We start from the raw sequence: 57,671 nt of genomic DNA, 5'->3' as shown, positions 1-57,671 counted from the left end.
GTACACCTGCCCCATGCACCCGGAGATAATCCGGGACGCGGCGGGCAACTGTCCGATCTGCGGCATGGCCCTCGAGCCCCGGACCATCGAGCTTACCGAAGAGGAAAACCCGGAGCTGCGCGACATGAGCCGCCGCTTCTGGGTCGGCGTCGTCCTCTCCCTGCCGCTCCTGGTCCTGGCCATGGGCGAGATGATCCCTGCCTTGGGCTTCCTGCGCAGGCTCCTGCCCCCGCCCTGGTGGAACCTCGTCCAATTGGGCTTGGCGACCCCCGTGGTCCTCTGGGGCGGCTGGCCCTTCTTCGAGCGGGGCTGGCGCTCGGTCGTCAACCGCAGCCTCAACATGTTCACACTCATCGCGCTGGGCACCGGCGTCGCCTACCTCTACAGCCTGATCGCGACCTTCTTCCCCCAAATCTTTCCCGCCTCCTTCCAAGGCCACCACGGGGAGGTACCCGTGTATTTCGAGGCGGCGGCCGTGATTGTGACTTTGGTGTTGCTCGGCCAAGTCCTCGAGCTGCGCGCCCGCGGCCAGACCAGCAGCGCGCTCAAGGCCCTGTTGGGCCTGGCGCCCAAGACCGCGATCCGCGTCGACTTGAGCGGCCGGGAGACGGAGATCCCCCTCGCCCAAGTCCTGCCCGGCGACACGCTGCGCGTGCGCCCCGGCGAGAAGATCCCCACCGACGGCGTGGTCCTCGAAGGGACCAGCAACGTCGACGAGTCGATGATCACCGGCGAGCCCATCCCCGTCGCCAAGCAGCCGGGCGACAAGGTGACCGGGGCGACGGTCAACGGCACCGGCGGCTTCCTGATGCGCGCCGAACGGGTGGGCAGCGAGACCCTCCTCGCCCAGATCGTCCACATGGTCGGCGAGGCCCAACGCAGCCGCGCCCCCATTCAAAAGTTGGCCGACAAGGTCAGCGGCCTCTTCGTCCCCGCCGTCGTCTTGGTCGCCGTCTTGACCTTCGCCGTCTGGGCCTGGGTCGGGCCCGAACCCCGTCTCGCCCACGGTCTGATCAACGCCGTCGCGGTCCTCATCATCGCCTGCCCCTGCGCCCTCGGCCTCGCCACGCCGATGTCGATCATGGTCGGCACCGGCAAGGGCGCCACGGCCGGGGTCCTCATCAAGAACGCCGAGGCCCTCGAAACCCTCGAGAAGGTCGACACCCTCGTGGTCGACAAGACCGGCACCCTCACCGAGGGCAAGCCCGAGCTCACCGCCATCCTCACCGAGCGCGGCTTTTCGGAAAACGAGGTCCTCGCCGCCGCGGCCAGCCTCGAGCAGGCCAGCGAGCACCCGCTCGCGGCCGCCGTAGTCCGCGCCGCCAAGGCGCGCGGCCTGTCTTTAAGCAAGCCCGAGGAATTCCAATCCGCCACCGGCAAGGGCGTCAGCGGCAAGGTCGGCGGGAAGGAGATCCTCCTGGGCAACTCCAAGCTCCTGTTGGAGGACGGCGTCGAGCTCGACCCGCTTAAGACCCGCGCCGAGGAACTGCGTCGCCAGGGGCAGACCGCGCTCTACCTGGCCGTCGACGGACACTTCGCGGCCCTCCTGGGCGTCAGCGACCCCATCAAGGCGAGCACGCCGGAGGCCATCGCCCAATTGAAGAAGGAAGGCATTCGCATCGTGATGCTGAGCGGAGACTCGCCCACCACGGCCAAGACCGTCGGCGAGAGGCTGGGCTTAAGCGAGGTGATGGGCGGCGTCCCGCCCCACAAGAAAAACGATGTCATCAAACGACTTCAGGCCGAGGGGCGCGTCGTCGCGATGGCCGGCGACGGCATCAACGACGCCCCGGCCTTAGCCCAGGCCCAGGTCGGCATCGCCATGGGAACCGGCACCGACGTCGCCATGCAAAGCGCCGGGGTCACCCTGGTCAAGGGCGACCTCCGCGGCATCGCCAAGGCGCGCATCCTGAGCCGCGCGGTCATGCGGAACATTCGGGAAAACCTCTTCTTCGCCTTCCTCTACAACACCCTCGGCGTGCCCATCGCCGCGGGAGTCCTCTACCCCTTCTTCGGTCTGTTGCTCAGCCCCATGATCGCCGCCGCGGCGATGAGCCTGAGCTCGGTCTCGGTGATCGGGAACGCCTTGCGATTGCGGAACCTGAAGCTCTAAACGCCCTTAGCAACTCGGCTGAGCCCGGGCCGATAAGGCCCCGAAGGCTCGGCGGGTGCGGACGCGGGCCTTTCCTTTTCCCTCTTCCTTCCCGAACATTTTCGCTTTGCACGGTCCGATCGTGGCGACGGGCCGTTGAGGTCCTTCGGTGGAACGATTGGACGCCGCCCATGCCTTGCCCGCGCCTTCTCTCGCGAACCGCTCCGAGGAACTTTCCCCTCGTGCGGCGGTTTCGGCCTTGCTGGAGGGAGAAGCTCGGCTTGCCAAGCACTTGAACGAGGCACAGGTCGCGGAATTACGGGCCTTGGGCGAAGAAAACCACGAAGAGATTTTTTGGCGGGACCTGCTTGGGTTCGCGGGGAGATTGGAAGCCGCTGAGAAATTGGACGCGGCCGCTGCCGTTTTGGCCACCGCCGTAGGGGCCGTTCGCGAAGGACCCCTACAAACTTTCGCGCAAAACCGACTCGACGCGATCCAAGGCAAAGGCGCCATCGGCGGTCGCGCCGAATTCCTGCTCGGCCGCTTCACCCGCGACGCCACCGATTCCAAGGTCATCCTCCCCATGATGGCCGGCTCCTTCGTTTACGGCGCGGTCCGGGCCGCCGCGCTCGGCCGCCTGGCTGCGACGACGCGCGGCGCTTGGTACGCCCAAGGCCTCGCGGCGCGCCTGACGGCCTCTTCCCTCGCCTTCGCCGCCGAGGTCCCGACCTTCGCCCTCTCCGCCCGCGCCCTGCGCCAGGCCGGAGGCACAGCCGAGGGTCCGTCTTTAAAGCAAGAATTAGGCAGCGCGGCCCTCACCCTGGGATTTCTCAAGTCCTTCGCCTTTGCCGGCAACCAGGCTTTCCGCGGCCTCCACGGCATCGGGGAGAACGGCTTCGCAAGGCGCCTAGCCTCCGGCACCCGCGCCTCCCAATTCGCCCTCTCGCAAGGCGCGATGTTCACGGGGCTGCTCGCGGCGCACAAGACCGAAGAGGCCCTGGGCTGGCGGCCTCAGGTCGATGGGGCGACCACGATCACCGACACCTTGGCCGCAATGCTCAGCCTCTCGGTCGGCGGCCATCTGGGCCATAAGGTCTTGGGACAGCACTTTGCCGCCTTCCAGGCGGAGGTCCGCGGCAGGTCGGAATTGGCCTCGCGCTGGACGGAGCTGGCGCCGGGCCTGAGGCCCTTGGTGGCGACCGCCCAGCCGGCACCGGGAGGGATGCTGCTGGCCATGAGCCTCGGCAGCGGCCGCAGAGCAGAGCCTTCCGGCGGCGATCCCAGCCGGATCATTCGCGACCTGCGGATCGACCTGACTTCCAAGGACGCCAAGCCCAAGGCCTGCCGCAAGGCCTTTGGAGATCTGAGCAAACACCTAACGATGCAATTGACGGGAACCCGCCAATCCCTCGGCTTGGGCGCAATCCCCTTTCTCGCGGCCCTCGGCTTGGGTTTGGAAACGCTGCTCGCTCCCAACACGGCCCTGGCGGGCCCACTGGAACCCCTCGTTTCGGGGGATCTCAACCTGCTTTTGCTCGGGGCGACGGCGGCCGTCTCGGCGGCCTTGGGCTTTTGGGCCGGGTGGCGGGCTCGAGGCCGGACGGGCGCCTCCTCGCCCACCGAGATCCGGAATCCGGCAGGCTCAATTTATCGAATCCCGACGGCTCAAGGATCCTTTAATTTTCTGGCGGAACTAAATCCGAAGCGGCTTCAGGTGACCGCTTTTCATGAAAACGACCAACCACGGGAAATTCTGTTCACGAAACCCCAGACCATCCAGGGCCAACGATTTTCCTCGGGAATCACCGCCGTCGTCGACGCGGAGGGCAGACTGCTGCGCATGCGCGCCGCCAAGAATCTCGAATGGCATGCCGCCATTTTCGCTTTGGATTGCAAGATTAACGACACTACCGTTCCTCCCGAAGCCGAGATCTACCTAACCGAGACCGGATCTTTGGCCTACGTGCAGCTCCCCTTCGGTTCTACAAAAGTCGGCGCCTACAATACGGCAGGTCCCTCGCAAGTTCATTTTCATGCAAACGGAAAAATCAAGGCCTTGATAAGTCACAACGTATTTTCCGATGATCCCTTGAGAGGTCGCTATCCAAATAAATATGTTTTCTTCGATCAGAACGGGAAGTTTTTAGGGGCCGGAGAGAAGCTCTCCGATTATGATAATCACGTGAAGACCCCGGAGCGCCTCAGAATCGCGGCCCCGCCGCGGGAGAAAGACCGACATCCGGGCGATGAGTCGCCCGCGGCTCGGGAAGCGGAGGCCGAACGCGAAGCCGAGGCCGCGGAAGCAAGGTCCGACCGGCGGGAAACCTCCGGCTGAATCCCCGATTTACTTTCGGAACGCGGCTGACTATAAGCCCCCCATGTCCAAGGAAGTCCAAGAACTCTTCACCTCGATCGCGCCGAGCTACGACTTTCTCAATCACTTCCTGAGCCTCTCGGTCGACAAGCGCTGGCGGGACAAGGCCGTCGCCGCGCTGGGCAAGGCGACGCCCGCGCGGGTCCTCGACCTCTGCGCCGGCACCCTCGACCTGACCCAGAAGGTTTTGCAAAAATTTCCCCAAAGCGAGGTCTTCGCGGCCGACTTCGCCGTCGCCATGCTCGAAGAGGGACGCGACAAGGTCCGCGGCAAGGCCAAGGCCCATCGCATCTGCGCCGACGGGCACCGCCTGCCCTTCGGCGCGGGCTCCTTCGACGCCGTCCTCTGCGCCTTCGGGATCCGCAACCTCGAGCATCGCGCCGAGGCGGCCCGGGAGATCCGCCGGGTGCTCAAACCCGGCGGGAAGCTGGTCGTGTTGGAGTTTTTCCGGCCGGAACGATTCTTCTCGAAGCTCTTCTATCAGACTTATGGAAAGTACGTCCTCCCCCGGATCGGCGGGGCCGTCTCGCGGAACCGGAAGGCTTATGAGTATTTGCAGAACTCGATCCAGCACTTCCTCAGCGTAGAGGAGTACGGGCGGCTCTTGCTGGAACACGGATTTCAGAGGCCGGAGGTGTTGCCGCTCTCCGGGGGCATCGCGCATCGCATCGTCGCGGAGGCCGTGTAGGGGCCGTTCGCGCTTGTCCTCCGAAGGAGGGAACGGCCCCTACGAACGTCGCATGACCACAAACGCCAACATCCTACAAAAATTCCGCTACACCCTCGAGCTGGTGAAGTTCTCCCACAGCCTCTTCGCCCTCCCCTTCGCCCTGGCCGCCTTCCTGGTCGCCTCGCGCGGCCGCTTCTCCTGGACACTCCTGCTCTGGGTCGTGCTCTGCGTGGTCCTCGCCCGCACCGCTGCCATGGCCTTCAACCGGCTGGCGGACGCCCGCTTCGACGCCTTAAATCCGCGCACTAAAAACCGACATATTCCCGCCGGCTTACTTTCTAAATCTTATGTGATTGCTTTAATCCTGATCTCCAGCGCCGGCTTCCTCCTCGCGGCCTGGCGGATCAACCCCCTGGCCTTTTGGCTTTCTCCTTTCTGCCTCGCGGCCTTGTTTCTCTACTCCTTGGCCAAGCGCTTCACCGACTTCACCCAGCTCATCCTGGGCTTCTGCCTGGGGATGGCCCCCATCGGCGCGGCCATCGCCGCCACAGGCAGAATCCCCATCCCCTCCCTCGTCCTGGGCGCGGCCGTCCTGCTTTGGGTGGCCGGCTTCGACCTGCTCTATGCCCTGCAGGACCTGGAATTCGACCGGGAACAAGGCCTGCGCTCTCTGCCGGTCCGCCTCGGCCTGAAAGGCAGCCTCAAGCTCTCTTCCCTCTGTCATGCGACCTTCCTCGCCCTCCTGGTCCTCTACGGGCTCCTGGAGGCCTTGGGGGGCTTTTACTGGGCGGGATTGGGCCTAAGCGGCGCCTTCCTGCTCTGGGAACACGCGACGATCCGCGACGACCTGGCCAAGGTCAACGCGGCCTTCTTCACCGCCAACGGACTCTTGAGCGTCTTTTTCCTCGCCTTCACGGCCGCGGACCTGTACTTTTAGGGCCTCCGCGGGCCTCCCGTGGGTCGAATAACCTTGACGGAAGCCCCTGATTGCAATAGAGCCTCGGCCTCCCGATTTTTGAGGTTCAAGGTCCCTATGAAGAAAGTTTCAAAACGGGCGCCCTTCAAGGCCCCCAAGGTAAACACCAAGGATAACAAGGTGTTACTGAAGTCGCTCCTGAAGCAGATGGACGAGCTCCTGGTCACCAACCGGCGCCAGAGCCACGAGGTTCAGATGTTGAAGGAGGAGGTCGAAGGCCTGCGCCGCGACCTGTCGATCACGATGGAATCGTTAGCCGAGCTCCCCTACGTCTCGGGGATGCTGCACTGAGGAGTCCTTATGCCGCGCATGTGTATCCTTTGCAAAAAGACCGCCCAGGCTGGAAACATCGTCAGCCATGCCAACAACAAGTCGCACACCAAGAATCATCCCAACCTGCAAAAGGTCCGGGCGCTCTACCAGGGCAAGGTGCAGAACATCACCGTTTGCACGCGTTGCATCCGCTCCGGCAAGGTGACGAAGGCGGCGTAGATAGAACTACGACCGAATCTGCTCCACCGAGATAACCCCCGCCAGGGTCTCCAAGGCCCGCACGACCTCCAACAACTGCTGCCTATTTTTGATGTCGAGGACGAAGATGTTGATCGCCTTCAGGTCGCTGCTCGTCCGGATGTTGGCCTGCGAGATGTTCACCCCCAGGTTGCTGATCGTCTTGGTCATCGAGGCTAGGATGCCGGGCCGGTCCACGCTGACCGCGCGGATCTTGGCCTGATGGCTCAAGTCGCTGGCGTCGTCCCAGTTGACCTCCACCCGGCGGTCGGGATCGGTGGCGAGGACCTTGGGACAATCGACGGTGTGCACCGTGACGCCCCTTCCCCGCGTGATGAAGCCGGTGATGCTGTCTCCCGGCAGCGGGTTGCAGCACTTGCCCATCGCGACCAGGACGTCGTTCAAGCCGCCCACCGTGATCGCGCTCTTCGAGCGCTTCTTCACCTTTTGGAAGATCTCCCCCAAAACGCCGGTCTTGGCGGGGCTGGGCTCGGGCTTGATCAGCAGCTCGGCGGGAATCAATTTCACGACCACGTGGTGCGGCGAGATCTTGCCGTATCCGATCTGGGCGATCAGGGACTCGGCGTTCTTGAGGTGGAACTCCCGCGCCACCTCGAGGAGCTTGTCGTCCTTCAAATACTTTCCCGCCTGGATCCCGTGGCGCTCGATCTCGTTGGTCAACAGCTCGTTGCCCAGGCTGAGCGCCCGGTCACGCTGCTCGTCACGGATCTCCTGGCGGATCTTGGCCTTGGCCCGGGAGGTCTTGACGAATTTGAGCCAGTCGCGGTTCGGCTTCGAGCCGGGCTTGGTCAGGACCTGCACCGTATCCCCGCTCTTCAGTACGTAGTCGAGCGGCACGATCTTGTCGTTGACCTTGGCGCCGACGCACTGCTTGCCGACATCGCTGTGGATGCTGAATGCGAAGTCCACCGGCGTCGAGCCGTAGGGGAGCTCCTTGAGCTGTCCCTTCGGGGTGAAGACGTAGACGTCGGTGGCGAAAAGGTCGAGCTTGACGGTGTCGAGAAATTCCGCCGGGTCTTGCAGGTCTTTTTGCAGGTCCAAGAGCTCGCGCAGCCATTGGAACTTCTTCTGGTCGTTTTGGCTGATCGAGCCGTCTTCCTTGTAGGTCCAGTGCGCCGCGATGCCCTTCTCGGCGATCTCGTGCATCTCCTGGGTGCGGATCTGAAACTCGACGCGCTGCCCCTCGAGGCAGATGACCGTGGTGTGCAGCGAGCGGTAGTTGTTGACCTTGGGCATCGCAATGTAGTCCTTGAAGCGACCCGGCACCGGCTTCCACAGCTCGTGCAGCACGCCCAGGACCTCGTAGCACTGCCGGATGTTGTCAACGATGATGCGGAAGGCCATGATGTCGTGCACCTGCTCGAAGGCGATGTTCTGGCTCTCCATCTTGCGGTAGATACTGTAAAGGTGCTTGACCCGGCCGTAAATGTGGGCCTGTACGCCGTACTCGGAGAACTTCTTCTCCAACAGCTCCTGGACGCGCGCCATGTAAGCCTCGCGCTCCTTCCGCACCACCTCGACCTGATGGTAGATCGTATTGTAGATCTCGGGCTTCAGGTACTTGAGCGAGAGATCCTCCAACTCGACCTTCATCCACTGGATACCGAGGCGGTTGGCCAGGGGCGCGTAGATCTCGGCGGTCTCCTTGGCGATCTTGAGCTGGCGCTCGACGCTCAAGTGATGAAGGGTGCGCATGTTGTTCAGCCGGTCGGCCAGCTTGATCAGGATGACGCGGATGTCGACGGCCATCGCCAACATCATCTTGCGGAAATTTTCGGCCTGCTTTTCCTCGGTGGTCGAGAACTTGATCTTGCTCAGCTTGGTCACGCCGTCGACCAAGAGCGAGATCTCGGGGCCGAACTCTTTCTTGATTTCGTCGATCGGGATCAGCGTGTCCTCGACGGTGTCGTGCAAGAGCCCCGCGGCGATCGAGGCCGCGTCGAGCTGCATCTCGGCCAGGATCGCGGCGACCTCGACGGGATGGATGAAGTAAGGCTCGCCGGAGGCGCGCTTCTGCCCCTCGTGGACCTTTTCGGAAAAGCGATAAGCCTTCTCGATGAGGCTCAAGTCGGCCTTGGGGTTGTAGCCACGCACCGAGGCCAGGATGTCTTGCAGGGAGATCATGCGGATAAGATTGCCTTCAACTCCTTCTTGGCCGCCGCGAGGTCGCGGTTGACCACCACGTGGTCGTAATGGACGCTCTGGGCGATCTCGTGCTCGGCCCGCGCGATGCGCCGGGCGATGGTCTCGGGGCTGTCCGTGCCCCGGCTCTCCAGTCGCTTGCGCAGCTCCTCGATCGAGGGGGGCATGAGGAAGATCAGCACCGCCTTGGGCTCGATCTTCTTGAGGTTCAGAGCCCCCTGGGTGTCCAGGTCCAGCAGGACGTCCCGCCCTTCCCGCAGGCTGGCCTCGACCGGCGCCCGCGGGGTACCGTAGAACTGGCCGTGGACGCCCGCCCATTCGAGAAATTGCCCGGCCTCGGCCATCTTATCGAATTCTTCCCGGGAAATGAAATGGTAGTCCCGGCCGTCCGCCTCGCCGGGCCGCGGCGGACGCGTGGTGGCGCTGACCGAAAAGAAAAGCCCCAACTCACGCTCGAGGTCGCGGCACAGGGTGGTCTTCCCGGTGCCGGAGGCGCCGGAGACCACGAACAGCCTTGCGGGACGGGGATTTTTCGTCATGACCGGGGCCTCACTCGACGTTCTGCACCTGCTCGCGGAGCTTCTCCAGGCAGTGCTTGCAGTTGACGACCTTCTGGGAGATCTCGGCGCTCTGGGCCTTCGCGCTGAGCGTGTTGGCCTCGCGGTTCATCTCTTGCAAAAGAAAATCGAGCTTCCGCCCCAGGGGCCCCTGCTCGTCCAGGATCTCGCCGAAATGGGCGATGTGATGCTTCAGGCGCTGCAGCTCCTCGGAGATGTCGGTGCGGTCGACGAAATACGCGACCTCCTGCGCGAGGCGCTGCGGGTCGAGCTCGACGCCGCTGGCGAGCCGAGCAACACGCTCGTTCAATTGTTGGCGATGGTGTTCGACGTTGCCCGGGACGATCTTCTCGACGGCCTGCACCTCTCCGGACAGGAATTTCAACTCGTCGCGGAAGAACTTCGCGATGGCGAGCCCTTCCTTTTGCCGCATCTTCTCGAGGGCCACGAAGGACTTCCTGAGCAGGGACTCCAATTGGCGCCACAGGCTCTCCAGATCGAGGGGCTCCTCGGTGATGAGGACATCCGGGAGGTTGATCAGGGCCTCGAGCCGGAGGTCTCCGGGAAGCTTGAGGGCCTGGGCCGCGGCTTTGAGGCTCTTGTGGTAGGCCTTGAGTCGGTCGAGGTCGATCCGGGCGTTGCCCTCGCCGGGCTGGATCGCCTCCTCTTTGACCAGGATGTCGATGCGGCCCCGGGAAAAGAAGGACTTGGCGGCCTCCGCGATCTTGCCCTCCAGGACGGAGAAGCGCTGGGAGAGGCGAAGGTTGACCTCGCAGAATTTGTGATTGACGCTCTTGGTCTCGATGACGACGCGCCGGCCGCCGACCTTGCCTTGCACGATGCCGTAGCCGGTCATGCTCTTGATCATATTTGCTCCTGGTTTCGCCTATTTAACCTTTAGGCGGGATCCGGAGCAAGCGAACAAAAACAATGTGGGGGTGAACCTTGTGTTCGCCCTTTTTGAAGCTGTTATAGATTAAATGTCGCTGGGCCTGGAAAGAAAGGCCCTCGGGGAGGGCGAACACAAGGTTCGCCCCTACTTGAACGAAAATACCATCTTGGTGCCGCCGACCTCGACCAAATCGCCGTTTTGGAGGCTCTTGGACTCGACCTCCTCGCCGTTGACGAAGGTACCGTTCTTGCTGACCAGGTCGAGGACCCCGGCGCCGTTGCTGTCGTGGAAGATCATCGCATGAAGCCGCGAGATGGCCGGGTCGTCGAGCACCAGGTCGGGCAGACGCTTGAAGCTCCCGATGCTGTCGGTGGTGGCCTCCTGCATCCCCTTCTTGTCCTGGGGGGACTTCTTGGCGATGTAGTTCATGATGAGCTTCTTGGTGAAGTCGTCGAGCGACATCGTGAAGTCCATGCTGAACACCTGGGTTTTGTTGATGTCGTCGAGGCTTCGGCCGATCGCCTTGCAGGTGCCCTCGGGGAGCTTGACGATCTGCCCCTTGTTCTTGCCTTCGGTGATCTCGAAAACCGCCACCGTCCGCTTGCCGCCAGCCGTCATGGATTCTCCTCCCTGTCGAATCGGAAAGGCCTCGTCCTCCAGCATGATAGGAATGTCACCCTGCACGGGGTAGAGCAACTCACATTTCATGCAGACAAGGCCCTGTTTGCCAGGATCGTAGCTTACCTTACCCTGGCAGCGCGGGCATACTAAAATTTCGAGCAATTCCGGGCGGACGGTCATCGCGGTCTCCGGCGCGGGCTTTTTAAACTACTTCGCCGCCGAGGCTCCAGCGCCCGAATTGTAGGCGGAAACCACCTGGGCCGTCAGGTCGGTGGCGCCGGGGGCGTAAAGCACGGCGTCCTGCGAGGTCTCGAAGATCAGGTTGTAGCCGCCCTTCTGCCCGACGGATTGGACGGCGCCGCGCATCTTGATGATGATGCCGCGGGTCATCTCGGCCTCCTTGGTGGCCATCTCGCTTTGGAACTGGGTCAGCGTCTTCTGTAGGTCGAGGAACTTGTCGCGGTACTCGGCCTCTTTCGCCTTCATCGCCTCGGGGCTGAGCGCGGCGCGCTGGGTCTCGAGCTGGTCCTTGAGCCCCTTGAGGGCGTTTTGCTTGGCGGTCAGGGCGGCCTGCTTCTGTTCGAACTGGGCCTTGAGCGAGGCCTTGGCGCGCTTGCCCTCTTCGACGTCGTTCAGGGCCTTTTGGAAATCGACCAGGCCGATCTTGAGTTGTTGGGCCTGGGCCACGCCTTGCATCGCGACGACAAACAGGGCGGCCAACACATACTTCCATCGTTTCATAGAATGTCTTCCTCCATTAAGGGAAACCAAGGATTGTTCGAAATAAACCCTAAACAAGCCGCAAATCCTTTAAATCAAGTCGCGGCGTTCGGCACTAAAAAAATGACCCGATCGTGAAATTAAAGACGCTCCGCTTCTCCCCTTCCTTGCGCTTGAAGGGGAAGCCCCACTCGAAGCGCAGCGGGCCGAAGGGCGAAAGCCACCGGATGCCCGCGCCCGCATCCGCACGCAATTTCAGGGGATTTAGGTCTTCGTCCTCCGCGAAGGTATTGCCCGCATCGACGAAAACCACGCCCCGAAAGCCGGCCGCGTCGTAGATGGGGAACTCGTATTCGAGGTTAAACAGCAGCAGCTTGTTGCCGCCGTAGACGAATTCTTCGTCCTTTCCGGTGATTCCGTCCGGAATGGTGACGCTGGGCCCCACGGAACGAAACTCGTAGCCGCGCAGGCTGTTGATGCCTCCCGTAAAGAAACGCTCGAAAAGCGGAACGGGTTCATCGTCGAGGGATTTAATGTAGCCGACGCGGCCTTGGAACTTGAGGACGGAATTCTTCCAGAGGGGGATGTAGACCCTCTGGTTGGCCGTGACCCGGAGGAAATCGACGTCGCCGCCCAGGCCGTTGCCGGCATACTCGACCGACAGGTTGCTGTAGAGGCCCTTGGTGGTGATGATGGGGTTGTTCCGGGTGTCGCGCTGGAACTGGAAGACCAGGCTGGAGGTGAGGCCGTCGGCGTTCTGCTTGAAGAACTCGGGGACGATCAAGTCGAAGTCGTCCAGTTTGACGTCCTCGATACGGTAGCCGATGCTGAAGGAGCTGAAGTCGAAGATGCGCCGGCCCAGGTCGATCTCGCCGCCGAAAGACTTGCGGCGAAAATCGTTGAAGTCGCTGGTGATGCGGAAGCCGTTGGCTTGGAGGATCCAGTTGGTGTCGAAGAGATAGGGATCGGTGACCTGGAAGGAGAACTGCTGGCGCCTCCCCGAGATTTCGGCGTTGATCGAGCCGCTGATGCCTAAGCCGAGGAAGTTGTTCTTCGAGACCGAGGCGGTGAAGAGGAAGCTCTCGGAGGAGCTGAAGCCCGCGCCGACGCTGAAGGTGCCGGTGGGCTTCTCTTTCACGTTGATGTTGAGGACCAGCTTGTCGTCGCTGGAGCCGCGCGGGGTGGAGATCTCGACGGTCTCGAAGTAGCCGAGCTGCTCGAGCTTGCGCTTGGAGAGCCGGACCAGGCCCTCGTTGTAGAGGCTGTTCTCGACCACCTTGAGCTCGCGGCGGATGACCTTGTCGCGGGTGATGGTGTTGCCGGTGATGTTGATGCGCTCGATGAAGACCTTGCGCCCCTGGTCGATGACGAAATTGATATCCGCGGTCTTGGTGTCGTCGTGCAGGCTGGTCTGCGGGTTGATGTTGGCGAAGGCGTAGCCCTGGTTTCCGTAGAACTCGGTCAGCTTCTGGAGGTCTTCCTCCATGATCTTCTGGCTGTAGAGGTTGCCCTTCATCGTGTGCAGCTTGCGCTGCAGCTCTTCCTTGGTCGTCAGGATGTCGCCCTCGAAGCCGATCTCGCCGATGCGGTAGGGGTCGCCCTCGTCGATGTAGTAGGTCAAGATCAGGCCCTTTTCCTGCTCGTTGTACTCGACCTTGGGCTGCCCCACCCTCACCTTCATGTAGCCCTTGTTGAGGTAGTTGTAGGTGATCAGCTGGATGTCCTGCTCGATCTGCTCGGGCCGGTATTTGCCCGAGCCCGTAAGGAAGGAAAGGATGCCCTTCTTCTTGGTACGGATGATCCCCTTGAGCTTGCGGTCGCTGAACACCGTGTTGCCCTCGAAGCGGATGCCGCGAACCACCTCGGCCTTGACCTCGTTGATCTTGAAGACCAGCTGACGCTTTCCGCCCTTTTCCCGGACCTCGGTTTCCACCGTCGTCGCGCTGAAGCCTTCCTTGCTGTAGATCTCTTTGATCCGCTCTTTCGACTCGCCCAGCTTGCGGTTGTCGGCTGGGACGTTGGTCTTGACGGTGAGGACCTCGCGGATCTTGCCCTCCCCGACTTTCTTGTTGCCCTCGATGACGATCTCGTCGATCGGCCCCTTCTCGACGACCTTGAAGACGAGCTTTACGCCGCCGGCGGCGCCGACCTTCTCGACCTCGACATCCTCGAAGAGGCCCAGCTTGTAGACGCGCGCCACGTCGGCGCTGACCTTCTCGCGGGAGTAGGCGCCGCCCTTTTGCTGCTGGATCTGGGTCAGGATGACTTGCGTCTCGACGGTTTTGTTGCCCTGCACCTCGATCTCGACGACGCGTTCTTGGGCGCCGGCGTCGCGGGGACCCGGGAGAAAAAAGCCGGCCAGGAAAAACAAGGCAAAAAGGAAGGGAAGGAGTGTTTTTGGTCTCATGGATCTCATGCGGGCTGCACCCGCCCGTCCTGCATGCGGACGTTTCTGGGCAGCCTTTGGGCCAGCCGCTCGTTGTGGGTGACGACCACGAGGGTCATCCGTAATTCTTGGTGAAGCTTCATCAGTAAATCCGCCGTTTCTTCTCCGGTGCGGCTGTCCAGGTTTCCCGTCGGCTCGTCCGCGAACAGCACCCTCGGCCCCGCGATCAGGGCCCGGGCGATCGCCACCCGCTGCTGCTCGCCTCCGGAGAGCTCGGAGGGCTTGTGCTCGAGCCGGTGCGACAACCCGACCCCGGCCAGCATGGCCTCGGCGCGGGCCTCGGCCTCGCGCCTCTTTTCGCCCCCGATCAAGAGGGGCAGCATGACGTTTTCCCGGGCGCTCAGCATCGGCAGCAGATGGTGGAACTGGAACACGAAACCCATCGTCCGGTTGCGAAAGCGGCTGAGTTCGGCGTCGGAGAGCGCGAAAAGATCGCTCCCTTCGAACGTCACCCGACCCTCCGTCGGTTTATCCAAAGTGCCCAGCAGATGGAGCAAGGTAGACTTTCCGGCGCCCGAGGCGCCCAAGACGGCCACCGCCTCGCCCTCCTCCACCGCGAAATCGACGCCCTTCAGGACCTCGACGCGGTCCGCGGCATCGCCGTAGGTCTTGTGGAGGTTGTGGGCTTCGATCAATGCCGCCATCGCTACAAATCCAGTCGGTTATGCTTGAGCCGCCGCACCGCGACCCAGGTCGCCAAGAGCGCGATCGCCAGGCTCACGCCCGCCGTCGCCGCCAGCACCGACGGCGACCAGGCGACGGGCAGGCGTTCGATCAAGTAGACTTCTTTCTCCAGCTTGAGGACTCCGCTGCGCTGCACGAACCATCCCAGGCCCGCCGCCAGCGCGATCCCCAAGACGCTGCCGAGCGCCCCGATCGCCAATCCCTGATAGCCAAAGAGCCTTTGCACCCCGCGGTTCGGCGCGCCGAGCGCCCGCAGGATCGAGATCTCGCGGCTTCGATCGAAGATCATCAGCAAGAGCACGCCGACGATGTTGAAGGAAGCCACCGCCACGACCATCGCCATGATGATCAAAAACATCAGGCGCTCGTTGCGCAGCGCGGAAAACAAGGGGCCGTTCAAGCGCTGCCAGCTGACCGCCTCGTAGCCAGGACCCAAGCTTTGCTTGAGATCCAGGGCCAGCGCGTCCGCGTCCAGCGGGCGCTTCAGCTTCATCTCGATGCCGGTCGCGAGTCCCGGCGATTCGAGGATCCCTTGCATGCGCCCGAGATCGACGAAGGCGAAGCCGCGGTCGAATTCGTAGAGACCCGTTTGAAAAATTCCCGCGACCTTGAAGCTTTGGAAATTTTTTTCAGCCGTCCCCGCCGACTTCTTGGGGAGAAAAACCTTGAGGGTCTCGTCGGGACCCGTGATGCCCAATTCTTCGGCCAGATCCTCGCCCAACACCACGTTGGGGGTCTCACCCTCGCCTTTCAGCAGTTCTTCAATCTTTGCAGGTACTTGCGCGCCACCCGCGCGGCGAGTCTTTACAGCATAGACCCTGGCAAAGGTCAAGGGATCGATGCCCTTAAAAACCGCCCCTTTAACCCTTCCGTGGGCCACCAGGAGGACTTCTCTGTACAGGAAAGGCGTGGCGGCGAGGGCCTCGCCGGAAATTGGGCCCAGAATCGCCTTTTCCTCGCCCGCCGGATCTGCCATCTCGCCGTCCTTGAGCACGACCAGGTGGGCGTTGAAACCCAAAATGCTCTCGCGAAAGACCCGCTCGAAGCCGTTCATCACCGCCTGCGTCAGGCTCAAGGTCGCGACGCCCAAGGCGACGCCGAGCACCGCCAGGCGCAGGACGAGCCGGATTCCCCGCTTGGCGGGGTTGCGAAGGTATTTTTTCGCTAAAAATAAATCCCAGGACATTATTCGTACCGCAAGGCCTCCACCACCGTCAGCCGCCTCCCCTCCCGCGCCGGCAGCAAGGTCGCCGCGAGGCTCATGCCTAAGGCCAAGAGGAAGGTCAGCGCGATCCAAAGCGGGTTCACATCCACCGGCAAGGCTTCCAGGTAATAAGGCGCGGGCAAGGGGAGCTTGACGGTCTTGAGCAGCCAACAGAGCCCCAGCCCCAAGGCCGTCCCGCCCAAGCCGCCCACGACGCCGATCCAAAGCCCCGCCCGAAAGAAGATCCCCGAGAGGTCCCGCTCCGACATGCCGAGGGACTTGAGGATCGCCAGGTCGCGCCGGCGCTCGTAGACGACCATCATCAGCATCGAGAGGATATTGAAGGAGGCGAGCAGGACCATCAGCGTCAGGACGAAGGCCATGCCGAGGCGCTCCAGGCGCAGCGCCGAGAAGAGGCGTGTGTTCTTCTCCTGCCAGGTCTCGACACGCTCGACGTCGGGCAGGCCCTGGAAGGCGCCGCGACGCGCGAGACTTTCCTCGGGCTTGGCGAAAGTGACGCCGACCTGCTCGGGGGCGTGCTCGCCGAAGAGGCGCCGCACTTGATCGAGGGAGGCGAGCGCGAACTTGTTGTCGTAGTCGAAATAGCCGGACTTGAAGGTCCCCACGACGCGAAAGCGCCGCAGGTTGGGCTCGACCTCGCCGGTGGGCCCCACCTCGCCGAAGGGATAGAGCAGCTCGACCCCTTCCCGCAGGAAGGGCACGACGCCGAGGCTGGAGGCCAGCTCGCGGCCCAGGAGGATGCCGGGGACCTGCTCGCCCTCGGCCCGCAGCGAGTCCCAGCCCTCCCCTTCCTCGAAGGACACTTGGAATGAGGGCGGGAAGCGCGCCTCCCCCGGCTCGAGGCCACGGACGCGGACGCCCTGGGTCTCGTCTTCTTCGGTGCGCAGGACGGCCTCGCCGTCGACCAAGCGCGCGACGCCGGCGACGCCGGGCAGGTCGCGGAGCTTTTGCAAAAGTTCGGGGCCGGCGCTCGCGCCGGGTTTCAGGACGAGGGAGAGGTGCGGGGAGAAGCCGATGACCTTGGCCTGCAAGTCCTTGCCGAAGCCCACCATCACCGCCTCGACGACCAAAAAGGCCGCGACCGAGACGAGGACGCCCAGGATCGCCATCCAGGTCAGGAAGGAGACGAGGAAGCTGCGCTCCTTTCCGGAGAGGAATTTAACGGCGAGGAAGGTCTGCGCTTTCATGGCGCTTGGGGAACTAGCCTTTCGCCCGCATGTGCGGGAAGAGGATCACGTCGCGGATCGAGGCCTGGTCGGTCAGGAGCATGACCAGGCGATCGATGCCGATGCCCTCGCCCGCCGTGGGCGGCATGCCGTACTCGAGGGCGGTGATGAAATCTTGGTCGAGGTACATGGCCTCCTCGTCGCCGGCCTCGCGGGCGGCGACCTGCTTGAGGAAACGTTCCTTCTGGTCGAGCGGGTCGTTGAGCTCGCTGAAGCCGTTGGCGATCTCGCGGCCGTAGATGAAAAGCTCGAAGCGGTCGGTCACCTCGGGGTCGGCCTCGTTGCGCCGCGAGAGCGGCGAGACCTCGGTCGGGTACTGGGTGATGAAGGTCGGCTGGATCAGCTGTTTTTCGACCTTTTCTTCGAAGAGTTCGGTCAAGATGGCGCCGAGGCCCTCTTTTTCCTTCTTCAAATGGATCTCGAGGCGCTTCGCTTCGGCCAGGGCCTTGTCGCGCGAGGTCAATATCGCGGGATCGAAGCCGCCGATCTGGACGAGGGCCTCCTTGAGCGTCAGGCGCCGGAAGGGCTTTTGGAAGCTGAGCGCGGCGCCTTGGTAGCTGATCTCGGTCGAACCGCAGACTTCCAGGGCCAGGCGGGCGAGCATCTCCTCGGTCAGGGCGATCAGGTCCTCGTAGGTGGCGTAGGCCTGGTAGAACTCGAGCATGGTGAACTCGGGGTTGTGCTGGATGCTGATCCCCTCGTTGCGGAAGTTGCGGTTGATCTCGAAGACCCGCTCGATGCCGCCGACCACGAGGCGCTTGAGGTAGAGCTCGGGCGCGATGCGCAGGTAGAGCTTCATGTCGAGGGCGTTGTGGTGCGTGACGAAGGGCTTGGCCGCCGCGCCGCCCGGAATGGGCTGCATCATCGGCGTCTCGACCTCGACGAAGCGGCGCTCGACTAAGAACTGGCGGATCTTCTGGATGACGAGCGAGCGCTTGAGGAAGACGTCCTTCACCTCGTCGTTCATGATGAGGTCGACGTAGCGCTGGCGGTAGCGCGCCTCGATGTCGGTCAGACCGTGGAATTTTTCGGGGAGCTGCTGGAGGCTCTTCACCGCGAGGCGCAACTTCTCGACGTGGATCGAGAGCTCGTCGGTCTTGGTGCGGAACAGGTAGCCCTCGACCCAAAGAAAATCCCCCACCTCGGCGCGCTCGAAGAGGGCCCAATCGGCCTCGGAGACCGCGTCTTTCTTGACGTAGGCCTGGATGCGCCCGTCGCGGTCCTTCAGCTTGACGAAGCAGGCCTTGCCGAAGGAGCGCTGGAACATGATGCGCCCGGCCAGCCGCACCTCGATCTTCTTCGCCTCCAGCTCCTCTTTGGAAAGACCGGAGTGGTTTTGCAAAATTTCGCCGCTGGTGTGCGTGCAGCTCAAGTCGTTGGGAAAGGGATTGAGGCCCTCTTCCTTGAGCTTCTGCAATTTTTCGAGGCGCTGCTGGTAGTAGAGGTTGTCTTCCATAAAACCGAATAGAAATTGGGGGTTTAGCTGAAGAGGGGTTAGTCGGGGCGCCCGCGAAGGTCAAGGGAAAAGCGGCAAAAACCGGCCTCGCCGCCGCGCCTAGCGGCGGCGCAGGCGCCGCCGGATCGCCCCCAGCAAGACCTCGCTCCCCTCGACCTTGAGCAGCGTCACCGCGAGAAAATAGACCCCCGAGCCCAACGCGATCATGGCGATCAGGTAGAGGCTGCGCGGCAGCATGGGCGCGAAGGTCCAATCCCAGTAGCGCATGGCGACGAACAGGACGAGGGCCATGAGCCCCGACGCCCCGGCCATCTTGAGGATGGAGCCCGCGAGGGAGCGCAGGCCGAGCGGCCCCACCGACTTGCGGTAGTCGTAGAGCAGCATGGCGAAGTTGGCGATCGAGCCGATACCGACGCCCAGGGCGAGGCCGCGGTGTTGCAAGGGCCAGAGCAGAGCGAAGCCTGCGGCGATGTTGACCAGCACCGCGAGGTTGGCGGCGCGCACCGGCTTGCGCGCGTCCTGGACGGCGTAAAAGGCCGAGGAGGTAATCCGCGTCGCCGAGACGAAGGGCAAGCCCACCGCAAAGCACTGGAGCGTCTCCGCCGTGAGCCGCGTCGATTCCTCGTTGAAGCCGCCGCGGAAAAACAGGACCGCGATGATGGGCTTGGCCAGAACGGCCAGTCCGACGGCCGCGGGGATATTGACCAGCCAGACGGTGGCGAGGGCCTTGCGCATCGCCTGTTTCATGCGGACGAAGTCTTTTTCCGCCGCGTGCTCGGAGAGCAGCGGCAGGACAACGGTGGCCAGCGAGACCGCGAAGATCCCGAGGGGAAACTCGATCACCCGATCGGCGTACCAGAGGTAGCTCACCGAGCCGGTGGGCAGATAGGAGGCCATGAAGGTGATCGCCAGCAGGTTGATCTGATAGACCGCCGAGCCGTAGATGCTGGGCAGCATGAGGCGGCCGATCTTGCGGACGCCCGGATGCCTCCAATGAAAGCTGATTTTCGGGAAAAGTCCTTCGCGGATCAGGGGCGGGACCTGGATCAGCAACTGAAAAAAGCCCCCGAGGATGACGCCCCAGGCGATGCCGACGGCGGGATCGGCGAAACGCCCGGAAAGGAGCCAGGCCCCCATAATGATTCCGATGTTCAACAACACGGGGGCGAAGGCCGGGGTGAGGAAGCGTTTGCGGGAGTTGAGGATCCCCATCGCCAGGGCGCCCAGCGAAACGAGGAAGATGTAAGGAAAGGTGATCTTGGTCAGCAGGACCGTGAGGGCGAATTTTTCGGGATCGGCCTCGAAGCCCAACGCGGTCACCCGCACGAAGACGCCCGCGCCGAGGACGCCGGCCAGGGTCACGACCGAAAGCAGCAGCGTCAGCAAGGTAAAGGTGACGTCGACGATCTCCTTGGCCTCTTGTTTCGACCGCCGGTAACTCTCGGTGAACACCGGCACGAAAGACATGGTCAGGTTGCCCTCGGCCAAGAGGCGGCGTAGGAGATTGGGAATTCGGAAAGCGACGTAGAAGGCGTCCGCCGCGGCGCGGGTGCCGAGGATATAGGCGATGGCCGAGTCGCGCGCGAGACCGAAGATGCGGCTTAGGAGGGTCATGGCCCCAACCATCCCCGCCGGGCCGACCATCTTCGGCGCCTCCAGATCGGCCGGATCGGCCGCGCTCATCTGCAGGGGATCCTCGGGAGGCGCAGCGGGGTCCTTGGGGGCCATGTCCTGGGTTTAGGGTCTGCCCCGGGGACTCGCAAGTCTTTTGTTGGATCCCTGAAGGGCCACCTAAATTTTTTTTGGAGTGCCGCAGACCGGGGATTAGGCGCCAAAATATTTCTGCAGGGAACCCTGAAGGGAATCGGCGGCGTCCTCGGCCCGGAAGGCCAGGTACTGCAACACGCTGCTGCCTAACTGAGGCGGCGCCACGGCGACGCGGGCCTCGTTAGGATCGAGTCGGTCCACCATGCCCTGGAAATCCTCCGCGACCGGCAGCTGCGCATCCCGGGTGCGGAAGTCCCCCCGCACCTCATACTTGGCGGCCTTCTGCAACAAAGCCAGGCGTTGTTGAGGGCTGCCAAAGCCCTGAAATTGATCGCCGGTGACGAAGTCGTGGGCGGAGGCCGCCTCGGAGCTGCCGTCTTCGTTCTTGACGAGGATCTCGTCGTCGGCATCCACCTCGTGATAGCGACCGGCCTTGGCCCCCTCGACGTGGTCGCTGTTGAAATAGAGGCGATCGACGCCGTCTTTTTGGCGAAGGTAGCCGTCGATCTTGCCGTCGATGAAAGGGTTTTTGCTGAGAATATTTTCGAAATCCATCGCGAAATCCTCCATTTTTTAGGGGGCCTTGGGCGCGGCCCGCTGACGGAGGAAGCTAAAGCAAGGTATGGACCAAAACGGGGGATTTAGAAAATATTAATAAATACATATAGTTAAAATCTAAGCCCATTCGCGCTTGGCAAATTTTGCAATTTGTTTGAGTACTTTCCGGCGGTCCCGAATGCCTCGAAGGGACGATTAACGGTTTGACAGGCCCCTCCCCCCTTTGTTACACAAGCGCGCCTTCAAAGGCTTTTAAAGATTATTCTTTTCGGAAGGATCGATATGGCAGACGCGAAGAAACCCAAACTCCCCAAAGGCCGCCACCGCTCTCAGATCAAGCGCCACAAGCAGAATCTGAAGCGGGCCGAGCGCAACGCGACGATCCGCTCCGAAGTCCGCACCTTCATCAAGAAGGTCCGCCAATCGGTGGAGAAAAAGGACGCCACCTTGGCAAAAACCGCCCTGCTGGACGCGATCAAGAAGATCGACAAGGCCGTCTCGAAGGGGATCCTTCATTCGAAGAACCGTTCGCGCAAGATCTCGCGGCTCTCCAAGCTGGTCGCTTCCTTAGGCAAGTAATCCGATAATCTCATCCACGCATCTCTTAAGCAGCAGGGGCCGCGGCAAGGCGCTGCCCTTCAGGCGCAGGTCCGCGCGCGTCAGCGGGGCCCAAAGGGCCAGGCCGAGGCGTTTGCCGTAGCGGTGCGCCTGCTGCTCGTACTTCTTCCAGGCCATCGGCGGCATGCGGAACAGCGAGCCGGCGCGGCGCAGCCCCGAAAACTTGAGGGTGAGCAGGATGGAGATGTGGCGGTGGATCAGGGAGAGGATTTTCAGCGGCTCTTCCCCGCTGGCCAGCAGCAGCTCGAGGGAGCGGTGGAGCTGGACGTAGTTTTTTTGGAAGAGCGCGTCGATCACCTCGAAGACGTTCTCGTCGGTAACCTTGACCAATAATTCCTCGACGTCCTTGAGCCGCAGCGCCGGCTCGTCGCCGATGTAGAGGCAGCATTGGGTGACGGCCAGCTGCAGGGCGCCTAAGGACAGCCCCACCCAGTCGACCAGGCGTTCGACGACCTCGGGGGCGGCCTTTTTGCCTTCGCGTTGCAGGCAGTCCCGCACCCAAGCCTCGGCCTCGTCGCGGGCGGGGGTCTCCAGCTCGACCACTCGAGCCTTCTTCTTAAGCTTCTTCACCCATTCGAGCCTCCCGTCCAATTTTTCGTCGTCGAGCAGCAGCAAGGTGGTCGGCTGGGGGGAATCGAGGTAGGCGCTGAGGGTTTCGGCCTCCTTGGCCTTGAGATCGCCCGCGTCGCGGAGGACGACGACGCGGCGTTCGGCGAAGCAGGGGTAGTCTTGGCAGGCCTCGACGACGCGGCGGATGTCGTCGTCGCCGGCGAAGAATTGGGCGAAGTTCATGTCCTTGAGGGCCGCGCCGAGGGCTCGGGAAACGAGGGACTCGCGAAATTTTTCGCGCAGATAGGCCTCGGGACCGATCAGGGCGACGACCGGGTCGAGGGGGATTTTTTCGGCGGATTTTAGCATCGCTAGGGACATGGTTTATCGAACTTACCTCAAATGCGGCGTCCGTAGGGGCCGTTCGCGAACGGCCCCTACCATAGACCGCCCGGTGCGGGGGGCGGGAATATGTTTCCCGGAGGCTTTTCCGACTGTCTGAGCGTCCTTAAACAGTCACTCTCACCTCTACAAACTCAGCGTTCTGCACGACCATCTAATAAACCGCGAGTTTCGGAAAAGCCGGAGGGAAACATATTCCCGCCCCCCGCACCGGGCGCACCATAATTCTTCGACCCAAGACGGCAAACTACTTAACGACGATATTCAGCAATTTCCCCGGCACGAAGATCGTCTTGACCACGGACTTCCCCTCGAGGTGCGCCCGGATCTTCTCGTCGGTGTCGACGATCCGGCGGACCTCCTCCTCGCTGACCCCCGGCGGCAGCTCGGCCTTGCCGCGCAGCTTGCCGTTGACCTGGACGATGACCGTGACGGTCTCGGCCAATGTGGCCTCGGGGTCGAAGCCGGGCCAGGCTACGTCCAAGAGGCTGCCCTCGAAGCCCAGGTTCCTCCAGGCCTCCTCGCAAAAGTGCGGGACGAAGGGCGAGAGGAGCAGGACCAGGGATTCGAGGAGCTCCGCGAGCAGCCCCCTCCCCTCCTCGCCCTCCCAATCGGAGCGCGGCACCTCGCCGACCTTGTTGACCAGCTCCATGACCGCCGCGATGGCGGTGTTGAAGTGAAAGTCCTGCTGCACGTCCTCGGTGACTTTTTGGATGGTGCGGTGGAGCTTGGCGTGGACCTCGCGCAGCGCCTTGCCCTGGGGCTTCGGGCTGCTCTTGACCGGCCCCTCCCGCCGGCGGTACAGCGGCGCGAGATCGGCCAAAAGGCGCCAGACGCGGTTGAGGAAGCGGGCGCTGCCCTCGACCCCCGCGTCGTTCCAGTCGAGGTCCTTCTCCGGCGGCGAGGCGAAGAGACAGAAGAGCCGCGCGGTGTCGGCGCCGTACTTCTCGATCAGGTACTCGGGGTCGACGACGTTGCCTTTTGACTTGCTCATCTTGGCGCCGTCCTTGATGACCATGCCCTGCGTGAGCAGGTTTTGGAAGGGCTCGGAGACGCCGGTGTAGCCCAAGTCGCGCAGCACCTTGGTGAAAAACCGCGAATACAAGAGGTGCAGGACCGCGTGCTCGATCCCGCCGATGTACTGGTCGACCGGCATCCAGTAGTCGGAGGAGCGCCGGCTGAAGGGCTCGTCGCCGTCCTTGGGCGAGAGATAGCGCAGGAAATACCAGGAGGACTCCATGAAGGTGTCGAAGGTGTCGGTCTCGCGGCGCGCCAGCTTTCCGCATTTCGGACAAGCGGCGTTCACGAAGGAGTCGATCTTGGCGAGCGGCGAACCACCCTCCCCCGTGAACTCGACGTCGAGGGGCAATTTCACCGGGAGGTTCTCGATCTTCTCCGGCACGGCGCCGCAATCCGGGCAGTAGACGATGGGGATGGGCGCGCCCCAGTAACGCTGGCGCGAGACGCCCCAGTCGCGGAGCTTGTAGGTGATCTTGGAATGCCCGGCCTTTTGGCTCTCGAGCAGCTTGACGATGGCGCCTTTGGCCTCCTCGCTGCCCATGCCGCCGAAAGGTCCGCTGTCAACCATCGTACCCGGTTCCACATACGCAGCCTGTAGGGGCCCTTCGCGAACGGCCCCCACGGCGACATTCTCGATCACCAGCCGAATCGGCAAGCCATACTTCTTCGCAAAGTCGAAGTCCCGCTGGTCGTGCGCCGGCACCGCCATGACCGCCCCGGTCCCGTACTCCATCAAGACAAAGTTGGCCGCAAAGAGCGGAATCTTCTCTCCGGTCAGCGGATGCACGGCGTTCAAGCCGAGCGGAATTCCCTCTTTCTCATAGGCGTCGGCCACGCGCTTGTCGCGGTCGATCTTGCGGACCCGTTCGCGGAACTCGGCGATCTCCCGGCGCTTGCCCTCGTCCTTCACCAGGGCGTCGATCAGGGGATGCTCGGCGGCGAGCGAGAGAAAGGTCACGCCGTAAAGCGTGTCGGGCCGGGTGGTGAAAATGAGGATCTCCTCCCCGCTCCCCTCGACCTTGAAGACGGCCTCGGCGCCCGGGCTTTTGCCGATCCACTCGCGCTGCATGGTGAGGACGCGCTCGGGCCAGCCCTTGAGGTTGTAAGTCTCCCGCAGCAGCTCCTCGGCGTAGTCGGTGATCTTCAAGAACCATTGCTCGAGCGGCTTCTGCTCGACGGCGCTGTCGCAGCGCCAGCAAAGCCCCTGCTCGACCTGCTCGTTGGCCAGGACGGTCTGGCAGCTGGGGCACCAGTTGACGAGGCTCTTCTTCTTGTAGGCCAGGCCCTTCTCGTACATCTCGATGAAGATCTTCTGCTCCCAGCGATAGTACTCGGGCTCGCAGGTGGCGACCTCGCGGTCCCAGTCGTAGCTGAAGCCCAGGCGCTGCAGCTGCGCGCGCATCGCCTTGATGTTGTCTTTCGTCCAGGCCGCGGGGTGGGTCTTGTTTTTGATCGCCGCGTTCTCGGCGGGCATCCCGAAGGCGTCCCAGCCCATCGGGTGCAGGACGTTGTAGCCGCGCATCTTGAGGAAGCGCGCCAGCACGTCGCCGATCGTGTAATTGCGCACGTGCCCCATGTGAATGCGGCCCGAAGGATAAGGAAACATCTCTAGCAGGTAGAACTTCGGGCGGTCGGCCACCTCGCGGACTTGGAAGCAGCGGTGTTCCTCCCAGTAGGCCTGCCACTTGGGTTCGATCTTCTTCGGGTCGTACGGGTCTTTAAAGCTCATGGGGCTTCCATGTCACGGAGGCTTCGCGCCTTTCAAGCGCTTTTCGGCGGCTAATACTCCCCCTTGCCGGGGCCGCGGCGCAGGGACTTTTTCTCGGCGTGGCGGCGCTTGCCTTCGAGCATCTTCTCCTTGGCCCGCTTGGAGCGCTTGCGCTTTTGGCGCCGGAGTTTTTCGATCTTCTGCCGCCGCTCGCTCTTCTCTTGTAAAATCCGCTCCTCGAGCTTTTCGACCAGGAGGCGGCGGGCCATAAAGCGGTTGAAGGCCTGGCTGCGGCTCTCCTGGCAGCGCACCATCAGGCCGCTGGGCAGGTGTCGCAGTTGGACGACGACGGAGGTCTTGTTGATCTTCTGGCCCCCCGCCCCGCTGCCGCGGATGAACTCTTCCTCGAGGTCGGACTCCAGCACGCCCAAACGGGACATGCGGGCCTCGAGGTCGCGGACCTTGGCGTCGGAGATGAGGGGGGCGTTCATGAGGACCTAATAAGGCCGGGAGAGATTTTTTTCCAGCCAGAAGCGAAACAGGGCGACGCACTCGTCCTTCAGGAGGCCGCTCTCCACCTCGACTGGGGAGCCGCCGTAGGTCTTCATGTCCTGGTTGGAAAAGGTAATTTCGTTGAAGCCGGCCGCCTGCGCGTCGGCGATGCCGGCGCCGTAACGGATCTTCTCGATCCGCGCCCAATGGCAGGCGCTGAAACACATCGGACAGGGCTCGCAGGTGGAATAGAGGACCGACCCCGAGAGGTCGATGCGCCCGAGCTTGCGACAGGCCTCGCGGATGGCGAGGATCTCGGCATGGGCGGTGATGTCGGTCAAGGCCCAGACCTCGTTATGGCGGCGGCTCAAGACCTCTCCGTCCCGCACGATGCAGGCGCCGAAGGGGGTCTGGCCGCGCTCGATGCCCTCGCGGGCCGAGGCGATGGCTTGGCGCATGAAGTCGGCGTCGTTCATAAAAGAATTGTGGAAGAAAGCCGGGCTTCTGGACAGAAAAAAATGCGCCGCCCTAGCGCCACCAACGCTGCTCGACCAGCGCGGCCAATTCGGGGGAGCTTTGCCGCAGCCAAGCCAGCTCTTGCTCGGCCTTGTCGATCTGCCCGATCTGGTAGAGGCAGCCGATGCGCAGGGCCAGGGCCTCGAAGAGGCGGGAGTAATTGGGGTAGCGCTTGATCAGCAGCGCCAGAGCCTCGGCCGCGCCGCGGTGATCGCCCATAGAGTGCATCCGCAGAGCCTGCTGGTGGGCGAATTGCGCGACGGCGTTTTGGGCCTCTTGCTCGAGGCCGTAGAGCTCTTCGTAGGTCCCGCCGGGCGCAACGGCCTGCGGATAAGCGGGGCTAGGATAGGCGGGCGCGGTATTTCCGTAGCTCGCGAAGGAGATCAGACCGTTGCCGAAGCGCGGCTGGCGCCAGGAAGGCTCGGCCATGGGCCGGGTCTGGGCGCGGGCCAGGGAAAGGTCGCGCAGGCTAATCTCGCCGCCGCCTTCGGGAATGGGCACATCGGGAGCCGGGACGGAAGGCGCGGGCTCGTTTTTCGCGACCTGCTCAGGGGCGTCGCGATGGAGCTTATATTGATAAATCCCGGCCAGGGTCAGGGCCATGACGAAGGCCCCGGTCAGAGCGGGCCGCCAGAAGGAAGCGACATCGAGGCCGAACCAGGCAAAACGCCGCTTGGGCTTGGGCGCCTGGGCCAAAACTTTTTGTAAGAGGGCCGGAGGGGGCTGAAGGTCGGGCAGCCGGTTGCGGTAAATTTGGCCGACGCGGCCGAACTCGCGAACCTCGCCTTCAAGCTCGGCACGGGCGCCGATCTCGGCCTGAAAGGCCGCGCGGTCGGCGGGGTCGAGGTCGTCGTAGAGGAAGTCGATCACTTTGTCATCGAAGTCTCGGCGATCCATGATTTAATTCCGTCCTGCCATTTTAAACGCTCAATCCCTCTCCAGCAATTCACGATATTTCGACTGTTTCAGGCTGCGCCGCAGGGCCTCGAGGGCGTAGCGCATGCGGCTTTTCACCGTATTGACCGAGACGCCGGTCACCTCGGCGATCTCCTCGAACTTCAGCCCCTCCTTTTCGCGGAGCAGGAAGACCTCGCGTTGGTCTTCATTCAGCTTGGCCAGGGCCTTCTCGAGCACCGCCTCGATCTCGTTGGCGGAGGAGACGACGTCGGCCGGGATCTCGTCGCCGGCGATGGTGTCGGCGAGGTTGCGCTCGCCGTTCTCGCCCCGGTCGTCCAGGCTGACCGCCTCGCGGATCTTCCGTCGCCGGAAGGTATCGACGCAGAGGTTGCGCACGATCGTGTAGAGCCAGGTGGTGAACTTGCCGTTGGGCAGGTAGCGATCCGCCGCCTGGTGGACCTTGAGGAAGGCCTCTTGAAAGACCTCCTCGGCCACCTCGCGGTTCCCCAGAAAACGGACGATGAAGTTATACACGCCGTTCTGGTGACGCCGGATCAGCACCTCAAAGGCGGCGGTATCGCCGGCCTGAAAGGCCACCATAAGTTCTTCGTCGCTGCGCATGGTCCCCATAAACGGGACCCACCGTAATGTCAGAGACCCGAGCTGGTCAAGATAACTGTTGGAACGGACTTGAGAAAATAAGGTTTTAGGTATTTAAATTTTTTCTCCGGTTGAAAATGGAGAATAGAATCCAGATTGCCGCCCTATCCCTTACGCCTCTATTTTTGCCTAGGTATTGCCTATGGCCCCCTCTGTGGTCCTTATGCCCCGCCCGCCCCTAGCCGGGGGCGATATGTCCCAGCGGGGACACGGCCTGGCCCCCTTAGGCCGGGGGCCAGGCCTCCGCCGAAAAGCCGATATTATTGGATGCCTCAAGGTGATCGGCTTTTCAGAGGGTCCCGCTTGGGGACATATCGCCCCCGGCTAGGGGCTCGTGCTTGTTAACATTAGGGATGGGGGGCTAGGGATGTTCCGAGGATAGGAGAATGCCGCAAGACCAGGAGGTCCCGGTTATTCAAACAAAATAATTATGAAAATAATTAAATTTTATATAGTTAAAAACTATAGCGAATGAACAGCTTTAGCTATGGACGCCGCCAACCTTTTTGCCTTTTCAAGCCCTACCTGAGGTTTTCCATTGGCAAAGCAGTCGACCAGGGCCGACCCCACCACCACCCCGTCTGCCAACTTCGCCACCGCCCGCGCCTGCTCGGGCGTCTTGATCCCGAAGCCCACACAGACCGGCAGGCGGCTGCCCTTCACGACTTGGGCGATCTGCTCCTTGATTTCAGGCTGGGCATGGATGGCCGCCCCGGTCACCCCGGTCAGCGAGACATAATAGATGAAGCCCGAGCCCTTCTTTCGCACCAGGTCGATGCGCTTGCGGTCGCTGGTGGGCGCCAGGAGGTAGATCAAGGAAACCCCGGCCTTGCTGGCCGCCTGCCGAGTCTCCTCCCCCTCTTCCGGCGGCAGGTCCACCAAGAGCGTCCCGTCGACTCCCGCCCCCTTGGCATCGCGAAAGTAATCGGAAATGCCGTATTGTAGGATAGGGTTAAAGTATCCCATGAGCAAAATCGGGACCTGGCTCTTCTTGCGGATGGTCTCGACGGCCTTGAAGATCCCCGGCAACTTGGTCCCCGCCTTCAGCGCCCGCTCGCTGCTCTTTTGAATGACCGGGCCGTCGGCCATGGGGTCGCTGAAGGGAACACCCAACTCGACGATATCCACCCCCGCCTCTTCCAGGCCCCAGACCACCTGCGGGGTGAATTTGAGGTTGGGGTCGCCGGCGGTGACGAAGGCCACCATGGCCTTCTTTCCGGCTTTTTTAAGCTCGGCGAATTTCTTCTCGATGCGGTTCTTCACAGGCTTACCTTCTTGACCCTGGCGATGGTCCCCATGTCCTTGTCCCCCCGCCCGCTCAGGTTGACCACCAAGAGCCGCCCCTTCTTGGCCTTGCTCAAGTAAGCCACGGCATGGCTGCTCTCGAGGGCCGGCAGGATGCCCTCGTAGCGGGTCAATAGGTCGAAGCCGGCCATCGCCTCGGCATCGGTGACGGGGACGTAGCGCGCCCTTCCCTGCTCGTGCAGATACGCATGCTCGGGCCCGACGCCGGGGTAATCCAGTCCGGCGCTGATCGAATGGGTCTCCATCACCTGCCCCTCTTCGTCCTGCAAGAGATAGGACTTTTGTCCATGTAGGACGCCGACCTTTCCGGCTACTAGGGTCGCGGCGTGTTTGCCGGTCCGGACCCCGCTGCCGGCGGCCTCGACGCCGACCAAGTCGACCTTTTCGTCCTTGATAAAGGGATAAAAGATCCCCATCGCGTTGGAGCCGCCGCCGACGCAGGCCACGACCTCGTCCGGGAGCCGCCCCTCGGCCTTGAGGATCTGCCGGCGCGCCTCCTCGCCGATGACCTTTTGAAAGTCGCGCACCAGCAAGGGATAAGGGTGCGGCCCGGCGACGGTGCCGATGCAATAGTAAGTGTTGCGAATGTTCGTGATCCAGTCGCGCAAGGCTTCGTTGAGGGCGTCCTTCAAGGTGGCCGAGCCGCTGGTGACGGGGATGACCTTGGCGCCCAAGAGCTTCATGCGGAAGACATTCAGCGACTGGCGCACGATGTCCTCCTTGCCCATGTAGACCTCGCAGTCGAGGCCGAAGAGCGCGCACATCGTCGCCGTCGCGACGCCGTGCTGGCCCGCGCCGGTCTCGGCGATGATGCGCTTCTTGCCCATGCGGCGGGCGAGCAGGATCTGACCGAGGGTGTTGTTCACCTTGTGGGCGCCGGTGTGGCAGAGGTCCTCCCGCTTGAGGTAGACCTTGAGCCCCAGCTTCTCGCTCAACCGCGCGGCGAAATACAGCGGCGTTGGGCGCCCGACGTAGTTCTTCGCGTAGTAGTCGAATTCTTTCTTAAACTCGCGGTCGCGGCGGATCTTGTTGTAGGCGGTCTCCAACTCGAAGAGCGCGGGCATCAGGGTCTCGGCGACGTATTTGCCGCCGAAGGATCCGAAGTGCCCGCGCCGATCGGGTCCCTTGTATTTCTTAAAATCCATTTTTGATTTCATCATTTCACCCGCACCAGGGCCGATTTGGCCTTGGAGATAAAGACTTCCATCTTGTGCCGGTCCTTCCGCCCCGGCGAGGCCTCCACACCGCTGGCCACGTCGACCATGAAGGGCTTCACCGTGGCGATCGCGACGGCGACGTTGTCGGGATTGAGCCCGCCGGCCAGGACGATCTTTTTGCCGAACTTCTCCGCCTCGTGGACCAAGTCCCAGTGCGCCGTCAGCCCCGTGCCGCCGTAGGCCTTCTCGGAATAGGCGTCGACCAGGATCCAGTCGCAGTGGTACTTCGGAATCTCCGCCAGATCTTCGGGGGCCTTGAGGCGGAAGGCCTTGTACCAAGGGCGCCCCAGGCCATTGAGCGACTCGGGCGATTCATCGCCGTGGAACTGCAGCATGTCAAGCCCGAGTTCGATCGCCAGGTCCACGACCTTGCCGATATCCTCGTTCACGAAGACGCCGACCTTCGGGATATTGGTGGGGATCTCCTCGAAGATCCGCTCGGCGACCTCGTAGTCCACGAAGCGCGGCGAGTCCGGGTAGAAGTTAAAGCCCAGGTAGTCCGCGCCCAGCTCGACGGCGTCGAGGGTGTCGTTCAAGTCGGTGAGGCCGCAGATCTTGACCAGGGTCATTTCAGAAATCCTTTCAGGGCCTCGCCGGGATGAGGCGCCTTCATGAAGGCCTCGCCGATCAGGAAGGCGTCGGCCCCCGCGGCCTTCAGACGCTTCAGGACCTCGGCGGAATCCAGGCCGCTCTCGCTGACCTTCACCGCGGCGGCGGGGAGCTTGGGCAAGAGCGCCTCGGTCAGGCCGACGTCGACCTTGAAGGTCTTGAGATCCCGGTTGTTGATGCCGACGATCTTGGCTCCGATGCCTGCGGCGCGCTCGGCCTCGGCGGCGTCGTGGACCTCGACCAAGACGGAGAGGCCCAGCTCCTCCGCGAGTCCCTGCAGGTCTTCCATCTGCCAACGGCCCAGCATCGCGGCGATCAAGAGGATGGCGTCGGCCCCGGCCTCGCGCGCGACGTAAATTTGATAGGGATCCCAGAGGAAATCCTTCCGCAGCAGCGGCAACTTGACCGCCTGCCGCACCTGGCGCAGGTGTTCGAGGTGACCTCCGAAGAAGTGCTCGTCGGTCAAGACGGACAGCGCGGCCGCACCGGCCTCTTCGTAACCGCGGGCGATGCCGACGGGATCGAAGTCGGCGCGCAGGACGCCCTTGCTGGGCGACTGCCGCTTGATCTCGGCGATCACCGCAAAGGCCCCAGGCGCCTCACGCAAGGCCTTGGCGAGCGAAAGGGGCCGATAAGCGGCGTCCTTCGCCCGCTCCTTGGCGTCCTCGGGCCGGAGCTGGCGCTTGTAATGCTCCAACTCCTCCAACTTATATTTGTAGATCTTCTCCAGGATCATGGCTTCCGCACCAAATTCTCCAGCTTTTCCGCCGCAGCCCCGCTCTCGATGGCGTCCTTGGCCTGCACCGCGGCTTCCTTCAAATCCTTCGCCTGGCCTGCCACGACCAGCGCGGCGGCCGCGTTGAGGACGACGCCGTCGCGGATCGGGCCGAAGAAGGTCTTGTCGAAGATGCCCCGGAGCAGCTTGGCGTTATGCGCGGCGTCCTTGCCCAATACAAACTTGGGGTCGCTGGCCCGCAGCCCGGCGTCGGCGGGCGTCACGACCTTCTCTTCCAAGCCCTGCGGCGTCACCTCGGTCACGTGGGTCGGCCCGCTGGGGCTCAGCTCGTCCAGGCCCGACTCGCTGCTCACCACCCAGGCCCGCTCGGTGCCGAGCCGGCGCAGGGCCTCGCCCAGGATGGGCCGCATCCCCGGCGCGAAGACCCCAACCACTTGGTGCCGGACCTGGGCCGGGTTGAGCAAGGGGCCGAGGAAGTTAAACACCGTCACCATGTCGAGCTGCCGACGGATCTGCTGCACCCGCTGGGTCGCGGGGTGGTAGCGCGGGGCCAACATGAAGCCGAAATGCCTTGTTTCGATCGCCTCGGCGACGGCCTCCGGCCCCAGATCGATGGGAATACCCAGCGCCTCCAGCAGATCCGCGCTGCCAGACTTCGAGGTGATCGCCCGGTTGCCGTGCTTCGCCACCGGCACCCCGCAGGCAGCGACCAGGAGCCCCGCCGCCGTCGAGAAATTGAAGGAGCCGCTGCGGTCGCCGCCCGTCCCGCAGGTGTCCACGGCGCCCGCGACCTTGAGGCGCACCGGAGTCATCTTTTCGCGCAGCACCCGCGCCGCCTCGGTCAGGACGTCGGCGTCCAGGCCGCGCGTCGAGAGCGAGGTCAGGAACAAGGCGATCTCGGAGTCGCGGGTCTCGGGGCTCAAGATCGCCTCGAAGCCGCCGCGGATCTCTTCCGGGGCCAAGGGTTCTTCGGCGATGATCTTTTTCAGCAGTTCTTTCATGCCGCCCGCGCCGTCTTCACCCGTGTCAGAAAATTGTTCAGGAGCTGCTTGCCGGACTTGGTCAAGATGGACTCGGGATGAAACTGCACCCCCTCGACCAGGTATTTCTTGTGTCGGAGCCCCATGATCTCGCCCGCGTCGGTCCAAGCCGAGATCTCCAGCGAATCGGGGAGCGATTCGCGCTCGACGATGAGAGAATGATAGCGCGTGGCGACGAAGGGGTTGGGCAGTCCCGCGAAGAGCGTCTTGCCGTCGTGATGGATCTCGCTGGTCTTTCCGTGCATGACGTTGCTCGCGCGGATCACCTTGCCGCCAAAGGCCTGCCCGATGGCCTGGTGGCCGAGGCAGACGCCCAAAATGGGAAATTCCCCCTTCAGCTTGTCGATCACCTCCAGGGAGATCCCCGCCTCGTTGGGCGTACAGGGCCCCGGCGAGATCACGATCGCCTCGGGCTTCAGCTCGCGGATCTGCGCGACGTTTAGCTCGTCGTTGCGCTTGACCAAGAGTTCGGCCCCCAGCTCGCCCAGGTACTGGACGAGGTTGTAGGTGAAGGAATCGTAGTTGTCGATCATCAGGAGCATACGGATTTAAGTGCCTAAGTGTCTAAGTGCCTAAGTGTCTAAGTTTTTTTTGCCATATTGATTTTCTTTACGTCGTCAGTGCCGAAAAACTTAAGCACTTAGGCACTTAAGCACTTCGACACTTCTTTAGGGCCTCCATCACGGCCTTCGCCTTGTTGTTCGACTCGAGGTACTCTAGCTCAGGACGGGAGTCGAGGACAATGCCTCCCCCCGACTGGAACCACACCTTGCCCCGCGCGAAGGCCATGCTGCGTATGGTGATCGCGGTGTCCATGTTGCCCTGGAAGTCGAAATACCCGACCGCGCCGCCGTAAGGCCCGCGTCGCCCGACCTCGAGCTCCTCGATGATTTCCATGGCGCGGATCTTCGGCGCCCCCGAGAGCGTGCCGGCCGGGAAGGTCGCTCGCAGCACGTCGATCGCGTCGAAGCGCGGGTCCAGCTCGCCCTCGACGTTGGAGACCAGGTGCATGACGTGGGAGTATTTCTCCACCGCCATCAGCTCGGTGACCTTGACGCTGCCCCGCTTCGCCACGCGCCCCACGTCGTTGCGGCCCAGGTCGACCAGCATGATGTGCTCGGCGACCTCCTTGGGATCGGCGAGCATCTCTTTCTCCATCCGAATTTCGTCGGCGGCATCGCGGCCGCGGCGCCGCGTCCCGGCGATGGGCCGCACCGTGACCTTCGAGCCCTCCAGCCGCACCATCACCTCGGGCGAGGAACCGGTCAGCCCCTGCCCGTCCATCTCGAGGTGGAAGAGATAAGGCGAGGGATTGAGCTTGCGCAGCTCGCGGTAGACGCGGAAGGGCGGCACCTTGCAGGCCGCCTCCCAACGCTGGGAGAGGACGACCTGGAAGATATCGCCCGCCCGGATGTACTCCTTGGCCCGCTCGACCATCGCGTGGAAGGCCGCCTCGGGGGTGTTGCTCTTCGGCTTGCCCGGCGCGACGCGCGAAGGCTTCTCCTTCGGCAGGGCGCGTTTCAGGCGCGCGGAGATCGCCCGCAGGCGCCGCTCGGCCTGCTCGTAGGCCTTTTTCACGGTATTCTTCCCGCCCAGGTGGGCCATCACCACCACCTTCAGCTCGTGCTGGACGTTGTCGAAGGCGATCAGCGAATCTTGCAGCATCAGCTGGCTGTCGTAGAGCGGCAGGCCCCGCTTCTTCCGGTCGGGCAGCCGCTCCATAAACCGCACCATGTCGTAGCCCAGGTAACCGACGAAGCCGCCGGCGAAGCGCGGCAGGCCCTCGACGTGGACCGGCGAAAAGCCCTTCAGGGTCTCGCGGATCGCCTCGAGGGGATTGCCCTGCAGCCGGTCGACGCGCTTGCCGCGCAGGATCTCGATCCTGTCGTCCTGCGAGCGCAGCACCAGGTGCGGCTCGGAGCCCAGGAAGGAATAGCGCCCCCACTTCTCCCCGCCCTCCATCGACTCGAGGAGAAATCGATAGGGCCCCTCGGTCATCTTGAGGAAGGCGGAGACCGGCGTCTCGGTGTCCGCGTTGAGGGTGGCCGTCAGCGGGACCAGGTTGCCCCCCTCGGCCAGGCGCTTGAATTCTTTGAAGGAAAGCGAGGACATCCCTTGGGGTTAGCACAGGGCTGGGACGGCGGTCAAAGTCATTAGATTCAGAGTCTGGCGCAAACTGCGACTTGGCCCAAGCACCCGTGGTTTTCAAGGGCTTAAAACGGCCTAATTTTTCGGTTTGGCGAAGGGCCCTTTGCGCTTAAGATGGGTCTTCGAGCCCATGGAAGACCTCATCCCCAGTTTCGCGCAATGGATCCAATGGATCGGCTTGGCTATCGACGGTCTAGGCGTCGCCATCATCGTGGTGGGCGCCCTGTTTTCCTTGGCGGCCTTCCTCCGTTCGGGGCGGGCCAAGGGCCTGGACGATGCCTACAAACGCCTGCGGGAAAACCTCGGGCGCACCATCCTGTTAGGTCTGGAATTTCTCGTCGCCGGCGACATCATCCGCACCGTCGCCGTCTCCCCCACCTACAAATCCGTGGGGCTGCTCAGCATCATCATCTTGATCCGCTTGTTCCTCAGCATGCAGCTCGAGGTCGAGATCAACGGCAGCTTCCCCTGGAGCCGTAACCGCCGCGAAAACCCCTAAACGCTCAACGCCCCTTCAGGGCGTCTTCGACGATCTTGGCGATCTCGGTGTTGTCGATGAAGCCCCGCACCCGCTCGGCATAGCGCGCGGGCCCCATCGCCATCGCCTGGACCGGCGTGGAGGTGTGGGTGCCGGCGGCCCAGACCGCGTTGTTCTGCGTGGCCACCTCGCGACCCATCAGGTCGGGGTGAATCGAGGAATGGACGTAGAACTCGGGGAAATCCTCCGGCTCGGCGTCCTTGGCCCCCGGCTTGCGGACGAGGACGGCCTTGGCCTGGTCCGGCGTCAGCTCGTAGGCGGTATGCGCCTTCATCGCGGCCATCAGGTCTTGGACGGCCATGTCCAGCGTATAGGGCAATGTGTCCGGCTTGACCTCTTTCGGGTACAGTCGCTTGGTGATCGGCTCGAGGATGGCGCGGAAGGACTTCTTCTGCTTCATCAGCAGGTCGAAGCGGTCGAAGGGCGCGAAGTCGTAGGGTTTCTGGTAGTGGAGACCCGAAGGCAGCGTCTGCTCAATCCCCGGGGATTTCTGGTAGGCGAAGCCGAAGCCGCCGGTCTCGTGGTCGGCGGTGACGATCAACAAGGTGTCCGGGTGCTTTTCGACGTATTCCATCGCGACCCGAATGGCCGCGTCGAAATCGAGGGTCTCCTGCAGCATGGTCCCGGCGTCGTTGTCGTGACCGGCGTAATCGATCAGCCCGCCCTCGACCATCAGGAAAAAGCCGTTTTTCTTTTTTTCCAAAATCTCCAGGGACTTCTTCGTCAGGGTCTCGAGGTTGGGAATCGTCGCGATCGCGTTCCGTTCCTGGACCATCGGAAAGACCGAGGCGCTGAACAGGCCCAGGACCTTGCTGTGCTCGGCGATCTCCAGGCCCGCCAGCTGCTCGGCGGTGCAGACGAAGGTCATGCCCTTGGCGCTGGCCGCGGCGATCAGGTCCTTTTGGTCGCCGCGCTTGCTGAGGCCGTCGATCGCGGGGTCCATGCCGACGCACTCCGGTAGATCCGAGGCCTTCATCGGGGTCTGCGTCTTCTCGAAGCGGTACTTCGGGATCAGGTTGGCGATCCCGCCGCTCAGCAGCACCTCGATGTCGTGTTTTTCGATCATGTCCTCGGCGATCTCGTTCTCCATGTCGCGGAAGACCTGGTGGGCCGCGAAGCTGCCGGGCGTAGCGTGCGTGATGCGCGTGGTGGAGACGAGGCCGGTCGCCTTCCCCAACTTCTCGGCCTTCTCGAGGACCGTCTCGCAGGGATAGCCGTTGACGTCGATCCCGACCGCCTCGTTCAAGACCTTCTGCCCGCAGGCCATCGCCGTCGCCGCGGCCGCCGAATCGGTGACGATATCGCCGTAGGCCGAGGTGCGCACGAGGCCGTTGGGGTGGTTTTTCAGGAGCTTCTCGAGGGCCAGCTCGGGGTCTTCCGGCTTGCGGAGTTGCCGGTACAGAACAGCCTGGGAGACCTGTTGGACGCCCATGCCGTCGCCGATCATCAAGATGACGCTCTTGACTGCAGGGCGTTCGGGGGCCGCGTGGGTGTCCGGGACCGCCTCGGCAAAGGGCGCGGCGGGGGCCGTGCCGGCCGCCTTGGGCGCGGGGTTCATCTGCCGGGCGCAGACGATGCCCCAAAGGATCAAGGCGAAGACGAGCGGACTGATCTTGCGAAAGGGATGCGACGGAATCGATTCGGACATGGGCCAACCTCGCGGCGAATACCCCCACCCCCGCGCCCTCTATATGCCGGAGAGGGCTGGATCAAGCGAATATCCGCCATTTTCGAAAAATTTTGGAAGAACGGCGCGGGCGACGACTAAAACTTGGTCTGGAGGCGCAGCCGCCATTTTTGGGCGGTTTGCACGCCGTCCTTGGTGTTGGTCGGAAGGACGGAGTAATCGGTCTGCATCTTCAAGTACTGGCCGAGGATGAAGTAGTTCAACCCCGCCTGGAACTCGCCCTTGTCGTTTTGGATGCCTTCCAGGAAGACCATCGAGGCGCGGGCGGCCAGCTCGAGCTTTTTCTTCAGGACGAAATAACCGGCCTGGGCATAGTAGCCGTAGTCATTGGTGGTGGTCAAAGTCGTGTCGCCGGGCTTGCTGTTGCGGTAGAAGAATTCGCCCTGCAGGGCGAGCCCCTTCCACTTAAGCCCCGTCTCGGCGCCGAACTGGGTGACCTTGTCGTTGGTCAGATCCGAGACGAAGTAGTTGCCCGAGGAGCCGAAGTACAGCGCAGGGTCCTCGGTGTAGGCGTAGTCGCCCTCCTCGTAGCCGGCCTGGCCGCGGATGTTGTAGACCGCGCGGCCCGTGTAGACCATGTGGTTGTTGATGTTGAGACTGTTGGTCCCGCTGCCGTTGAAGATACCGACCTGGTACTCGAGTTTCTTGTCGAAGGGCTTGCCGTGGATCATGAGACCAACGTCGCGACCGTTGCGGATCCGCTTGTCGGGGACCCCGTCCTTATCGGAGTCGGTGTCGTGGAAGATCAAAAATTCGTTGGAGGCCAATGAGCGGTCGACGAATTCCTGCGCCGAGCTGGAGATCTGGTGCTGCCGGATCCAGGGCATGGTGAACTGGCCGAAGCGTACCTCGAGGGCCTCGTAGAACTTGTAGTTCATGTAGGCGTCGAGCAGGAGCTCGTCCTTGAACTTCACGAGGTCGATCTGGAATTTATAGGTGAGGTTCTTTCCGGCCAGGTTTCCCGCCCACGAAAGCCGGGCGCGGCGCACGCGGAAGCCGATGTTGTTCTTCCCCTCTTCACGGTCGTACTCGAGGTGGAATTGCGCATAGCCGCTGAAGACGATCTTGTACTTGCCGTCGGGGCTCTGGATGAAGAAGCCCTTGTCGTAGCCCGCGGTCTTCGGCTCTTTCGGTGCCTCGGCCTTGACCTCGGGAGCGGGCGCCGGCGCGGGGGCCGGGGCCTCGGTCTTCTTATCGGCCTTCAGGGTCTTCTGTCCCACGACCGACTGCTTGGCGGTCTTGGGGGTCTCGGGGACGGGCGCCGTCAGGCGCTCGGCCGAAGACGCGGAGGGCTCCTCGACCTTGAATCCCACGACCGAGTCCTTCGCCTGCGCCGCCGTGGCGGCGAGGCAGCTTCCGATGATCATGAGCCCCAGAATTTTGCGTCGCAACATAGACCCGTCTCCTTTTCCAAGCGGCCTAATCCTTTTTGGGTTTGACGAATATTCGACGGGTGGAAGAAAAAATTGCGAACTTTGTCGGTGACATTGGGGTGAACTCCTCCCCGCGACCGCCGCTTTTCATTTCATGAAATTTCCGTTTTTGCGCGCCCCTGGAGACCTCACCAAAGCCCTCATTAAAAACATTAATATATTCATATAGTTAAATATATAGTCCCTTGTACTTTCCCTGGCATCTCCCCTGCAATTCTCCAGGGCACGGGAGGCCAGACGCCTCCCCCAAGGAGATCGTCGTGAGCCAAAGCCTGCCCAAAAACACCCTCTATTTAGACCGTTACTTTCCTGTACAAGAGCCTGCCGGCCACCCGCCGTCCGAAAGCTCCTACCTCCCCGAGGAATACGCGGGCTTCGACGCCGAGTACCTGGAGGAGGCGGATTTCGGCATGGGGACCGATGCGGAAGCGGAGGCAGCCGCGGAAGCGGAATTCGGCGAAGAGATCCCGGCGGGCCCCAGCCCCGAGCAGGCGAAAGAGATCGAGTGGCTGGAGAAAAACGGGGAGAAGCTGGCGGAGGCCTACCAAGAGGCCCAAGGGCAATTCGAGGATTTGCAGGACGGGCTCCAAGACCTGGCGCCGGAGGATAAGGCGAAACGCCTGCGCGACATCGAGGACGCCCTTACCGAGATCGAGAGCGACCTCAAGAGCTACCGCGATCACGAGCAAGCCTTGCAAAACAGCGGCTTGGAGGCGGGCGCCGAAATGCCGGAGACCGAGGTCGACAGCGAGGAGCTCGGCGAGGGCCTCGAGGATTTGAAGGAGGGACTGGAGGCGGAGATCCAGAAGGCGGAGCAGGCGGCGGTGGAGGCCGAAGAGCAGGCTGCCAAGGCCGAGGCGCAGGCGGAGGACAACGAAAGGACGAAAGACCAGCTGCTCGACGCCCTGGGTTACCTCAACGGCTCCAAGGGAGAGCGTTACTTCACCGCCAAGGTCTGGGGAAAGAAGCACATCAAGGATTACCACGAGGACGTCACGGAATTCGCGAGCCGCATCATCTCCGAGATGGCGGAGGCCGCGGTCTCCGGCGATTGGGAGGCCGGCGTCGCGGCCTCGATCGACTCCCTGTCCGGCGGCAGCGCGGACAACGCGCTCGCCTTGGTCTACGTGGTCTTGGAGAAGCAGAATCCCGAACTCTTCGAGAAAATCCCCTCGAAAATCCTCGAGGCGATGTCGGACGCGATCCGCCGGGGCAACAGCCCGGGCGACAAGAATATCTATTACATCAATCAAGACGGAAAATACGACGGCCCCAAGGACGACCGCCGTCGCAAGGACATGCACCACGAGAATATCTCTTATGCCGAGGCGGCCGAGCGCCTGCAGGCCTACGCCGAGGCCAAACGCCAGGCCGAGGAGGCCGAGGCCGAGAACTCCCCCGCCGAGGCGGATTCCGACGAGGGCGGTGACGAAGCCGGCCTTTGATCTTAAACCGGGCTTTCGATTAGGATAGGGCCATGCGCCTCTTCGTCGCCCTGGACTTCCCCCTAAGCCTGCGCAAGGCCCTGGCCCCGCTCTTCCGGGAAAAGATCCCCGGCGCCAAGTGGACCTCCCCCGAGCAACTGCACCTCACCCTGCGCTTTTTGGGGGAATGCCCGGACGAGACCTTCGAGGCCCTGCGCTCCGGCCTCCGGGAGATCGCCGCCCCGTCCTTCCCCCTGGCCCTGCAAGGCGTCGGCACCTTCCCCAATCCGCAAAGACCCCGCGTGCTCTGGGCGGGCCTCGAGGCCGGTCCCGAGCTCTACGCCTTGCAAAATCAGGTCGAGGCACTCGCGCAGGCCCTCGGCCTTCCGCCCGAGACCAAGGCCTTCTCGCCCCATCTCACCTTGGCGCGCTTGAAATTCCCCGCGCCGGCCGAGACCGCCCGCTTCTTGATGAAGTTCCACGGACTGCGCAGCCCGGCCTTCCAGGTCGAGGAGTTTCACTTGTACTCGAGCCGGCTTTCCCCTAAAGCTGCGGAGCACCGCAAGGAGGCCAGCTTCCCCTTGCGCCAGGGGTCGTCGTCATGAAGTCCTTCCGCAAAGAGATCTGGATGAACGTCCCGACCCGCCGGGCCTTCGTCAACATCACCCCGCAGGTCGAGGCCGCGCTGCGCGAGAGCGGGATCCGCGAGGGCCTGCTCTTGGTCAACGCCATGCATATCAGCGCCTCGGTCTTCGTCAACGACGACGAGACGGGGCTGCACCACGACTTTGAGGTATTTCTGGAAAGACTGGCGCCGCACGCGCCCGTCTCGCAGTACCGCCACAACGACACCGGCGAGGACAACGCCGACGCCCACATCAAGCGCCAGATCATGGGCCGCGAGGTGGTCTGCGCGGTAACGGAGGGACGCCTCGACTTCGGTCCCTGGGAGCAGATCTTTTATGGAGAATTCGACGGGCGCCGCAAGAAGCGGGTCTTGGTCAAGATCCTCGGCGAATAAGCGACGCCCCTGGCGCCGCCGCCTCGCCGCATTGGCGCTCCTGATCGCCGCCGTCTTGGCCTACCAGGCCTGGCGCACCGTCTCTTACGCCGAGTCCCTGATGCCGCCCCCTGCCGCCGACATCGCCATCGTCCTGGGCGCCCGCAGCGCGGGCCCGGAGCCCCTGCCCTTCTTCCGGGAGCGCATCGAGTACGCGATCCGCCTCTATCAGGAAGGCAAGGTGCGCAAGCTCCTCTTCACGGGCGCGCCCGGCGAGCCGCCCCAGGCGATCGTCGCCCGCGACTACGCCCTGGCGCGCGGGGTGCCCGAGGACGCGATGCTCCTCGAGACGCGCTCGCGGATCACGATCGAAAACCTGCGCTACGCGAAGGAGCTGCTGCCCAATCCGGGCGATTTCGTCCTGATCGTCAGCGACCCCCTGCACCTGCGGCGGGCGATGCGGATGGCGCAGGACGTGGGCTTGAACGCGATCCCCGCGGCGGTGCCCGAGACGCGCGTACGAGGTTTCTGGAGCCGCGCGAAGATGACGCTGCGGGAGTCGGGGGCCTACGTGAAGTATTGGATTTTGCGCAGGCTGTAGGGGCGAACCTTGTGTTCGCCCCTACGATCTCCGCCCCAAAAAATACAGGCCCGCATAGACCTTCGGGTCCACCCGGCAACCCTCCCGCCGCTTGGCCTCCAGCCAGGCCTCGACCTCTCCCGCCGGCACCTCGTGCACGAGGATCGTCTCCGTCGCGTCGCCCCCGCCCTCCCCCACCCGCTTCAGGTCGCGGGCGAGGAAGATCGTGATCGCCTCGGGGCTTAGGCCCGCGGAGGGCGGCCCCTCCGACAGAAATTCCAAAACCCCCGCCTCGTAGCCCGTCTCTTCCAAGAGTTCGCGCCGGGCCGCGGTAGCCAGGTCTTCGCCATGCCCCGCGCCGTCGCCCACCAAGCCCGCGGGAAACTCGATCACCGGGGCGCCGACCGGGATGCGGTACTGCTCGACCAGCAGGACCTTCCCCTCGGGGGTCCTCGCCACCAGCATCACCACGCCGGTGCAATTCACCCGCTCCACCCACTCCCAGCCTTGGCCCTCCTTCAATTGAAGGAAACGGCCTCGGTACAATACGCCGGCATCGCTCATGATTTTTCCTTGGTTAGCGTTGGCCCGCGGACTATATAGCCCGCGATGTTTCTCGACAGCTTATCGCACGGATGCAAAATGCTCGTCCACCCCTCGGTCGCCCTCGCCACGCTGCTGTGGATGACCGCGCAGATCCTCTACCTGCGACTGATCCGCTGGTCCACCGGGCAAAAGGAGATGGACGAGGCCTTCTCGGCGGGCTGCCTGACCCAAATTGTCGGGGTCCTCTTTCAGGCCCTGGCCTTGGGCCTGCTCTTGCTGTGGACCCTGCCCGTCCTGTTGGGCCTCGAGCCCCGCGCCTCCTGGGCCGCCGTCGAGGGCTTCGCGATGCTGGCGACCCGCGCCGGCCTCATCGCCGCCCTCGCCATCGCCCTGCTCTCCTTCCTGCCCTGGCTCGGAAATTTCCTAGCCGGCTCTCCGGGGCTAGAGGTCCTAGTCGGCGGCGGCATCCTGTTTCGCCTGCTCTCCCATCCCTACCTCGAGGCGCGGCTCGGCCGCAAAATCCCCGCCGAAGCCCTCTATCCGGGCCTCTGGGAAAGCCTCGGCTATTTGGCCCTCGCCTTCCTCGCCGGGCGCCTGCTGATGCTGGCCACGCTCAAGCTGCGTCCGGCCGCCGGGCAGCCGCCCAACGCCTTCACCCGCCTCTGGGGCCCCAGCCTTGATACGCTGGTCGGGATTGTGGTTCTATATATGTACGCCCAGTCCGTCGCCTTGCGCCTGCATCCGGGGCCCTGAGGTCCGCGATGACCGTCCAGGACTTGATCGAAAACTACAAGCGCTCCCACACGCATCCCTTCAACCACGCGATGCATGCGATCGGGATCCCGATGATCCTCGTCAGCCTTGCTTGGATTTTCTTCGATTGGAAGGTCGGACTGATCCTGTTCGGCGTAGGCTGGGCCTTCCAATTCCTCGGCCATGCGGTGGAAGGCAAGCCGCCCGCCTTCTTCTCCAACCCCGCCTATCTCTTGATCGGGCCGATCTGGCTGGCCAAGAAGCTAGGCGGCCTCTTCTCCAAGCCCAAGCCCGCGGACACCGATTGGAAAGCCCGAGGCTAATCCCGAGAAATTCCTTCAAAATTATCGCGTTCTGGCGTAGAGCAGGCGACTGCTTCCAGAGGAGCCTATGAAACACACGGTCAACCCCAAATCCAGCGCCACCACCCGCGGCATCCAGGTCGACGTCGAGAGCGAGTTCGATCCCGAGCGCAGCGATCCCGGCAACGGCTATTATTTCTTCGTCTACCACGTGAAGATCCGCAACCACGGCGACTCCGCGGCCCAGCTGATCAGCCGGCACTGGATCATCACCGACGGCGACGGCCAAGTGGAAGAGGTGCAGGGCCCCGGCGTGGTCGGCGAACAGCCGCGCCTCGAGCCCGGGGAGTCCTTCGAGTACTCCAGCGCCTGTCCCTTGAAGACCCCTACCGGCAACATGCGGGGCACCTACCAAATGGTCTCCGAGACCGGCGAAAAATTCGACGCCGAGATCGCCCGCTTCGAGCTGGCGCCCGGATACACGCTGCACTGAATCGTGCTAAAATGATTTTATGGTGAAAATCGACCTGCAATACCAAGGCGATCTTCGAGTCGCGGCCGAACATGCCCCCTCCGGCACGCGGCTGCACACCGACGCCCCGGTCGATAACCAGGGCAAGGGCGAGAGCTTCTCTCCCACCGACTTGGTGGCGACGGGGCTGGGCTCCTGCATGGCGACGATCATGGGCATCGTCTCGCGCAAGCACGGCATCGACTTGAAGGGAATGGAGATCCGCGTCGAGAAGATCATGTCGCAGGAGGGGCCACGGCGCATCGCCGCGCTTGAGGTCGATTTCCAAATCCCCCTTAGGCCCGACGACGAGAAGGTCCGCTTGCTGGAAGAGGCCGCCCATACCTGCCCGGTCGCGCTCTCGATCCACCCCGACATCCAAGTGCGGACCCGCTTCCGCTGGGGAAACGACGCGCCGTCCGAGCGAGGTTGAGCGAAGGCGGGATTTTCCTGGTAAAAATAGGCCCGTCGCTGCGCCGGCTATCGGCCGCGCAGGCGCAACGCGCGCCACTCCGCCTCTTCCATTTGACGCTCGAGGGCGCAGGGCCGGAAGGCCCGCAAGACCTCCGCGAGCTCGCCGGACAAGATCCCCGACAGCACGATCCGCCCTCCCGGCTTCAAGCGCGCTAAGATCGCGTCTCCCAGCGCGATCAAAGTGGGACTGAGGATGTTCGCGACGATGACGTCGTAGCGCCCTTCCGTCTCGCCCGGCTCGGCCGCGAGGGCGATGCCGGCCGTCCCGTTGAGGCGGAAATTCTCCGCGGCGTTCTCCCGCGCCTCCGGCAGGATCTCCACGGCCGTCACCGCCGCGGCGCCGAGCTTTTGCGCCAGGATGGAGAGGATGCCGGTCCCGGCGCCCAGGTCCAGGAAGGAAGCGCCCCTCAGGTCGATCTCTCCGAGCAATGCCGCCGCCAACCGCGTCGTGGGATGGGCCCCGCTGCCGAAGGCGGGGCCGCCGCGCAGCAGGATCTCCCGCCCGAGCAAGGAAACGGAGACCGGCTCGGCGCCGGAATCCCTTGCCGCCGGTAGGCGGATGCGCGTCTCGCCCTCCCAGCGCAGGGCCGGGGCGTGGCGCTCCAGGTCGCGGCGCAGCTCGGCCAGCGGATAATCCGCGTCAAAGTAAGCGCGGGCGGCGAGGCGCCCAGCCTCGGGGGAGAATTCCAGGCCCAGGCAGGGGTGCCGATAAATCCGGCCCCGCACCTCGCCCTCGATTTCGGGCGCAAGATGCAACCGAACGATACAGTAGTCGCGCATCGGGAGAGCGAAACACGGAAGAAAGGGGATCTCAAGTCGTTTTCAGGAAACCAACTGATTTTGTTCCCAAACCCTATTCGGCATCGAAACGCAGGATCTCGATAATATTGGCGACGCCGTCCGCCTCTTCTCTTAGGCCCATGCGGCGATAGGTGAGCTCGAGACCGCGTAGGGCGTCGATGTCCTCCGGGACGGCGCTGTTGATCCGACGAAAGGCCACCTCGGCCTCGCCGTATTGTTTGGCCTGGAAGCGCTCCCAGGCCCGCATCCGGAGATTGGTCAGGCCGCTCACCTCGGTCGGATGCAGGGCATGGGCCCGCCGGTAGTGCTCGAGGGTGGCGCCGAAATCGCCCTGTCGCTGGGCGGCCTGCGCGAGAAAGAGATCCGCGCGGGGGCTCCGCGGCAGGATGTCCCGCGCGCGCAGAAAAGTCTGGCGGGCCGTGGCCAAGTCTCCTCCCTCGAGCAAATCCTTTCCGAGATTGAGCAGGTGCAGGCCCATCAAGGCGTGAGCCCCCAGCGGCTTCGCCTCCGGCTCGATGGCGCGGTGGCGGTAAGGCATCGCCGAGGCGACGCCGAAATCCAAGATGCTCTCGATGGCCGCGCCTTCCCGTCCCAAGAGGTAGACGTGGCGCGGCAGCAGCCCGATTTGCAAGGCCCTCCCGGTCTGCGCGGCCAAGTGGGCGAAGAGCAGGGAAAGCGTGACGCAGTTGCCGTCGCCGTGGAGCAGCAGGTGCGAGAGGTAGCGGCCGTTGGGATTGTTTTCGTCGACCCGGTTGAAGCCGCGCTCGCGGAGAAAACTCCGGACCAAGGAGAGATCCAAATAGTAGTCCGCAAGCTCCGGATTGTCGCGCACCCGGTTCTTGATCCGGATCTCGCCGTTCTTCATCGCGGAGACGTCCGAGATGCCGATGGAGCGCAGCCGCTGTTGAAGTTGCAGAAAGCCCGCCATCCCCTTGGGCACCAGCTCGTTCTGCCAATTACGGAACAGCTCCCAGCGGGTCGCGATGGGGCTGCGCTCGCGCCCCTCGGCCAGGTAGCTCCAAAAATCCCGCTCCAAATCCCTCAAAACCTCCCGGGCCCGGGCGACCTCCTCGGCCTTCAGGCCGGGACGCAGGCCTTCGGCCTCGAGGGCCAAGGCCAAGTGGGCCATTTGCCCACGCTCGTGAAGCCCTTTCAACAGACGGTCGACGCCGGAGGCGGGGCTCTCGCGGAAGTCCCGCAGCATGGCCTCGCCCTCTTGTTCCGGCGGCCGCTCGCCGACCCGCGAAGCCATGGGCTCGGGCGCGACGCGGCGACCGCGAGGGGAGCGGGCGCGCTCCGGCTTCAGCTCGGACATGGCGAGGATCCAGCCGCCGGGCGGCGTCAGGTCCCCACCCTCGGCCAGGGCCGGACGCGGTCCGAGGCCTTCCAGACTCAAGGTGGCGCCCAAAGCGGGACGGTTTCGCAATTCGGTCATCCGCGAACGGACTTCCAGCTCGCGGATCGAGGCCGCGTAGCGCGGCCCCAGCGCCGAGGCGGCGAGCCGCCCGCCGACGTGGAATTGCAGCAGGGTCGCGAAGGAGTCGAAGAGCCGCGAGGCCGGATCGCCCGCGGGGCGCCAGCCGAGCCTCTCCTCGATCAGGTGGTCGGCGTAGACGCCGCCCAGCATGCCGGCCTGGGCGAAGAGCGGACGCGAGACCCGCGTGAAAGGCGCGAGCCGCGCGGCCTCCGCGCCGAAGGGCGCGATGCCGTGGACGCGATGGAAGAGCGCGTTGGAGGCCGCCCCGCCGGCCTTGAGCAGACCGAGCATTAAGGCCGTGGAGGCCAACTCGCGGGTCAGGGTGGCGCGGTCCCAGGCGAGCGGCGTCTCGGAGCTCGCCGCGTGCAGGGCCCGGGTCGTCATCCAGAAGGCCGGGACCTCCGCCGCCCAGGCGGCGGTGCCCGCGCTAAACGAGGCACCGGCGCCGCGCGTGAAAAAATTGGCCGTGCGCGCCGACGCCAGGCGCGACAAGACGCCCAGGCGCACCGCGCCGGCGACCAGGCTGCCGACGCCCATGCCGGCGATCATCGCGGGATCGGCGGCCTGCCGCGCGAAGCCGCGGGAGAGATGCTCGAAGCGCGCGCCGAAGGCGCCCTCCCCGCGCAGCGCCCGGGCCTCGGTTTCGGCTCGGGCGCGGGTAGCCGCGTCGATCCGAGTCCCGAGGGGGCCCGAGGTCCGGGAGAGAAAGTCGTAGAGCAGGATCGCCGTACCCGGCTCGCCGGAGCGGGCGGCGCTGCCCGCCATGGCGCTGAGCGCCTCGCCGAACAAGGCGGGATCGGATTCCTCGGAGAGGGCCAGAAACTCCTCGACCCGGGCGCCGAGGCGCCGCCGGAGCGCCGCCTGCTGGGCGAGGTCCAACTGCGAAAAGGCGGCGCGCAAAGACAGATCGCGGCCCTCCAGGCAGGGACGCGCCCAGTGGCGCAGGGCGGAGGCGGTGTTGTCGAGGTTCGGGTCGGGGTGCTCCGCGGCGAGCGTTTGCAAAATTCCGGCTAAGGCCCGAGAGGCCGAAAAGCCGGTCTCGGGCGACGCCGCGCGGCGGAGGCTCCCTACCCGGAGCGCTGGGGACGTCATGAGAAAATTCCCTATATTTCCAAGGTTTATCGCATAGAAACGCAAATAGTTGTGAGGGAATATTCCACGGGGGTTTTTGCACAACTTTTCACTGGCCTCACCGAGAAGAGTGGCTGTAATTCCTTATCTGAACGGCTTGGGGGATCGACAACCATTGGCTTAATGGAAGAGGGGCACATGACCTTAAGCCGGCTCGCAACGGTGTCGACGGATGCAGGTGCATCCTTCGACCGGAAACAACCCAAGCTTCACCGGGACCCCCTCGGCAAGACCCTGCTCAACGTCCTGCTGGGCGGCGAAGCGGCCCGTGCCGACTTCGAGACTCGCCTCTCCCCCGCCGCGCGCGGCGCCTGGGAGGCCCTCGCCACCGAATCCAATCCGGACCTATTCTTCGAGGGCCTAATATCCTTGGCTCAAGGCCTGCAAGAGCGACAACCTCAGGAGGCGGCTCGACTCTATGCAGTGACCGCGGAGTTCCTGTCGGAATCCCGAGGAAGCCTGAAAGGCTTTGGAGACAAGGCCCGAGCGCATTTGCAGGCCGTGAGCGGCCGGGGCGGCTTGGGCCCGCGCGCCGAGCTCTTGCTCTCCAGGCTGATTCACGAGGCCACCGACCCCGCCGCCCTCTTCGCCATGGGCCTGGGTACCCAGGCCTTCCGCTGGGGCCGGGTTTGGACGGCCCTGCGCCTCGGAAAATGCGGTGTGGCGACCCGGGCCGTCGCCAACGGCGCCGGCTTCTTTCTCGAAACGGCGGCCTTCACCCTGGGCTACAAAGGCGCGGCGACCGCCCTCGGCCGGTCGCAGGATTTCGCCCCGGGCACCCTGGCCAGGGACTGGGCCTCTAACGCCCTCTTCCTCGGCCCCCTCAAGGCCATGGGAGCGGCGAGCCGCTGGGGACTCAGCCATACCCTCGGACGGCCCCGACTGGCCGCACTGACCCAAGAGCTCGGCATCCATGGCCTGCTCGCCGCCGCCTTGCCGCAGGGCGGGATGCTTTCGGGCATCCTGATCGCACAGGAATTGCAACAGCGCTTCGGGCTGCGCGAGGCGCAGGACACCTCGGCGCGCTTCGCCGATGCCTTTGCCACCTTGCTGCAGCTCCACGCCGGAAACGGTTTGTTCGCCGCCGCCTTGGGGCCCGGATTTCAACGCAGTCAAGCGGAGGCCGACGGGGCCTATCGGAGTTGGCGCGGGCCCGGGGGAGGATCCAAGGCCGCGCAAGAGAGCATCTTCGATGCCTACTCCGGGGACGACGCTCCCACGCTTCCCTATTCCCGCCCCGCCTACGCGGGGGGGAGGCCCTACCGAGATGCGCCGGAACGCCCCCAAGTCTTGATGATGGCGGGCGAGAATACCGGCGGACCCAAGCACCGCTGGACCGTCGAGGATTTCGAGAATCTCGGCAAGTTCCGGTTCGGTCTCAACGTCATCGAGTCCGAAGCCATCGCCTCGACTATCCATCCCGACCAACGGCACATGATGCTCTTCTCCCGTCTTCTGCAGAAGGTCGAATTTCCCGACCGCGAGACACGGACCCACGCCTTTTGCCGACTGGGACACATCATGAAGCATTCCAACGAAGGGGGCGAGGCCGGAGGCTACGTCAATTGGCTGACGCGCAAGGTCTTCAACAGCTACCTCGAGAGACAACCGGTGTCGCAAGCCTCGGCGCTGCTTCAATTCCTGGTCGAGGGCGGCCGGCTGCACGACTACGAAAAGCTGCTCGCCGATTCCGTACCGCCGGCCCGCTTGGCCATGGTGCCGCCCTGGATCCTCGAGTCGCAACGCGCAAAGTACCCTTCCTACCAGCGCATTCGTCAACTGAAGATACCCGACGAGGCCAAGCGAATCCTCTTCCGTTGGGTCTACACCCAAGCCAAGGCGAAACAATCCGAGCCGCATTTCCTTCCCGAGGATTCGTTTATCGACCGCATCGGAGAGGCGCTGTTTTTTCCGGGTTACGGCGAACTGATCGGCCGGGCGCTGCGAGTGGCGGAGGCGAGCCCCCTTCCCTTCTATCGCCTGCAGCGGCTTTACGGCATCCTGAAAAAAACCGACGCCCTCACCGGCTCAAAACTGATGGAACTGGGGGATCCCAACTTTCAGTTGGTGGGGAGCAAGGTCCCGAAGCTGCCGGTGCCGATTCTTTGGAAAAACCGCCCCTCACAATTCAACGCCTATTTGGGAGAGGAAGCGCCCTTGGATCTCTTGGCGGAGCTTCAGCATCGCATGCCGGCCCTGCTCGATCCCAAGCAGGCCGAGGCGCGCAGGGCGGCGCGGATGAAACTTTTCGAGTCGATCGAGGCGGCCCATTCCCGGCTGAATCTGGAAGATCCCGCCTTTTGGGCCTACGCCTTCAAGCTATTGGGCGACGCCTATTCGCGGCGCATTGCAGCGGACATCGAGGCGGGAAAGTTCGAACTGCGGGTGCTCGAAGTCCCTGAATTCGTCCGTCGTTGCCGGGAGATGGACCTGGAGGATGCGGTCGACGACAACGCTTTTTTCCTGCACAGCGGGGTCACCGGCGGCAAGCCGCTTATGATGATAAAGAAAGTCGCGATCGATCATTACTCCTTCCAAGTTCGGGGCGACCCAATTTTCGCCGCCTTGGGCAAGATCGTTCACGAATATCAGCACTTTCTGGATATCGACCCAGCCCAAAACCGCACCCAACCGGTGGTCTACGTGCAGGAAATGCGCGCCCACCTCCGCGAGGCCCTCTGGCGCGCCCAATACGGCGACACCACGAAGCTCGCCTCCTTCCACCGAGACGGCAACAGCGGACTCGCCCTGCACTGGCGGGACAAGTTCGAGTCGCTCTACGGACACCATTTTAAGCGGGATTGAAGGTCACCTCGACGCCGCCCATGAAGATCTTGTCGCCGGGGCGGATGGGGAAGATCGACTTCATCATGTCGGCCTTGCCGCGGGAGGACCATACCATCTTGCCGTCGCGCCACACCTGCGTGCCGTTGGAGGAGACGGAATCTTCGATGAAGGTGGTTCCGTCCGCGCGGAAGATGCGCACGTGCTTGCCCGAGACCCCCTCCGTTCCATTTTCTCCCATGAAGGCCTCCCGCCCGAGAAGCACCTGGGTCTGGTTGGGATCCATGCGATAGACCCACTTGCCTTCGGTTCCGGAAAGCCCTTGGACTTGGCTTTGCACCACTTTGGGGGTCTGCGGAGGCGGCGGAGGGACCTTCGGCGAAGGCGGGAGCACGTTCGGGGAAGGCGGAGGGACGGGTGTCCCCGGAGCCTTCGGCAACTCGGGATTCGGCAGGCCCCGCGAGGCGCGGTAGTCGCGGATCGGCTTCAGCATATGGAGCGCCGGCGTGATATCGACATACTGCCCGTTGAAATCCGGCCGGTACTCCGCGGGCAGCTTGTAGCTCTGCTCGGCGTACTCCAAGGGCTTCGAGGTGATGATCCCGGAATCGATGACCTCGTCGTAGACGCCGTAAGAATTCACCTTGGAATCCGTGTAGCGAATCGACTTCACCCAGGTGCGCCCCTGGGCGTCCTCGGCCATGGTCCAGACCACCGGGCGTTTTCGGCCGCTGCCTTTCTCGACGAGATAGCCGCCCTGAAATTCGCGACAGGTGATCTTGCCCAAAAGCGTGTGCGTCTCCGTGTAGGTCTTAGCGGGGCCTTGGGCGAAGTCGGGAATGAAGCCCTCCGGATAGGTCAGGTTGGCTAACTTGGGGACGATCGTCGGATCGCTGGCGCCTGAATAAACCCCGGCCTTGAAGGCCGATCCTGGCTGAAGCGCTCCGATATTCGTCATGCCGACATTGGAGGGAAACATCACTTCCTTGCCGAACCCCGCCAACATGGTGCCCTGAGCGTCCTGATTGAGCAGCGGGCTGCCGACGTCGATGTATTTGTCGAACTCCGCGTCGGTCATCCGGACCTTGGTGACCCCGCCGGCCGCCTCTTCCAGCTTTTGGAAATGCGCGGCAAGCTCGGGGATGGGCTGGGTCTCTTGGGTATAGTGCTTCCCCACGCCCTTCGCGTATCTCCCTCCTAAAATGTAAGGCGAGGCCCTCCATCCGCCGTCCGAATTGGATTTGTAGAAAAAGCGCCGTTTCAGGACGGTCTGCCCGTTTTCCTTCACGGGCACCAAGGCCAAGACATGGGGCCGGACATCGCCACGCTCGTCGACCGTCTCGATGACGCGGCTTAAGTAAAAAGTCTGGTCCCCGACGGTGACCTTGGTGACGGGACGCAGAGTGGGGTCGTGCAGGATCTCTTTGACGTGCGGGCGTTTGTTCAATCTATCCAGGCCCGCCAGCTCGTCCTGGGTGAGCAGGTTTTCCGGCGGAAGGGACTTGAAGTCGATGTCGTTCTCCGGCTTGATCGCCTCGACCTTGGGTGCCTTTTTCGCGCCGGGCGGCAAAGGCGGCGGCTTCAGGCGAACCCCCGACTCCTTCACGCCTCCTTCGGGTCCCGGTTTAACCGGATCCGAGCCCCCGGCCTTGGGGTCGTGGAAGTAGACGTGCACCGTGGCGTTGTCCGCCTTGTAGTGATCCACGACCTTCTCGCCCGGTTCCGGCGTCAGGGTTTTATAGATATTCCCCTTGTTATCGACATAAGCGATTTCGCCGTCCGACCGCACGATCGGGAGCCGCTTGCCCGGGGGAAGCTCGGCCATGGCGTCCTCGAGGTCCGCCATGCGCTCGAGGGTGCCGTCCATGATGCGGTCCGAGGCCTCCTTCGCCGACTTCGATTCATGGGCGAGCTTCGCCAGGTCGGCGGTGGCGTTCGCGTCGCCGACGCCGTCGGAGAACATGACGATCTTATCGCCGGGCTCGAGGCGGAACTTCTGCACGATCGGCTTGGGATCGCCGCTGGTGCCCAGCCCGCCGCTGACGATGTTCGCATAGGGGTGCGCGCGGATTTCCATCTCCATCCGCTCCGGGTCCTTCCCATATTTTTGAATCGCGTCGTAGAAGGGACGAAGCTTCGGGTAAAAGTTCATGTAGGCCTCGACGGCATCGCCTTTCAACTCGCCCGACATGACCTTCTTGTAGAAATCGTGCAGAAGGGATTGATCCGCGGTGCGATGTTTGACCTTGCCATCCTTGCCGACGACGATGGCGCCCGCATCACCGACGTGGGCCAGGTAGACGTCGTGGCTGCCGTCGGGGTTCTTGACGACCAGGTGAACCACGCCGACCGCGCCGGGCTTCTCGTCTTTCGACGCTTGACGGTAAACGTCCGAGGCCTTCACCGCCCGGTCGCCCTCGAGCAAGGCCTTGGTCAGCAACTCCTCGGGGGGCATCTTGCCCTGATTCTCGGAGATATACTTGGCAATGGCCTCACCGGAGATGCGGCTGGCGGCGTCCCCGCCCTTGTGTCCGCCCATGCCGTCCAGGACGACGGCGAAGTTGTCGCCCTGCACCACGGCGTCCTCGTTCTTCTCTTTGTAGCCGATGCCCTCGTGGGTCTTGCCGGCGGAGGTGCCGTAGACCTCCGTCGCCTCTTTCTTGCCGACTTCCCCGCGCCTCGGGGCGCCGGGGGCGTTGTCGGCCCAGACGCCCTGAATCTCGCCGGGCGCGCCGGGCTTCGGCTTGGGCGCCGCGATCTCCGCGCCGGGCATCGCGATTTTCAGGCCCCTCGGGCTGCCTTCCACCAACCTTCCCTGGGCGTCCAATTTCAAGCCGAGGCGCGCGGCCTCCTGCGGGGTGACGCTGAAGCTGACGGTCTTGACCGGCGAATCGGGGCGAAGGTCCGGCCGAATTTCCACGACCATGAAGAGCTTGCCTCCGGAGTTTCCGGGCAGGGGCTCCAAGCGCGTCACGCTGCCGATCAACTTGCCCGGCACCAAGCCTTCGGTGACGGGAGCGCCCTCGAGTTGGTAGGCCTGCCCGGCGCCGTCCTTGAGGTCCACCGGCCCGCGTCGCGCCGGCAGGGGCGGCGGTTGGGGACGCGCTCGCGTCTGGACAACGGGATTGGGATTGGCGTCCGCCGCGAGGGCCACGGGCTGGGGCAGAATTTCGCCGAAGGAGAGATAGGGCTCCTTGGGTCCCGGCTGAAGCGTCCCGTCCGGGCGCAGTTTGATATTCAAGGCGGCGGCCTCGGCGGGAGTCATCTCGAGGGTGATGCTCCCCTCTTCGGCCCCCATGCCGCGTCGGGTGCGCACATCAAATCGGACCTTGCCTTGCGGGTCGTTCGGCACGCGCGAGGCGGAGGCGATGCGGCCGAGGTACTGCGTCCCCATCTCCGTCCAACCCTGCTGCCAGGGGCTGACGGTAAAGGAACGCCCGCCCAAATCGATCACGGGACCGCCATGCGGACCGGCCTGCAGGACCGCGGCATTGCTGGGAGCCGCCGGCGGCGGAGGCACGGGAGGGGCCTGCGGGGCCGCTTGAGCCGGCTCCCTCAACTGGAAGGTGGCGCCGTTGATGACGAAGTATTCCCCGTCTTTAATGGGATAGTATTTCGGCATGCGGCCGCCCATCACGTAGACCCCGTTGGTGCTGACCTTGGACGCGTCGCCCATCGGCCCGTCGACCAAGTACCACTTTCCGTCGGCCTGGTTGCGCACGATGGTGGCGTGGACGCCGGAGACGTTCGAGTCGGTGAATTGCAGATCGCCCTGCCCCCTCCCGATGACGAAGGGAGAGCCGTCCGCCTTAGGGACGACGGTGCGGGCCTCGCCCACCGGGAGCTTGCCCGAGACGGCGACCGGCAAGGCACCGCCGGAGGCCGCGGTCGGCGCGTAGCCCTGCACGCTGCCGTCCGGCATCTGGTATCGGATCCAGGCGTCCGCCGGCGCCTTGAAAGGCACCACGCTGTCCCCGACTTGGAAGAGGTCGCCGTCCTTGACGGGCTTCCAGTAGCGCCGCGCCACCGGATCCGCCTGGGCCGCGTAAAAATCCATCGAAGGCTTTCCTTCGAAGACGTACCACTGCCCCTTCGGTCCGCGTTGGAAGGTCAACAGAGGGGGGCTGACCTGCCCCATGTATTGGTTGACGACCGGCCGGCCTTGCGGATCGGCCATGACTTGGAAGTAGGTCGTTCCCGCGCTCACCTCCAGCGGCGGATGGTTCGCGACGACGGAGCCGCCGCGCGGACCGGCATCGGCCGCGACGCCGACGTTCGCCGGGCTTCCGACGGCATACTGCTTGACCACGATGCCGTGGTTGGGCACCTCGACGACCTGAGTGCCCTTGGCGTCGAATTTGACGCCCAGACGTTGGGCCTCCGCCTTGCTCAAATATACCTTGGTATTCGCCGTGACGGCCCCGCTGGAGGGATCGGTGACGCGGTAGACCAGCTCGACCCCGTCGCCGTGGACCTTGGACCCCTCTTTCGAGAAAGTCCCCACGAAGCCGTCGACCACCCGGCCTCCCTGATAGTCCCGCGTCTCTAGGGGACGTATCGCCGTGACGACACCGTTGTGCTCCAGGCGCACTGGGTTGTCCCGAGTGGCGGGAGATAGATCGACGGAGGGCTTGGAGGACGAGAGGAATCTCCGGACCACGGGGATGGCCAAGAGGGTGCCGATCCCGACGATCATCGCGATCTCGACCGGGCCGATATTGGGTCCCGCGCGCATCACGCCGTCGGCGGCGCGGGCGGTCTCGGGAGCGACCAGGGCGAGGAGTCCCATCAGCAGGCCCGTGCCGGTGGCCCAGGTGCCGGTATTGCTGTCGCGTCCCGAGCCCTTGGGACCCTGGCTGTCGGGTCCCTTCTCGACGTAAAGGGGGCGTACGAAACCAGCGACGTCCTTGTCGGAGAGATTTTTTCCGTATTCCAGCGGGCCGCGGAGGGCCCCATCGAGGAGGTTCAGCCGTTCCAGCGCCTCGAGATATTCGGGACTGTCCTTTTCGCCCTTCAAGATCGTCTCGCGATCGGCCTTCAGCTGGGCGGCCAGCTCGGGTTCGCTGGCTTCCAGCCGCTTTTCGATGGCGGCTAAGGGTTCGAGCGCTTTATTGGGATCCGCGTCCTTGGCGCCGAGACGGGCGGTAAGACTCTCCGGATCGGAATTATGCGCGGCCTTCCGGACCTCGGTACCCGTATCCGATTTCGCCTTGGGACGGAAGGGAATGACGTCAGCGCCCTTCCCTTCCTTGGCGCCGGGCGCGGGACCCGCGGATTTGTCGTAGACCTCTTGCGAGGCCTTGGCGAATTCGGCGAAACCGGCCTCGCTCATGAAGACCACCGGCTGTCGGAAGCGCGGATCGCCGTGATTCAGCGCAAGGACGTCGCCCAACCTTTCAATCGCGGCCTTAAACTGAGGGGAATCCATGGGCTCGGTCATGAGGGCCTTGTAGTCGGCGTCGAATTTTTCCAATAGGGCTTGGTGCCCGCCCTCGACGAGGCGCTCGCGGATCATGTTGATCTCGCCGTCCAGGTCCATGTTTTTCAGGCCCGGGCGACCCACCGGCTCGGGGAAAATACGCTCGTAGAGGCCGGTGAGGTAGGCGGCCTTGCGGTTGATCCCCTCGGCATCCGGCGCCTTGGGGGCCTTGGGAATTTGCAAGACCTGCCCGCCGCCGGGTTCGCCCTCGGAATATTTCTTCATTAAGGAGACCATATCGTCGAGACCCTTCTGGATCTCGCCCCGATTGGGGACGTCCGCCGGCAGCTCCGGCGGCTTCGGCATCTCGGGAAGCTTCTCGCCGGGCTCGCGGTGCGTGACCTGCGCCAAGTAGTCGGAGGCCTCCTGGCGGAATTTCTTGATGGGATCCAAGACCTCGGCCGGAAGGTCCTTGTTTTTATAGACCAGCTTGTGCTCGATCTCGCCCCACTCGTGCATGGCCTCGGTCTTGATCTGGATCTCCACCGGCTTGCCGTTGACCTCGACCACGATGTGCAGGGCACGATAACCGCTGGCCGGGTGGCCGTCGACGAGGCGATGGATGCCGTCTTGGTCCAACTTGGCGTCGATCCAGACCACCCCGTCCTCTTCCTTGATTCCCTTGGACTTCATCTCCGCGGGCGTCATGAGGTCGGCCTCCATCGAGCCGTCCTTCATGTAGGCCTCGCGGATCTTGTACTTCTCTTGGATCCGGGCGATGACCGCCTCGGCGTCGGCGTTGCTGCGCACCACGATGCGGGTACCCGCCACGTCCGTAAGGGGGGCCATGTCCTGCCAGCCGCGGCGGACCAATTTTGGGGCTATGTCGTCGGCGGCCTTCATCCGTCCCTTGGGCGGAAATTCCTGGCTGACGCCCAAGACGGGATCTTTGCCGATCTCCGTGAGGAACCCCATCACGTCTTCGTAAGCGGCCTTATGGTCTTCGACCATCTTCTCGGCGATGGCCTTTTGCCGCGCGCGGTATTCCGTCAACGTGATCTTGCCCGCCTGAAGATCCCGGGCCGCTTCGGCGAAGGGCGTGTCGCCGGCCGCGAGGTGATCGACTTCGGTCTTGAGCTCACCGGTGGTCTCTTCCGGCTTGGAACCCTTGGGACGCACGCCCGAAGGGGTCAGGGCCTGCTTGTCGCCGGCTTGAGCCTTGCCCGGACGGACCGTCTCCTTTTCGGCCGGAGTCAGCTCTTTGGGCGCGGCGGCGCCGGGGCGCACGGTCTCCTTGAACTCCGCGGCCATCTTGTCGCTGGCGGCGGTGAAGGCCTCTTCGGGCTTCTTGCCCTCCTTGAGCGCGGCCTCGAAATGGCCGCGGGCCTGCTCGGCCAATTGCGCGGCCTCTTCCTTGTTGCGGCCGGCGCGCAGCGCTCGGTCGTAGATCTCGGATTCGAGGCGCTGTCCGGTCTGCTGCACCATCGGATCGATCTTGGGACCCTTGGGCTCGACGCGCGGACATTCCTTCAGGACGCGGTCGACCAACAGCATCTTGGCGGCCTTCATGAAATTGGCGTCGCCGTCCAGGCCGTACTCCTTGGCGAAGGCCTCGACGACAGCCTCACGGTTCGTCTTGAACTTGGCCTCGACCGCCGGGTCGCCGCCGCTGGGCAGACCGGCCGCGTCTTGGCTGAGGATCTTGCCCAGGTCCATCTTGAACTTTTCCCGTTTGGCGGGATCGACCTTGGCCTCGAAGCCCTTGGCGAGTTTCAGACCGTAGCCGCGCTGCCGCTCCATGAAGCCCGTCAGCTTGGGATCGGCGGGCGCACCTTGCTTCGGCGCCTCGCCGAAGCGGAGCTCGGTCTCGCGCAGGTTGTCGACGACCAGGCGCGCGAGCAGCTTCATGAAGGCGGGATTCTTGTCCATGCCGTAGCGCTCGGCCAAGGCCTTGGCT

Annotated in this window: 47 protein-coding genes and 1 pseudogene (1 of these 48 running past the window's edge); 17 read left to right on the top strand and 31 right to left on the bottom strand. The window is 63.6% G+C overall.

Annotation, left to right across the window (positions count from 1 at the left end; translation table 11 throughout):
• The 6 genes from FBR05_02630 to rpmB all read left to right on the top strand — a co-directional run.
• Positions 1-2,113 carry the 3' portion of a heavy metal translocating P-type ATPase gene (locus tag FBR05_02630; protein ID MDL1871081.1) on the top strand. Its footprint begins 320 nt before the window's first position, so 2,113 of the gene's 2,433 nt are visible here — the last part of the coding sequence; its start codon lies beyond the left edge, outside the window; its stop codon occupies positions 2,111-2,113.
• A 148-nt stretch (positions 2,114-2,261) separates the two neighbouring features.
• Complete coding sequence (locus tag FBR05_02625) at positions 2,262-4,427, top strand: hypothetical protein (protein MDL1871080.1); 2,166 nt, start codon at positions 2,262-2,264, stop codon at positions 4,425-4,427.
• Entirely contained in the window at positions 4,339-5,154 is an 816-nt protein-coding gene (locus FBR05_02620) for a ubiquinone/menaquinone biosynthesis methyltransferase (protein MDL1871079.1), read from the top strand. Before FBR05_02625 ends, FBR05_02620 begins: the two co-directional genes overlap by 89 nt.
• A 52-nt stretch (positions 5,155-5,206) precedes the next feature.
• On the top strand, positions 5,207-6,073 hold the full coding sequence (locus FBR05_02615) for a 4-hydroxybenzoate octaprenyltransferase (GenBank protein MDL1871078.1): 867 nt from the start codon (positions 5,207-5,209) through the stop codon (positions 6,071-6,073).
• A 96-nt stretch (positions 6,074-6,169) separates the two neighbouring features.
• On the top strand, positions 6,170-6,403 hold the full coding sequence (locus FBR05_02610; protein MDL1871077.1) for a hypothetical protein: 234 nt from the start codon (positions 6,170-6,172) through the stop codon (positions 6,401-6,403).
• A gap of 9 nt (positions 6,404-6,412) precedes the next feature.
• Positions 6,413-6,604 carry a 50S ribosomal protein L28 gene (gene rpmB, locus FBR05_02605; protein MDL1871076.1) on the top strand — a complete coding sequence of 64 codons (192 nt, stop codon included), beginning with the start codon at positions 6,413-6,415 and terminating at the stop codon, positions 6,602-6,604.
• A 6-nt stretch (positions 6,605-6,610) separates the two neighbouring features.
• On the opposite strand, the gene FBR05_02600 is transcribed toward rpmB, so the two are convergent.
• The 12 genes and pseudogenes from FBR05_02600 to FBR05_02545 all read right to left on the bottom strand — a co-directional run bounded on the left by FBR05_02600 (position 6,611) and on the right by FBR05_02545 (position 20,934).
• Complete coding sequence (locus tag FBR05_02600; GenBank protein MDL1871075.1) at positions 6,611-8,767, bottom strand: bifunctional (p)ppGpp synthetase/guanosine-3',5'-bis(diphosphate) 3'-pyrophosphohydrolase; 2,157 nt, start codon at positions 8,765-8,767, stop codon at positions 6,611-6,613.
• On the bottom strand, positions 8,764-9,324 hold the full coding sequence (locus tag FBR05_02595) for a guanylate kinase (GenBank protein MDL1871074.1): 561 nt from the start codon (positions 9,322-9,324) through the stop codon (positions 8,764-8,766). Before FBR05_02595 ends, FBR05_02600 begins: the two co-directional genes overlap by 4 nt.
• Before the next feature lie 10 nt (positions 9,325-9,334).
• The gene (locus tag FBR05_02590; GenBank protein MDL1871073.1) at positions 9,335-10,210 is read right to left on the bottom strand and encodes a YicC family protein; all 876 of its coding nucleotides are present in this window, start codon (positions 10,208-10,210) and stop codon (positions 9,335-9,337) included.
• 660 nt (positions 10,211-10,870) lie between these two features.
• Positions 10,871-11,035: pseudogene (locus FBR05_02585) on the bottom strand (Trm112 family protein).
• A 27-nt stretch (positions 11,036-11,062) separates the two neighbouring features.
• A complete protein-coding gene (locus FBR05_02580; protein MDL1871072.1) occupies positions 11,063-11,596 on the bottom strand; it encodes an OmpH family outer membrane protein in 534 nt (177 codons plus the stop codon).
• Between the two features lie 94 nt (positions 11,597-11,690).
• Positions 11,691-13,991: an outer membrane protein assembly factor BamA gene (bamA, locus tag FBR05_02575; GenBank protein MDL1871071.1), complete on the bottom strand. Its 2,301-nt coding sequence runs from the start codon at positions 13,989-13,991 to the stop codon at positions 11,691-11,693.
• Positions 13,988-14,665 (bottom strand): ABC transporter ATP-binding protein, encoded by a 678-nt coding sequence (locus FBR05_02570; GenBank protein MDL1871070.1) that lies wholly within the window; start codon positions 14,663-14,665, stop codon positions 13,988-13,990. Before FBR05_02570 ends, bamA begins: the two co-directional genes overlap by 4 nt.
• Positions 14,666-14,667: 2 nt before the next feature.
• On the bottom strand, positions 14,668-15,891 hold the full coding sequence (locus FBR05_02565; protein MDL1871069.1) for an ABC transporter permease: 1,224 nt from the start codon (positions 15,889-15,891) through the stop codon (positions 14,668-14,670).
• The gene (locus FBR05_02560; protein MDL1871068.1) at positions 15,891-17,117 is read right to left on the bottom strand and encodes an ABC transporter permease; all 1,227 of its coding nucleotides are present in this window, start codon (positions 17,115-17,117) and stop codon (positions 15,891-15,893) included. The genes FBR05_02565 and FBR05_02560 overlap by 1 nt, the downstream gene beginning before the upstream one ends.
• A gap of 13 nt (positions 17,118-17,130) precedes the next feature.
• Positions 17,131-18,612, bottom strand: a complete 1,482-nt coding sequence (gene lysS, locus FBR05_02555; protein MDL1871067.1) for a lysine--tRNA ligase — start codon at positions 18,610-18,612, stop codon at positions 17,131-17,133.
• Between the two features lie 99 nt (positions 18,613-18,711).
• A complete protein-coding gene (murJ, locus tag FBR05_02550) occupies positions 18,712-20,340 on the bottom strand; it encodes a murein biosynthesis integral membrane protein MurJ (protein MDL1871066.1) in 1,629 nt (542 codons plus the stop codon).
• Between the two features lie 96 nt (positions 20,341-20,436).
• Entirely contained in the window at positions 20,437-20,934 is a 498-nt protein-coding gene (locus FBR05_02545) for a hypothetical protein (protein MDL1871065.1), read from the bottom strand.
• A 285-nt stretch (positions 20,935-21,219) separates the two neighbouring features.
• Between FBR05_02545 and FBR05_02540 the strand changes: the two genes are divergently transcribed.
• Complete coding sequence (locus FBR05_02540) at positions 21,220-21,516, top strand: 30S ribosomal protein S20 (protein ID MDL1871064.1); 297 nt, start codon at positions 21,220-21,222, stop codon at positions 21,514-21,516.
• Here the strand turns inward: FBR05_02540 and holA are convergent.
• From holA to trpE, 13 genes are all read right to left on the bottom strand, one after another.
• Positions 21,505-22,485, bottom strand: a complete 981-nt coding sequence (holA, locus tag FBR05_02535) for a DNA polymerase III subunit delta (protein ID MDL1871063.1) — start codon at positions 22,483-22,485, stop codon at positions 21,505-21,507. The two genes, FBR05_02540 and holA, sit on opposite strands and share 12 nt — an antisense overlap.
• A gap of 268 nt (positions 22,486-22,753) precedes the next feature.
• A complete protein-coding gene (locus FBR05_02530) occupies positions 22,754-25,255 on the bottom strand; it encodes a leucine--tRNA ligase (protein ID MDL1871062.1) in 2,502 nt (833 codons plus the stop codon).
• Positions 25,256-25,305: 50 nt separating this feature from the next.
• Positions 25,306-25,725, bottom strand: a complete 420-nt coding sequence (locus FBR05_02525) for a peptide chain release factor-like protein (GenBank protein MDL1871061.1) — start codon at positions 25,723-25,725, stop codon at positions 25,306-25,308.
• 6 nt (positions 25,726-25,731) lie between these two features.
• Entirely contained in the window at positions 25,732-26,202 is a 471-nt protein-coding gene (locus FBR05_02520) for a nucleoside deaminase (protein ID MDL1871060.1), read from the bottom strand.
• A 52-nt stretch (positions 26,203-26,254) separates the two neighbouring features.
• Positions 26,255-27,139 carry a hypothetical protein gene (locus FBR05_02515; protein ID MDL1871059.1) on the bottom strand — a complete coding sequence of 295 codons (885 nt, stop codon included), beginning with the start codon at positions 27,137-27,139 and terminating at the stop codon, positions 26,255-26,257.
• Between the two features lie 30 nt (positions 27,140-27,169).
• Positions 27,170-27,769, bottom strand: coding sequence for an RNA polymerase sigma factor (locus FBR05_02510; protein MDL1871058.1), 600 nt, complete (start codon positions 27,767-27,769; stop codon positions 27,170-27,172).
• A 492-nt stretch (positions 27,770-28,261) separates the two neighbouring features.
• Positions 28,262-29,062, bottom strand: a complete 801-nt coding sequence (locus tag FBR05_02505; GenBank protein ID MDL1871057.1) for a tryptophan synthase subunit alpha — start codon at positions 29,060-29,062, stop codon at positions 28,262-28,264.
• Positions 29,059-30,249 carry a tryptophan synthase subunit beta gene (gene trpB, locus FBR05_02500; protein MDL1871056.1) on the bottom strand — a complete coding sequence of 397 codons (1,191 nt, stop codon included), beginning with the start codon at positions 30,247-30,249 and terminating at the stop codon, positions 29,059-29,061. Before trpB ends, FBR05_02505 begins: the two co-directional genes overlap by 4 nt.
• A gap of 11 nt (positions 30,250-30,260) precedes the next feature.
• The gene (locus FBR05_02495; GenBank protein ID MDL1871055.1) at positions 30,261-30,890 is read right to left on the bottom strand and encodes a phosphoribosylanthranilate isomerase; all 630 of its coding nucleotides are present in this window, start codon (positions 30,888-30,890) and stop codon (positions 30,261-30,263) included.
• On the bottom strand, positions 30,887-31,666 hold the full coding sequence (trpC, locus tag FBR05_02490) for an indole-3-glycerol phosphate synthase TrpC (GenBank protein ID MDL1871054.1): 780 nt from the start codon (positions 31,664-31,666) through the stop codon (positions 30,887-30,889). Before trpC ends, FBR05_02495 begins: the two co-directional genes overlap by 4 nt.
• Positions 31,663-32,667 (bottom strand): anthranilate phosphoribosyltransferase, encoded by a 1,005-nt coding sequence (trpD, locus tag FBR05_02485; protein MDL1871053.1) that lies wholly within the window; start codon positions 32,665-32,667, stop codon positions 31,663-31,665. The genes trpC and trpD overlap by 4 nt, the downstream gene beginning before the upstream one ends.
• Positions 32,664-33,248 carry an aminodeoxychorismate/anthranilate synthase component II gene (gene pabA, locus FBR05_02480; protein MDL1871052.1) on the bottom strand — a complete coding sequence of 195 codons (585 nt, stop codon included), beginning with the start codon at positions 33,246-33,248 and terminating at the stop codon, positions 32,664-32,666. Before pabA ends, trpD begins: the two co-directional genes overlap by 4 nt.
• A gap of 106 nt (positions 33,249-33,354) precedes the next feature.
• Positions 33,355-34,818, bottom strand: coding sequence for an anthranilate synthase component I (gene trpE, locus FBR05_02475; GenBank protein ID MDL1871051.1), 1,464 nt, complete (start codon positions 34,816-34,818; stop codon positions 33,355-33,357).
• Between the two features lie 166 nt (positions 34,819-34,984).
• Between trpE and FBR05_02470 the strand changes: the two genes are divergently transcribed.
• Positions 34,985-35,353 carry a DUF1622 domain-containing protein gene (locus FBR05_02470; GenBank protein MDL1871050.1) on the top strand — a complete coding sequence of 123 codons (369 nt, stop codon included), beginning with the start codon at positions 34,985-34,987 and terminating at the stop codon, positions 35,351-35,353.
• Between the two features lie 4 nt (positions 35,354-35,357).
• On the opposite strand, the gene FBR05_02465 is transcribed toward FBR05_02470, so the two are convergent.
• Together FBR05_02465 and FBR05_02460 are read right to left on the bottom strand one after the other, a co-directional pair.
• The gene (locus tag FBR05_02465; GenBank protein MDL1871049.1) at positions 35,358-37,040 is read right to left on the bottom strand and encodes a hypothetical protein; all 1,683 of its coding nucleotides are present in this window, start codon (positions 37,038-37,040) and stop codon (positions 35,358-35,360) included.
• Positions 37,041-37,156: 116 nt separating this feature from the next.
• Positions 37,157-38,473 (bottom strand): hypothetical protein, encoded by a 1,317-nt coding sequence (locus FBR05_02460; GenBank protein MDL1871048.1) that lies wholly within the window; start codon positions 38,471-38,473, stop codon positions 37,157-37,159.
• A gap of 299 nt (positions 38,474-38,772) precedes the next feature.
• Between FBR05_02460 and FBR05_02455 the strand changes: the two genes are divergently transcribed.
• Genes FBR05_02455 through FBR05_02440 form a run of 4 tightly spaced genes read left to right on the top strand, consistent with a single transcriptional unit; the run spans position 38,773 to position 41,537 of the window.
• A complete protein-coding gene (locus FBR05_02455; GenBank protein MDL1871047.1) occupies positions 38,773-39,957 on the top strand; it encodes a hypothetical protein in 1,185 nt (394 codons plus the stop codon).
• Between the two features lie 32 nt (positions 39,958-39,989).
• Entirely contained in the window at positions 39,990-40,541 is a 552-nt protein-coding gene (thpR, locus tag FBR05_02450) for an RNA 2',3'-cyclic phosphodiesterase (GenBank protein MDL1871046.1), read from the top strand.
• On the top strand, positions 40,538-40,957 hold the full coding sequence (locus FBR05_02445; protein MDL1871045.1) for a YjbQ family protein: 420 nt from the start codon (positions 40,538-40,540) through the stop codon (positions 40,955-40,957). The genes thpR and FBR05_02445 overlap by 4 nt, the downstream gene beginning before the upstream one ends.
• Positions 40,899-41,537 (top strand): YdcF family protein, encoded by a 639-nt coding sequence (locus FBR05_02440; protein MDL1871044.1) that lies wholly within the window; start codon positions 40,899-40,901, stop codon positions 41,535-41,537. The genes FBR05_02445 and FBR05_02440 overlap by 59 nt, the downstream gene beginning before the upstream one ends.
• Positions 41,538-41,558: 21 nt before the next feature.
• Here the strand turns inward: FBR05_02440 and FBR05_02435 are convergent, their stop codons facing one another.
• The gene (locus FBR05_02435) at positions 41,559-42,080 is read right to left on the bottom strand and encodes an NUDIX hydrolase (GenBank protein MDL1871043.1); all 522 of its coding nucleotides are present in this window, start codon (positions 42,078-42,080) and stop codon (positions 41,559-41,561) included.
• A gap of 78 nt (positions 42,081-42,158) precedes the next feature.
• Here FBR05_02435 and FBR05_02430 point away from each other — a divergent pair, with 78 nt between their 5' ends.
• The 4 genes from FBR05_02430 to FBR05_02415 all read left to right on the top strand — a co-directional run bounded on the left by FBR05_02430 (position 42,159) and on the right by FBR05_02415 (position 44,061).
• A complete protein-coding gene (locus FBR05_02430; GenBank protein ID MDL1871042.1) occupies positions 42,159-42,815 on the top strand; it encodes a hypothetical protein in 657 nt (218 codons plus the stop codon).
• A gap of 8 nt (positions 42,816-42,823) precedes the next feature.
• Positions 42,824-43,138 carry a DUF962 domain-containing protein gene (locus FBR05_02425; GenBank protein MDL1871041.1) on the top strand — a complete coding sequence of 105 codons (315 nt, stop codon included), beginning with the start codon at positions 42,824-42,826 and terminating at the stop codon, positions 43,136-43,138.
• Positions 43,139-43,205: 67 nt separating this feature from the next.
• Positions 43,206-43,610: a Co2+/Mg2+ efflux protein ApaG gene (gene apaG / locus FBR05_02420; GenBank protein MDL1871040.1), complete on the top strand. Its 405-nt coding sequence runs from the start codon at positions 43,206-43,208 to the stop codon at positions 43,608-43,610.
• Positions 43,611-43,629: 19 nt separating this feature from the next.
• A complete protein-coding gene (locus tag FBR05_02415; protein ID MDL1871039.1) occupies positions 43,630-44,061 on the top strand; it encodes an OsmC family protein in 432 nt (143 codons plus the stop codon).
• 47 nt (positions 44,062-44,108) lie between these two features.
• Here FBR05_02415 and FBR05_02410 read toward each other — a convergent pair whose 3' ends face one another.
• Together FBR05_02410 and FBR05_02405 are read right to left on the bottom strand one after the other, a co-directional pair.
• Positions 44,109-44,882: a methyltransferase domain-containing protein gene (locus FBR05_02410; protein ID MDL1871038.1), complete on the bottom strand. Its 774-nt coding sequence runs from the start codon at positions 44,880-44,882 to the stop codon at positions 44,109-44,111.
• Positions 44,883-44,955: 73 nt separating this feature from the next.
• Positions 44,956-47,472, bottom strand: a complete 2,517-nt coding sequence (locus tag FBR05_02405; protein MDL1871037.1) for a hypothetical protein — start codon at positions 47,470-47,472, stop codon at positions 44,956-44,958.
• Between the two features lie 177 nt (positions 47,473-47,649).
• On the opposite strand from FBR05_02405, the gene FBR05_02400 reads away from it, so the two are divergent.
• Entirely contained in the window at positions 47,650-50,316 is a 2,667-nt protein-coding gene (locus tag FBR05_02400; protein ID MDL1871036.1) for a hypothetical protein, read from the top strand.
• On the opposite strand, the gene FBR05_02395 is transcribed toward FBR05_02400, so the two are convergent.
• The coding region (locus tag FBR05_02395; GenBank protein ID MDL1871035.1) for an FHA domain-containing protein at positions 50,303-57,671 on the bottom strand (7,369 nt) is incomplete at its 5' end. The genes FBR05_02400 and FBR05_02395 overlap by 14 nt on opposite strands.

The sequence above is a fragment of the Deltaproteobacteria bacterium PRO3 genome, assembly GCA_030263375.1.
Classification (GTDB): domain Bacteria; phylum UBA10199; class UBA10199; order DSSB01; family DSSB01; genus DSSB01.
This window is presented reverse-complemented; position numbering and strand designations above follow the sequence as displayed.

Coding starts and splice junctions, on each gene's coding strand:
- FBR05_02620 (MDL1871079.1), top strand. CDS start 4,339: ATGAGTCGCCCGCGGCTCGGGAAGCGGAGGCCGAACGCGAAGCCGAGG.
- FBR05_02615 (MDL1871078.1), top strand. CDS start 5,207: ATGACCACAAACGCCAACATCCTACAAAAATTCCGCTACACCCTCGAG.
- FBR05_02610 (MDL1871077.1), top strand. CDS start 6,170: ATGAAGAAAGTTTCAAAACGGGCGCCCTTCAAGGCCCCCAAGGTAAAC.
- rpmB (MDL1871076.1), top strand. CDS start 6,413: ATGCCGCGCATGTGTATCCTTTGCAAAAAGACCGCCCAGGCTGGAAAC.
- FBR05_02600 (MDL1871075.1), bottom strand. CDS start 8,767: ATGATCTCCCTGCAAGACATCCTGGCCTCGGTGCGTGGCTACAACCCC.
- FBR05_02595 (MDL1871074.1), bottom strand. CDS start 9,324: ATGACGAAAAATCCCCGTCCCGCAAGGCTGTTCGTGGTCTCCGGCGCC.
- FBR05_02590 (MDL1871073.1), bottom strand. CDS start 10,210: ATGATCAAGAGCATGACCGGCTACGGCATCGTGCAAGGCAAGGTCGGC.
- FBR05_02580 (MDL1871072.1), bottom strand. CDS start 11,596: ATGAAACGATGGAAGTATGTGTTGGCCGCCCTGTTTGTCGTCGCGATG.
- bamA (MDL1871071.1), bottom strand. CDS start 13,991: ATGAGATCCATGAGACCAAAAACACTCCTTCCCTTCCTTTTTGCCTTG.
- FBR05_02570 (MDL1871070.1), bottom strand. CDS start 14,665: ATGGCGGCATTGATCGAAGCCCACAACCTCCACAAGACCTACGGCGAT.
- FBR05_02565 (MDL1871069.1), bottom strand. CDS start 15,891: ATGTCCTGGGATTTATTTTTAGCGAAAAAATACCTTCGCAACCCCGCC.
- FBR05_02560 (MDL1871068.1), bottom strand. CDS start 17,117: ATGAAAGCGCAGACCTTCCTCGCCGTTAAATTCCTCTCCGGAAAGGAG.
- lysS (MDL1871067.1), bottom strand. CDS start 18,612: ATGGAAGACAACCTCTACTACCAGCAGCGCCTCGAAAAATTGCAGAAG.
- murJ (MDL1871066.1), bottom strand. CDS start 20,340: ATGGCCCCCAAGGACCCCGCTGCGCCTCCCGAGGATCCCCTGCAGATG.
- FBR05_02545 (MDL1871065.1), bottom strand. CDS start 20,934: ATGGATTTCGAAAATATTCTCAGCAAAAACCCTTTCATCGACGGCAAG.
- FBR05_02540 (MDL1871064.1), top strand. CDS start 21,220: ATGGCAGACGCGAAGAAACCCAAACTCCCCAAAGGCCGCCACCGCTCT.
- holA (MDL1871063.1), bottom strand. CDS start 22,485: ATGTCCCTAGCGATGCTAAAATCCGCCGAAAAAATCCCCCTCGACCCG.
- FBR05_02530 (MDL1871062.1), bottom strand. CDS start 25,255: ATGAGCTTTAAAGACCCGTACGACCCGAAGAAGATCGAACCCAAGTGG.
- FBR05_02525 (MDL1871061.1), bottom strand. CDS start 25,725: ATGAACGCCCCCCTCATCTCCGACGCCAAGGTCCGCGACCTCGAGGCC.
- FBR05_02520 (MDL1871060.1), bottom strand. CDS start 26,202: ATGAACGACGCCGACTTCATGCGCCAAGCCATCGCCTCGGCCCGCGAG.
- FBR05_02515 (MDL1871059.1), bottom strand. CDS start 27,139: ATGGATCGCCGAGACTTCGATGACAAAGTGATCGACTTCCTCTACGAC.
- FBR05_02510 (MDL1871058.1), bottom strand. CDS start 27,769: ATGGGGACCATGCGCAGCGACGAAGAACTTATGGTGGCCTTTCAGGCC.
- trpB (MDL1871056.1), bottom strand. CDS start 30,249: ATGGATTTTAAGAAATACAAGGGACCCGATCGGCGCGGGCACTTCGGA.
- FBR05_02495 (MDL1871055.1), bottom strand. CDS start 30,890: ATGACCCTGGTCAAGATCTGCGGCCTCACCGACTTGAACGACACCCTC.
- trpC (MDL1871054.1), bottom strand. CDS start 31,666: ATGATCCTGGAGAAGATCTACAAATATAAGTTGGAGGAGTTGGAGCAT.
- trpD (MDL1871053.1), bottom strand. CDS start 32,667: ATGAAAGAACTGCTGAAAAAGATCATCGCCGAAGAACCCTTGGCCCCG.
- pabA (MDL1871052.1), bottom strand. CDS start 33,248: ATGCTCCTGATGATCGACAACTACGATTCCTTCACCTACAACCTCGTC.
- trpE (MDL1871051.1), bottom strand. CDS start 34,818: ATGTCCTCGCTTTCCTTCAAAGAATTCAAGCGCCTGGCCGAGGGGGGC.
- FBR05_02470 (MDL1871050.1), top strand. CDS start 34,985: ATGGAAGACCTCATCCCCAGTTTCGCGCAATGGATCCAATGGATCGGC.
- FBR05_02465 (MDL1871049.1), bottom strand. CDS start 37,040: ATGTCCGAATCGATTCCGTCGCATCCCTTTCGCAAGATCAGTCCGCTC.
- FBR05_02460 (MDL1871048.1), bottom strand. CDS start 38,473: ATGTTGCGACGCAAAATTCTGGGGCTCATGATCATCGGAAGCTGCCTC.
- thpR (MDL1871046.1), top strand. CDS start 39,990: ATGCGCCTCTTCGTCGCCCTGGACTTCCCCCTAAGCCTGCGCAAGGCC.
- FBR05_02445 (MDL1871045.1), top strand. CDS start 40,538: ATGAAGTCCTTCCGCAAAGAGATCTGGATGAACGTCCCGACCCGCCGG.
- FBR05_02440 (MDL1871044.1), top strand. CDS start 40,899: ATGGAGAATTCGACGGGCGCCGCAAGAAGCGGGTCTTGGTCAAGATCC.
- FBR05_02435 (MDL1871043.1), bottom strand. CDS start 42,080: ATGAGCGATGCCGGCGTATTGTACCGAGGCCGTTTCCTTCAATTGAAG.
- FBR05_02430 (MDL1871042.1), top strand. CDS start 42,159: ATGCTCGTCCACCCCTCGGTCGCCCTCGCCACGCTGCTGTGGATGACC.
- FBR05_02425 (MDL1871041.1), top strand. CDS start 42,824: ATGACCGTCCAGGACTTGATCGAAAACTACAAGCGCTCCCACACGCAT.
- apaG (MDL1871040.1), top strand. CDS start 43,206: ATGAAACACACGGTCAACCCCAAATCCAGCGCCACCACCCGCGGCATC.
- FBR05_02415 (MDL1871039.1), top strand. CDS start 43,630: ATGGTGAAAATCGACCTGCAATACCAAGGCGATCTTCGAGTCGCGGCC.
- FBR05_02410 (MDL1871038.1), bottom strand. CDS start 44,882: ATGCGCGACTACTGTATCGTTCGGTTGCATCTTGCGCCCGAAATCGAG.
- FBR05_02405 (MDL1871037.1), bottom strand. CDS start 47,472: ATGACGTCCCCAGCGCTCCGGGTAGGGAGCCTCCGCCGCGCGGCGTCG.
- FBR05_02400 (MDL1871036.1), top strand. CDS start 47,650: ATGACCTTAAGCCGGCTCGCAACGGTGTCGACGGATGCAGGTGCATCC.